We start from the raw sequence: 43,721 nt of genomic DNA, 5'->3' as shown, positions 1-43,721 counted from the left end.
TACCAAAACGGCGGTCGTCAGGTCAAGAGATACAAAAATGAATGCGTTCCTAGGTTGCGAGCACCGGGAACACGCGCTGCCCGGCGGGATTCGGCGGCATGTTCACCCGGGGTTCCTGCCGAACCTGCCTCCAGCAGGTTCGACAGTGACCCCGGGCTAAGCTATTGAACGCCGTTGGCGTAGAGATGGGATTGAGGGCATGCGACTCTCCCAATGGGTGGCACGCGAAGCTGGACGACCTCCGGGGCGGGAGAGTGAAATAGAAAAACGCATCTTCAAAACGAACGCGTCGGGTTGCGATAACCGCGTCACGAAGTGGATCACTGGCATCCCTTGCTCGCGCTGCGCAGCGGGTCAATCGACAGACGGCGATCGAATGAACTTTTGAACCCGCTCGGTCTTGAAAATTTCGAATCCACGCTTGCGGTAATTCTCAAGTGCGTTTTGGTGATCTTCGCTGCAGGTGTGCACCCACACGCGCCAAGTCCCCGGGACATCCCAGGCGCACGCAATGGCTGCCGACAGCAACGGTCCTCCAAGGCCTCGACCGATGAAATCCGGTAGCAGTCCAAAGTAGACAATTTCGAGATTGCCGTCGCACTGCGATTCCAATTCAAAATAGCCGGCCGGTTGGCCATCCAAACGGCCGATCCAAGTCTTCAATTCGTCGCGATGAACGTACTGGTGCCAATCGGCGTCAGACCAACCCAGTCGATCGGTCCATTGCCACTGCGCCCCGACCGCGCGATAGAAACTGCGATTCAGTTTTTCATCCGGCGGTGCAACCGGTTCCACTTCAAATCCCGGCGGTCCGCCGTTCCGACAGAAGGCCCGCGGATCAAGCATCTCAAGATGATAGATCGTGGAAGATGTCGATGGAGTCTGCATGGCTGCGGTGTGGTGAGAACGTCAGACTGCGCCGGTCAATCACGTTCCATTTCGGCGTTTGGAGTTTTTTAGATTCGCGGTTCACGTCAACGTGACGATCTGAACCGGTTGGCGGCGCGCGCCCCAGTTCCCCGGACTGGATTCAAAAACACCAGGGATTGTTTCGTGGCAACTTGCGCACTGATTCCCGGACATAGCATAGACCCCCAACTGATGCCAATCACGTTGTATCAACAACTCGCCACAGTGATGGCAATAGGTGCTCTGCCGCGCGACATCATGCACGTTGCCCAGATACACATAGTTCAACCCACACTGGCGCGCGATGTTGTACGCCATCTGTAGCGACCCGGGGTCAGTACGATTGCGATCGGTCATTCGAAAATCGGGATGAAAGGCGGTGAAGTGCAGCGGTACATTGGGGCCAACATGCGTCAGAATCCACTCACACATTTGCGTGATTTCAGCCGCCGAGTCATTGGCATCAGGAATCATCAAATTCGTTAGCTCGACCCAACAATCGGTCTGATTGCAGACATACTCGATCGTGTCCAAAACGGGCTGCAAATGAGAACTGGTCAGTTTGAAATAGAAGTCTTCGGTGAACGCTTTTAAATCGATGTTGGCCGCATCCATGCCGGCAAAAAAATCACCCCGTGCCTGAGGCGTGATGTAGCCGGCGGTCACGGCGACCGAGCGAATTCCCAGCTGGCGACAGGCCGCTGCGGTGTCGAGCGCATACTCGGCCCAAATCACCGGGTCGTTGTAGGTGAACGCCACACTGCGACAACCCGATTGCTGGGCTGCGTTGGCGATCTGTTCGGGGCTGGCTCGGTCGCTTAACCGCGCCACCTCGCGACTTTTAGAGATGTCCCAATTCTGACAAAACTTGCAGCCCAGATTGCACCCGGCGGTGCCAAAACTAAGCACCGGTGTGCCGGGTAAGAAATGGTTCAGCGGTTTCTTTTCAATCGGATCGATGCAGAACCCGGTGCTCTTGCCGTAGGTGTCCAGCACCATCTGACCGCCGATGTTCTGGCGGACAAAACAAAAGCCGCGATCGCCATCATTCAAATGGCACGCGCGGGGGCAAAGCTGACAGAGAATTCGCCCCTGATCGGTTGGCTGGTACCACTGTGTTTGCATCCTCACACGCTCCACTGACCGCCGTTGAAGTCCACCGCCTAAATTCACACTCGATTCTACAGCCCGATGCCACTGTCCCCCGGTGCGGACCGGTTAAACTGCGGATCGGTTAAACTTTTTGAAGTCGTGCGTTTCATCACAACCCGACGCGTCAGCGAGGGATTTAGGGTGTTGACGTGATCCCTCGCGGACGCGTCGGGTTACCAAAGACCTATGCCTCACGCAAACGCGCAACTTCAAAAGTTAAACTACAGCCTAGACGCAATCCCCCACCCACCGCAAATCTTACCCCATGCAACGACGCCAATTCCTCGCCACCTCGGCCGCCACTCTCGCCGCCGCATCTTTGCAGCCGGCCGTGGCCTGTGCCGCAGAAACGTCCACCAAGAACCCGATCTGCGTGTTCACGAAACCGTTCAATTCGCTGTCCTATGATGAATTGGCCGAGCAGATTGCAGCGCTCGGTTTTGATGGCATCGAAGCGCCGGTGCGTCCGGGCGGGCATGTCGACCCGGATCAAGTTGAACAGCAGTTGCCAAAGCTGGTGGAAGCGTTAGCCAAGCGCGACTTGCAGGTCACCGTGATGGCCTCCGACGTTAACGATGCCACCGATCCGTTGACCAAACGCGTGATACGAACGGCCGCGACACTGGGGATCAAACGCTACCGAATGAAATACGTCCATTACGATCCGAAAAAACCGATCGATGACCAGATCGACGCTTGGCGGGGGCAGTTCAGCGAACTCGCCGCCCTCAACCACGACTACGGGATCACCGGGCTGTACCAGAACCATGCCGGTAACAAATACATGGGCGCCCCGATCTGGGACTTGGCTCGCGTACTAAAAGGCATCGCGCCGACGGACATTGGCATGGCCTATGACATCCGTCATGCCACGGCCGAAGGCGGGACGAGTTGGCCGACGACGTTCCGCATGATCCGCGACCATATCGACACCGTCTATGTCAAAGACTTTGACTGGGAGGGTAGCAAGCTAACCAACACGCCGCTTGGTGAAGGGCTGGTCGACAAAGCGTTTTTCAAAATGCTGGCCGAATCCGACTTCGACGGCCCGATCTCGTTGCACGAAGAATACATCGATCATCGCGACCCCAAGCTTGTCCCTGAACACCTTGCCGCGATCAAAACCGATCTACAAGTCCTGCGCAAGATGATGAATCAAGACTGACCTCTCGGCTGCCATCACTGCGTCTGTTCCGCCGCCGGTTGTCGGATCACGAAAAAACCAACCGCTGACAAACCCACTAGGCACCAGAGTACTGAAAACAGCAGGTTGTTCGAAAAGAACGCGATCGAAAAAAAGATCGTCACCCCGACTGCGGCGGCGATCTTGGCTGGCAACAACCACATCCCCAGACCGACAACCGTTTCAACAACAATCACTTTGCGGCTGTACCAAGTGGCCATCGTTCGCAAGGTTTCCGGCTGGGTGTGCTCTCGCAAATAGTTGAACACCCAATAGTCGCGATCGCGAAAGTAGATGTCGTAAAACACATCCCCCGACCAGTACTCCGGCGTCCATTTGCCGACCGCACCGCCTAGCAGAATCATCGAACCGATCACCCGCGCCAGAAAAGCCCCGCGGCGCAATAAAAACGCAGGCTCATCTCGCTCCATGCGCGTGCTGAACCAGAACGTCCAGATCGCCACCCACAAACTGGTCGCAAACGTCATGTCGTTGTAACTGGCCTGGTGCACCAACAATACACCCAGCGTGGCAATCACCACCGCGGCACAGACCTGGCGAATCCACGGCAACATCCCCAGCACACCAAGAATGATACCGGCCAAGGAACCCAAATATGCCCAGCGGACCACCCGCGGCGATTCTAACCAATCGGGAAAAAACGAATCTGAAATCGAGATCTGTTGATAGATCTGATCCGCTTGCTGGAAATACCACCACTTCCAAACCAAACCCAGAAACAGACAGACCTGGACGACCAGATAGGCCGACAGCACTCGGCCGCTGCCCGGTACAGGCAATGAATTGTCATCGTCTGCCACGATGGGGCTGACTTCACAAACTTGGTCGCTCACTCGCGTCCCTCCACCAGCCACTCGAATCGGCCTTCCCCGACCGGTTTCAAATGGACCTTTGTCTCCAAAGTTTGGCCGCGATACGAAGACCAAAATGTGATCCAGCGGTCGCTGCCATCATGCAAATGAACGTAGCGGCCGAATGCAAAGGTCATCGCCCGGGTGGGAAAGTGATTGATGTAACGCGGGGGTGGCGGCGGCAAGATCGGTTCCAATAGACCCTCGGGAATCTTGCGAACTTCGTAACGGTTGCCGAAGTTGTACATCGACGGGACGGGAGCCTGAATCGCCCACAGCGGAAACGAATCGGTGCGTAACTGAAACCGTCGCAGTGTCACAGCAGCCAGCCCTGGAAAACAGGGCATCAACATCAACCAAATGACGACAACGACGATGCCGATCAAAATCAATCCGAACAGCGGATCGCGGCCACGTTGCGGTGATTGCTGGTCCATGCGACTCGCGTTGATTCGGTTTCACTTGGAAATGGAACGGGTCGGAATCGAGCACGCAATGCACTGCGACCCTCCCCAGATTGACAGTTTGGAAGCTCTGCTTCGATCGGAAACGCGACGGGTGAGCGAGGGATTGAGGGTGTTAACGGGATCCCTCGCTGACGCTTCGGGTTACCAAAAAACAATGCCCCACGCAAAAGCGCAACTTCAAAAGCCACCAGCATGACTACATGTTAGCAATCAACTGCAACGCGGTTTCGCGTACCAGTTGTGGGCTGGCGTTGGGATTTTGTTTGCGTGCTTGACCAATCAACGCCCCCACCGCTTTTTCGTTTCCGTTCTTCACATCGTCCACGATTTTGGGGTTCGCTGCCAAGAGATCTTTGACCAAGGCTTCGATTTCGCTGTTGTCGACGGCTTCGATCCCCAGCGCGGCAATCGCATCAGCGACCGATCCGCCCTGTTCACACAGATGACGGAACACGTCGCGGGCACGATCATTGGTCAAATCACCGGCAATGACTTGGGAAAGAATTTCTCCCAACTGGTCGGCGGTGACGCCAAATGATTCGATGTCACCGCCCTGCTCTTTCAAGGTCCGCATGACGTCCTGTTGGATCCAACTGCTGGTCCGTTTTCCATCGCCACACTTCAGCGCGGCCGCATCAAAGTAGTCGACCATCGCGCGGCCTTGGGACACGATCACATCCGCGTCATAGGGTTTGATGCCATATTGAACGGGCAATCGCTCTCGAGCGGCCTGGGGTGATTCGCCCAGTGTTTGCCGAATCGCGTCGACTTGTTCGCGGGAAATTCGCACCGGCAATAAATCCGGGCAGGGGAAATACCGATAGTCCGCCGATTCCTCTTTCTCCCGCTGGGGTTCAGTGACTTCTTTGGCATCATTCCAGCCGAACGTTCGCTTGCCTCGCGTTTCAATCGTGTCGCCGGTCTGTTCCCATTCGGCGTACTGGCGTTGGGCTTCAAAATGAATTGCGCCGACAACGCTGCGAAAGCTGTTCATGTTTTTCACTTCGACGATCGGCGTGATAAATTTCTCACCGTGTTTATCGATGTGTAAGTTGACGTTAGCATCGACTCGCAAACTGCCTTCCTGCATTTCACAATCCGAAACGCCCAAGTGCGTCATCGTCTCTTTCAGCTTGGTTAAATATGCCAGCGCCTCTTCGGCGGTCCGCATGTCGGGTTCGCTAACGATTTCCAGCAGCGGTGTCCCGCAGCGGTTCAGATCGATCCGTGTGTCACCACGCCCGGCGACTTCGTCATGCATGCTCTTGCCGGCGTCTTCCTCCAGGTGGGCGCGGGTGATGCCGATCTTTCGAGTCGCATCGGGATTGGCGGGATCGGCGATTTGCAAACAGCCATCCGCACAGATCGGTAGATCAAACTGGCTGATCTGGTAGCCCTTGGGTAAATCGGGATAGAAGTATTGCTTGCGATCCCATTTTGTCAGTGGTGGAATGCTGCAGTTGATCGACAATCCGGCGCGAATCGCCAGCTCGATCGCGTGTTCATTCAGCACCGGCAGGGCACCCGGCAGGCCCAGACAAACCGGACAAACCTGGGTGTTGGGCGGACTTCCGAATTGAGTGCTGCAACCACAAAACAACTTGGTTGCTGTTTTCAGTTGAACGTGGACTTCCAATCCGATGATCGTCGTCGTAGGTAGCTGTGTCATCGAGTTATTGATTCGGTCGTTTGGTGTGATAGTCGGTTAGCGATTGGAATGCCGAACCGGCAAAAAACAAGCGGCTCTCCTCCAATGTCGGCGCTTGCAATTGGATCCCGATCGGCAAACCCGAGGGATCAAACCCACCCGGCAATGAAAGCGCCGGCACGCCTGCCAGGTTCGCACCAACGGTGAACAGATCACACAGATACATTTGGATCGGGTCGTCGATTTTGTCCCCCAACCGAAAAGCCGGCGTCGGTGTGACCGGTCCGAGCAATAGATCGACCTGGGAGAATGCCGCGTCGTAGTCGCCGCGAATCAAGCGGCGAACCTTCAATGCTTTGTTGTAGTATTCATCGGCATAGCCTTCGCTAAGTGCATAGGTACCGACCATGATTCGTCGTTTCACCTCGGCACCGAACCCTTCGGCACGACTGCGGCAATACATCGACAACAAGTCACTGGCACCGTCGGCGCGATGGCCATAATGTGCGCCGTCGAAACGCGACAGGTTGCTACTGGCCTCGCTCGGTGCGATCACGTAATAGGTCGGCACCCAGTATTCGCGATGCGGTAGATCGACATCGATGATCTCGGCACCAAGCTCTGCAAACACACCGATCGCATGAGCCACGGCTTGTTGAACCGCCGGGTCGATCCCTTCGGCCTGCATCGATTCACGTAGGACACCGATTCGAATGCCGCGCAGATCCGTCGACTGTGTTGCGACCGTGTAATCCGGGACGTCCTTGTTCAACGATGTCGAATCGCGGGGCTCGTATCCGGCGATCACATTCATCAACAACGCACAATCGGCCGCCGACCAGGCGATCGGCCCGACCTGGTCCAGGCTGCTGGCAAACGCCACCAACCCGTAGCGACTGACGCGGCCATAGGTCGGTTTCAAACCCGTCACGCCGCAAAACGCACTCGGTTGCCGGATCGAACCGCCGGTGTCTGTCCCCAAACTTAGCGGAACCGTGCCGGCGGCAACGGCCGCGACGGCCCCACCACTGCTGCCGCCCGGCGTTCGCTCCAGATCCCAGGGGTTGCGGGTGATCCCGAACGCACTGGTTTCAGTGCTAGCGCCCATGGCAAATTCGTCCATGTTCGTCTTGCCGACGATCACCGCGTCGGCAGCACGCAATTTTTCGACCACGGTGGCGTCGTAGGGAGGACGAAAGCCACGCAGCATTTCCGAGGAACAGGTCGTCGGCATGTCGTTGGTGCACAGCACGTCTTTGACCGCCACCGGAACGCCGGCCAAGGGGCCTAGTGTTTCGCCGGCCGCGCGGCGCGCGTCAACCGACTTGGCCGTCGCCATGGCTGCCTGGCGATCGACATGGGTGTAGGCGTTGTGTGTCGGCTGCGACGCTTCGATCGCGGCCATCGCCTGCTCGGCTATTTCGACCGCGGATGCTTCGCCGCTGGTCTGCAACCGCAACACTTCCAAAGCAGAATCAAGCATGAAGATGAGAATCTCAAAACGACCAATCGGATAATTCAATCGAATTATCGACCATCGCTGCCAAGAGCGCCTACCGGGGGCGATTGATTGCGATCGTGGCCACGCAGCCGGCCAGCCCGGCGGACAGCCGAATCGTTGCGTCATGCAGTTTTGCCACCCGATAAGCCCGGCACAGCCCTAAACCCAGCCCGCGGCCAGCCTCTCGACCGCTGTAAAACGGATCAAACGCGTGGCGAGTCGCTTCGCTACTGAGCCCCGGACCGCTGTCGGCCACATGAATCAACCACTGCGGATTTTCGGCCTGGTCCACTGAGGATTCAATCGAAATCACCACGGTCCCCCCGCCGCCGACCGCTTCCATTGCGTTGCGGACCAACACCCGGACGGCTTCTAACATCATGTTGCGATCCACCACCGCCAGCGCGGGCTGGACCAGCGTTTCGTCGAACAATCGAATGTCGACCTGATCGGCCAGCCGACGAAATTCATCCGCCGCTTCGTCGATCAAACCATTTAAATCAACCGTTTCCAGTTCGGCTGTGGGTGGATTGGCGAAAAACATCAATCCGGCGATCATTTCGTGTGCCCGATAGACCTGCTGGACGATTTGATCCAGCGAACGCGACCGAGCCGGATCGCTCTCGTCGCGGGCCAATTGCTGCGCACGAGCTGAAATGTTGGCCAGCGGGTTGTTGATTTCGTGGCTTAGCCCATAGGCCAGCTGTTTGGCTGCGGCGTTCTTTCGTTTTTCCGCGAGCGCCGACAGACTGTGTTCGGTGATTCGGTCGCGCATCCGCAGTCGAGCGATTTGTTGCAATAAAACGCTGCCGTCGATCGGGCCGCTGTTTTCGCAGTCGTTTTTGGAGGCCGTCGCGCCCAACTGGTCATCCCAAATCACCGCTGGCAGACTGGCGATCCAATCGGCATCGACGTCCGGACCGGCCACTTGCAACCAGTCCGCGGCGTGCTGCAGCCATTGGTTTGGCGCAAGCGAGCCACTACGCGCCATCAACCGCGACCATTGACGCTGTTGCTGGTCGGTTATGGAGGGAGCCGACAAGATCCATTGCCCGCCGGAAAATAATTCTGCCGCAGCACCCAGCAACCATTCAGCCAACTCGGTCGCCGAGACGAAATCGTCGCCCGGCCAATGGAGCAGTGCAAATAGCAATAGCGGCGGATCTTGACCGAGCGCAGTGAGCACCCGTTTGACCGCCGGTGGCGAGGGTTTCTGCCAATCTCCATGACCCGTCGCAAGCGCATGCGAGAGCGCCACCAGGGCGGTGTCCGAAAGCGGCAACCACCACCGTTGAGATTGGCGGCAAATGGGCGGCAACACACCCCACCATCCCAAGTCGCGCGAGCGAGCTGGGACGGACCGATCATTGCTGTCGTTGCGGAGACTGGTCACCGCATCCATCTAATTCGGGACGTTGCGTTCCATTTCCAGCAGATCGCACGATCGCAGCACCAAGTCATCGATCGCGAACGGTTTCTGCATGAAATCGTTGGCACCGGCGGCCTTGAGCGCATCGACCTTGTTGTGTTCAACCATCCCCGAGATACAGAGGATTTTGACCATGTCCAAGGCCGGATCACTGCGGACCCGATGACACACTTCTTTCCCGTTAATGTCGGGTAACATCACATCCAACACGACAAGGTCGGGTCGGAATTCTTTGACGCCCATACCGGCATCAAAACCATTGTTCGCCGTGCGAATATCGAATCGCCCGTCGCGTTCAAAACCGTCTTTCATCAACTCGACCAAATCTTGGTCATCGTCAACGATCAACAATTTCTTCTTGCCGCTCTCGAGTGCGTCCGTCGGAATCCCATTGTCTTTCATGAACAGATAAAGCTGTTCACGAGGGATTCGTCGAAACTTGCTACCCGGAACTCGAAAACCCTTCAGTGAGCCATTGTCGAAGCAGCGAATTATCGTCTGCTGGCTGACTTTGCAGATTTTCGCCGCTTCGCCTGTCGTAAAGACCGTTTTTTTGGTCATCGCAGAAACCATCCTCCCTGCAGGACGAGCCGTTTCCCAACCTGTGCATTTGTCTTGGACAAACCCTTCACATGAAAGGTCGCCCAGTTACGTGTCTTTCCATGCCAGCGGTCAAGCTCGCATTTTCGTGTCGGTCACCAAACCAACACAACACGTCTCTTTTAGCAAAACCCCCACGCTACCGCACAAGAGCATTACGTTGCTATTCTGCGCGAAAAACGTAAGCAGCAGCAAACTCCAAAACCCTCGAGATTGCCGATCTTGCCTGACCCACGAATCTTACCGAATCCGCACAACAGGTCAAGATAGGTTGACCGGCATCGCAGTGACGACACTTCACTTGCGGGGCGATTCCAGATAGGCCAGCAGCAGCGTGATGTCAGCCGGGGTGATGCCGCTGATCCGCTGCGCCTGGTCCAGTGTGAGCGGGCGGATTTCCGAAAGCTTCTCTTTGGCCTCATTCCGCATCGCGGTGATGGACTTGTAATCAAAGGTGCTGGGGATCTTTTTCTTTGACATCCGTTGTTGTCGTGCGACCTCGTCACGTTGGCGACTGACGTAGCCTTCGTATTTGATGTCATAGACCACTTGCTGGGCAGCTTGCGATCCGATCGAAGCAAGTTCGGGAATGATTTGTCGCATCTCTTTCCATTCCACTTCCGGTCGTCGCAGATAGACGTCGCCCTTGGCTTCCCCTTTCGCCGTCGAGACACGCACGCCACCGAGCAACTCCAGCGCCCGATCGATTTCCGCCAGTTTTTCCGCGAACCGTGCGCGCCGGTGGGCGCTGATCAATCCCAACGAATCAGCAACTTCGGTCAGCCGGCGATCGGCGTTGTCCTGGCGCAACAACAATCGATACTCGGCGCGACTGGTAAACATTCGGTACGGTTCGTCGGTTCCGCTGGTGACCAGGTCATCGACCAACACGCCGATGTAGGCCTGATCTCGCGACGGAACCCAAGGCGCTTGCTTGGCGACCAATCGCGCGGCATTCAATCCGGCGATCAAACCTTGGCCGGCGGCTTCTTCGTAGCCGGTGGTCCCGTTGATCTGGCCGGCCAAGAACAATCCGGCGACTCGCTTGGATTCCAAATGCGGCCACAACTGCGTGGGCGGACAATAGTCGTATTCAACCGCATAGCCATAGCGCATGATCGTGGCCTTTTCCAAGCCTGGAATCAGCCGAAACATGCCGTCTTGAACGTCCCGCGGCAGACTGGTGGAAATCCCGTTGACGTAGACTTCTTCGGTGTGATGGCCTTCCGGTTCAAGGAACAACTGGTGGCTTTGCTTGTCGGCAAAACGCACCACCTTGTCTTCGATCGAGGGACAATACCGTGGACCGCGCGAATTGATTTCCCCGCTGTACATCGGAGCGCGATGCAAATTGGCGCGAATCAAATCGTGCACCGCGGCATTGGTCATCGCGATGTGACAGGGGACCTGATCGATCGACAGCGAATCATTCATGAACGAAAACGGCTGTGGCTGATCATCACCGGGTTGTTCATCCAAACCGGCATAGTCGATGGTGCGACGATTCAATCGCGCCGGCGTTCCGGTTTTGAAACGCTCGATTTGGAATCCCAATCGATCCAGCGCGCCACTGATCCCGGTCGTGGTGCCTTCGCCGGCGCGTCCCCCCGCGGTCTTGGCGCCGCCGGTGTGCATGATCGCCGACAGAAACGTCCCCGTCGTCAGAATCACCGTCGGTGCGCGATATTCTGCGTCACCACGCACCCGCACACCCACCACCCGCTCTCCCTCGGGCGTGGTTTCGGTCAATAGGTCTTCGACGGTTTCCTGGCGCAGATCCAGATCGCTTTGCAATTCGATCGCATGCTTGATGTACTGCTGATAGGCCTTCTTGTCGGCCTGGGCGCGGGGGCTGTGCATGGCGGGGCCCTTGCGACAGTTCAACATCCGAAATTGAATCCCGGTGGCGTCGATCGCCAGTCCCATCAGTCCCCCCAGCGCATCGACTTCGCGGACGATTTGCCCTTTGGCGACACCGCCGATGGCCGGATTGCAGGACATCTGCCCGACCGTATCCAGATTGGTCGTCAACAACACCGTGCGGGCGCCCAGCCGTGCCGCCGCCGCAGCAGCCTCGGTGCCGGCGTGTCCCGCCCCGATCACGATCACGTCATATCGATACTCAATCATTCGTCCCCTCGCACTGATTTAATCATCATCTATTGAACCCGGTCGGCCCCCCGAATCGTCACAACCATGCATTTTCACGCTTCCAGATCAAGATCCGCGCCAGAATCGCCGAATCCGGAAAGTGAGGTCTATCCGTCCATCTGAATCAAGCGCATTTGATGCCAGCAATCGGCCAATTCGCGCGGGCTCTCTCCGCACCGCCCCAAAACCTGCTGGCGGCATCCCTCGGGATGCTTGTCCTGGTGGCGATTGCAACCGCGCCGGCCTCTGCCGGCGGCGATCAGCCCCCGACAGCGGGCGGGCAAACCCAGCCCAGCGGGATTGATCCAGATGCCATTGTCCTCCGTTCTCGGGTTTTTGATATCCCATTTCAAATGGATGCGGGATCAAAGGCGACAAAGATCCGTCTGTACGTTTCAACCGACCGCGGCCAAAACTGGCAAGTGGCTCAAGAAGAACCGATCTCGATCTCGCAATTCCACTACGAAGCGACCAGCGACGGCGACCATTGGTTCACAACCGCCACGGATCTACGCCCGCTCTCCGCACCCACTTCCGAGCTGGTCCCGCAACGCAAAGTCTACATCGACACCACCGGCCCCGAGATCAAACTCGACGGTAGCGCCGACCTGAATGGAAAGCTGACCGCTCATTTAGAACTGGTCGACCCCCAGCAAGTCACGAACTTGCGAGTCCTGTATGCCACCGACGTGGTTCGCCAGTGGCAGACAGTCACCAAGGATTTGATCAGCGAACGTGGCGAATTCCAGCTCGCTCCCAAAGAGGACTGGCGGCAGATTTCAGTGCATGTGACGGCGACCGACGCGCTCGGCAACAGGTCCGTGCAGGCCAAAACGTTTCGTCGGCCGCGGATCGCTGCCACCACTCCACAGGACGATTCGCCGCGGCCCCATCGCGATCCCGCCACTGCCAACAGCGTCGACTCCACCGCTGGCCAGCCCGTGATGGCCCAAGCCGACAATCGGTTGCGTGTCCAAACCGTTTCCGGTCCCGGCGATCCGCCCCGGTTCCTATTGGGCCCGCAATCAACCGCTGACTCCTACACCGCCCCCGCACCCCAGGGGTTCAACTTGCGCGGCGTCGCACCGCCACCGGCCACACCGGTCAATCGATTCCCACTGCCGCCACCACCCAGAACCGCAGCACCGACAGCGACTGCACCGAACTCGAGCGTGCCGGCGGCCAGCACGCCCGCCCGCAGCGCGATGCCATCATCGACCACTCCCACACCGAACAACTCGTTCAGTCTGCCGGCCAGCGGACTGACGGTGAAAACCACGGTCCGTGGCGTGGAAGTCTTGCCGCCTGGACCGGGACAGTCTGAAACGCTGCCGACAACAGTCGCGACGCCGACAGCCAACGCCGCCAACGCAGCGACCGGCAATGCTGCGCCGGCCACCAGTGGCCTGCCGATCACCGAAAGTGTGGCCGTGCCGACGCCTGACCCGGCCTTTAATGCGCCTGACTTTAACGCACCTGCCGTCAACACGCCGGCACCCACACGCATGCGGACGCTGCGTGATGCGATGCGACCGCTGTCGACAGACAACCGATCCCCCAATCTGAACACTGCCTCGGGTCCGGAATCCATTCCCACACCGACCGCCAGTCAAACGCCGCAAGACACTCGCCGCTACCGCGCCGAGCGGGCCGAACAAACCGGTCGCGAGCAACAATTGCGATTCGATCGCGCCCAATTGGCTCGCAACGTACCGTTTCGCTATAGCGACTCGAACCGTTTTAGCTTGGAATACGAACTCGAAGCGGTCGCATCGACGGGCGTCGAATCGGTCGAACTCTACGGCAGCATCGACGCCGGACGCACTTGGAAACGCTGGGGCGCCGACCCTGATCGCAGCAGCCCGTTTGACATTGAAACCAACGGCGAAGGCGTGTTCGCGTTTCGCATCGTCGTGCTCGGCAACAATGGGCTGGCCAGTCCACGCCCGCTGCCCGGTGATGATCCTGACATTGCCGTGATCGTCGACCAATCGCTGCCCAAGGTCAAAGTCACTTCGGCGCGGTACGGTGAAGGGGATCGAATCGGTTCGCTGGTGATCAACTACGAATGCGAAGACGAGAATCTGATGAGTCGACCGGTGGCGATTGCGTTTAGCGATTCGCTGGAAGGCCCCTGGACAACCATCGCGGCGGGTCTGCGCAATGACGGTCTGTACGTCTGGCCGGCCGACCCCAAACTACCGCCGCAGATCTATCTGCGACTCGACGCCACCGATCAAGCCGGCAATGTCGGCAGCTATTTGCTGGACCAACCAATCGCCACCGGCGGCCTGGCACCGCGAGCTCGAATCCTCGGCTTCCGCTCCCGCTAACGGCCACGCGAAACCAGGCGTGCGTCGCCGGGGCGGCCACGGTCTCGGTCTGAACCCTGGCGGGATCAGCTACGGAACAAAAAACAACGCGCTGGTGTAGAGGATTTATCCGACCGGTTTCATCTCTCCACCAACCGCATCCCTCACTCCGTCTCGGTCGACGCCGAATCCAGCTTGTAACAAGCCGCGATCGCTTGCCGGCTGTAGTCGACCGACTCGGCCAAAATCCGGGCGGATTCTTGAGAGGCATGGAACCCCTTGCTGTTCTCGCTGGCGATGAAATCCAGCCGCCACATCGCCTTGCGTTGCAAATCCCGAATCGGTTTCAGTTGCTGTTCGCTGGCGCCAGATGCTTGTGCCGCGACGATCGCGTCCAACATGTCGGTCATTGCCGTCGCAGCCCGTTCGATCAAGTCGCTGGTCCGCTGCTGAATCAAATCAACCCGTTGCTTCAGATCTTGCTCGGGGAAATGGTGACAGGTTTGGCACGCCTTGTTGATGTTCTCCATCGGGCTGCGCACCCAGTGGCTGCTGACCTTGGTGGCGCCGCGTTTCTCGTAGGGCATGTGACAATCGCTGCAACTGACTCCCGAGCGGGCATGAATTCCCTGGCTCCACAATTCAAATTCCGGGTGCTGGGCTTTGAACACCTTGGTCCCGGTTTCCTTGTGCACGTAATCGTAGAACGCCTCGCCGTCGGAAAACGTGGTCTCGTCCCATTCCTGTTCCAGGTCCTCCATCTTCAAACCGTTGCTCCAGGGATAGGTCAGCGTCATCTTGCTGGCACAGTAATACTCTACATGGCATTGACCACAAACAAACGATCGCATCTCCTGGCGCGTTGCGTGCGTGTTCGGGTCGTAGTCGCCCTGTGCACCGCTGTCGCGCCATTTCTGTACGCTCGGTAGATGCGGCACCGGGTCATCACTCTTGGCCAATTTGTCCATCCCCAGAATGAAACCGGGCCGAGTGACGCGAATCGCCATCGTTTCCGGATCGTGACAATCAATACAGGAAACCGGATGCGCGTCGCCCAGGTGCGGATCACCCGACTCGGCCTGCACCACCCCATCGGGCGTCTTGGTCAGTTCCGCATGCACGTCCTCGTAATTCTTTTGACTGACCGCTTCGAATCCAGCCATCACCGCCGGCTGATCGAAACTTTCCGCCAGTCTTTCCGCGGTGACTTCACCACCCTGCTGCTGCAATCCAATCCGTCGATAGGTGGGAATGATCGATGCATGGCAATGCAAACAGGCACCCGCCTGCTGGACTTCGGTGACCCGCCGAGTGACTTCTTGGTCGGACAACATGTGAGCGTGCCCGCGGGCTTCGCGATAATCGATACTGAACGCATAGCCGGCGAACAATCGTTTTAGCCAAGGGTGTTCTTCCAGCTTGCTCGGCGGAAGTGCATGGTTGCCACCAAAGTCGGTGTAGGAATCGTTGACCGTCTGTAAGTAGTCCTCGTACTGCTGTGGAAAATTCAGTCCCCATGGCTCGGGGTCGGTACTGATTTCGCTGACCTCGACGACTTTGACAAACGGCGTCCGAGCTTCCTGTTTGCGTTCAAAGATACTCATCAACAAAGCGACCGCGCCGACGGTCACCAGCGCAGTCAATCCGGTCAGCAAAGCCAGGAAACCGAAACTGCTGTTGTTCTCAGAAGCCATGGTCAGGTGTCACAGTTGAAAGTGAGACGGCCAAAAAATTCAAACGGAACTAGCGGGCGGCGTGCCCGACACTGGTGTGGCAATGCACACACATCAACATGTCGCCACCGGCGGTTTCCGGCAGCAACGGGTGAACAAGGTCCTGATGACAATCGATACAGGCACCTTGCGTGACCCGTCGATTGCGGGGCTTGATCTGAATCGGGTCTTTGAAACCACCCAGCGTAAACGCCAGTGAATGAAAGAAACCGTTGTCGGCCTTGGTCACCCATTTGCCGATGAAATCATGCGGCAGATGACAGTCATTGCAAACCGCCACTTGGTGATGGCTGCTCTGCAGCCACGAATCCATGTGACTTTGCATCACATGGCAATTCACACAGGTCTCGGGATTGTTGCTCATGTAGCTGGCGCCCTTGCCATAGCCAAACGTAAACACGCCCAACCCGGCCAACAGCCCCAAACACAACGCAAACACGATCGCCCCGCGTCCGAATCGACGGCCGCCCCAAAACTTGCCTCGGCCCGGCGACGAGTCGTCAGGGACTTCTTTGTCGCTGCCCTCGGCGTCGCCAAGTTCGCGATCGTTGCGCTGCGATTCTTCGTCTGACATCATTCGCCCCGATTGACTGTGCCCATGGTGACGCAGCAGTTAAAAATACCATTCCCCCAGCCGGTTGCCAACAACCACCCCTGCGCTTCGTCTGTTCTGCCACCATTTACAATTTGCCCCGGGGTTCCTGCCGAACCTGCCTGCAGTCTGCCAAACGCAAACGACGATTCTTTGGTGGTAGAATCAAATCCGTCCAAGTCTAACTCCCCTGTCCCAACCGCCAGCCTGATTCATGTCTCACCCTGCGCTGACCTCCTGCCTGATGATCGCAGCGATGCTGCATGGATCGGTCGTTGCCAATGACGATCCAGTCCCAATGTCCGAGCGGCCCAACATCATCCTGGTGATGGCCGATGATCAGGGTTGGGGCGAAACGGGGTATAACGGACATCCGATTCTGAAAACGCCAAACTTGGATGCGATGTCCAAAGCCGGACTGCGATTCAATCGGTTCTACGCCGGCGCGCCGGTTTGCTCGCCGACGCGGGCGGCGGTGTTGACCGGTCGGTGTTGTTACCGCACCGGAGTCCCCGAGCACGGTTACGCGCTGCGGCATCAAGAAATCAGCTTGCCGGCACTGCTATCTCAAGCCGGTTACCAGACGGCTCATTTTGGTAAATGGCACTTGAACGGACTTCGCGGTCCCGGCGTTCCCATTTTCGACCATGACAAATTTAACCCCGGTACCTTCGGGTTCGATCATTGGTTGTCGGTGACCAATTTCTACGACCGCGATCCATTGCTCAGCCGCGGCGGAACGATCGAAGATTTCCGCGGCGACTCCTCCGACGTGATTGTTGACCAAGCTCTGGCGCACATCAAACAGCAATCCCAATCGGATCGACCCTTCTTTGATGTGATCTGGTACGGCACGCCCCACTCGCCTTTCAAAGCGTCCGAGGCCGACAACGCGGCGTTTCGCAATCTCGATCAAACATCGATGCATCACTACGGTGAACTGGTCGCACTGGACCGCAGCGTCGGGGCGCTGCGCGCCGGACTGCGAGATCTAAAACTCGATTCCAAAACGCTGGTCTGGTACTGCAGTGACAACGGCGGCCTGCCCAAAATCACGCCTGGAACCACCGGCCCACTGCGTGGCAACAAAGGTCTGATCTACGAAGGTGGACTGCGCGTGCCAGGCATCCTCGAATGGCCAGGACATATCGCACCGCGGCAAACCGAGTTCCCCGCCAGTGTGATGGACATCCTGCCAACAGTGCTGGAACTAGCAGAAGTCGAGTATCCCGATGCCGAGCGACCCCGTGACGGCATCAGTCTGACTCACTTGTTCCCGTCCGATTCAGCGGCCAATCCGCCCCGCGACCAACCGATCTGCTTTCGCTACAAAACCAAAGCCGCAATCGTCGACGGCGATTGGAAACTGCTGTCCAACCAGTACCAGCAAGGCGGATTTGAGCTCTACCATTTGGTCGATGATGTCGGCGAAGCCAACGATGTTGCCCAGGCTCATCCGGCGATCGCCCAATCGATGAAAACAGCACTTCAATCCTGGTACCAATCGACCGACGCCAGCCAATCCGGAGCGGACTATCCGTCAGGCCGTGTCAACGCCGACCACCCCGAACCGATGTTCTGGGTCGACCGCGCCGACTACCAACCCTATCTGGATCAATGGAAAAATCGCTGGGAGTACCAGTCCTGGATCAAGCGGCGCGAGAAATAAACCCTGCGACTGCCGTTGGTGTGGAGGATTGATCCGACTCGGGCAAGGGTCTTTTGCGACGAATAAAGCCGGTCGGATCAATCCGACACACCAGCGGAGAGCCGGCTACCCCCATCATTCCGATCCCATCAGCTGATACACTGCCGGAATGTCTAGAACACATGCCTTCGAATTCCTGACCAAAACAGCCGCTGACACGCCGGTCGATTTTGCCGTTGCCGGGCTGTTTGGCGGTGACAGCACGTTGACCGGCTGGGTGACGACGCGTTTGACCGGCCAGGCCGACGTGACCGATGTTGAAGGAACGACCGCCCGCTGGGCGGACATCAACGATGAATTGTCGACCGCATCGCTCTTCGATATGGGAGAACAGCGGACGGTCGTGGTCCGCGATGCCGACAAGTTCGTTTCCAATCATCGACCCGAGATCGAATCGTATCTGGCCAAACCCGGTAAAGTCGCGCGGCTGGTGTTGCAGTTCGAATCATTGGCCTCCAACACCAAAGTCTACAAGGCGCTGGACAAATCACACCTGCTGGTGTGCTGCAGTGGCGAAACGGGACAAAAGTCGGGGGCCACTGCCGCCGCACGGCGCAAGTTCTTGACCGGATACATCGCGCCAAAACACAAGTCCGAGATGTCGGCGACCGCCGCCGATGCACTGGTCGAAATGCTGGGCGACGACGTCGGTTTTCTGGATACCGAAATCGCCAAACTGTCACTGTACCTGGAACCCGGCCAGACGATCGATGAACCGCTGGTGCGTGAAGTGGTCGCCGGATGGCAGGGCAAAACCATCTGGCAAATCAGCGAAGCGATCTCGTCGGGCAATTCTGCCGAAGCATTGAAACAGTTGGACAAACTGATTTCCGGCGGCCAACCGGCGATCGCACTCTTGCCACAGATCGCTTGGTCACTGCGGCGACTGGGGCTAGCCACCGCGGCACACATCCAAAGCGAACGGGCCGGTCGCCACCAACGCCTGGAAGATTCCTTGGCCAAAGCCGGTATCAGTCGGCCCAACGAAGTCTCGCGTGCGATCGCAGACATGAAACGCATGAAACGCGAGCGGGCGAGCATGTTGCTGCCATGGCTGTTGGATGCCGATTTAAGACTCAAAGGCACCCACAGCGCCGAAGGCCGCGACCGGTTTTTGCTGGAGCAGTTTGTGATGCGACTGGCTAGCTGTTGATCCGCTAGCGTCGAAACCAACCCTTGCGTTTCAGATAACAATCGCGGTTCAAATCGAAATAGACCGAGTGGCCGTGGGTTTCTAAGAGTGCCAAAAATTTGTGAATCCCACTCGATTCGATCAACCGTCGTTCAGCGTCGCTGATGGTGACCAACCAGAACAATTGGATCGAACTGCCATCCAACTCGGTCGATTGAATGGGTTTTGAATCGGATTCCACGACCGGCAACAAATACACGCAATCCTGTTGGTCGCCCGCTGAAACCACGCCCGGAAGATCATCGAGTACGGCGGTCGTCCCGATCGCGAGCGACTGCTGTTTGCGCAACGGCAGTTTGGCGGCACCACGCAAAATCTGGATAGCCAATTCGTCGGCATGCGTGACGTACAGCAACAGTTCGGCGCGGACACTGCGTTGGCCGTCACCCATCGAGATCGGGTAGTCACTCATCCCACTGGTCACCAGCGTCGTAAAATCACGCGAGTCAGCGGGCGAATGCACCGAGACATCAACACACCACTGCGGATCATCGTCCTGGTCATAACGCTCACATGGACCAAAACGCTGCTGATAGATCCGCTGACGTTCGGCTGCCAACGGGGAACCAGCGTCGGTCGACTCCGGTCGTGCAGCCTCGATCGACAACTCGGATCCAGGCTCACCGACCGCACTCTCACCGCCGGGCTCTGGCACCTCGTCACGTCCATGCTCCTCACGTCCAGGATCGGGACGCGGGATCTTGATCGGCGCGGCGGCGCGGGCGGATGGCTTTTTTGAATGCTCGTCGGCACTCGTTTCGTTGCGACCAAGCACCTGCTTCCAAGAGCTTGGCGAATCCATCGGGCGTGAATCGTTTGCCGAGGCCGCCGACGTGGCAGTGACGATGTGCAGTTCGCGCCGAGTCAATTCGTCTTCGCGGCGCATCAAATCCGCCTCTCGCTTGGACAACGATTCCTGCCGTGCGGCGAACTCCTGTAGCAGATCTCGTTTTTGCTGTTCCAGGTCAGCGTGCTCTTCCCTGCTTGCCGGGATGTCGCTCGCCGGGTTCTGATTGTCGGCGGCGCTCTCGGTGTTGTCGGCGGCGGCGTTGTCGGCCGTCCGAGGCCAGTTGGCAGGCTTGGCGATGGCGGCAGCTGATGTAGCAGTCTGCAATTCGTCTTGCAACTTGGCCACCGCAGACTCTTGCTCGGCCAGTTGCTGCTGGCGGTTCTGCAGTTGCGTTTCTTGCTGTTGCAGTTGCTGCTGAAGTTCCTGGAGCTGCTGCTCACGCTGCTGGAGTTGCTGCTGGGCAGCTTCGATTTGACGCTGGCGATCGTCGAGGTTGGAGGAGTTTGATTCGAGGACCGCTGCGCGGGCCTGCAATTGATGCGACTGTTGATCCAGCTGCCTGGCGCGAATTTCCAGCTGCTCGGCGCGCTCCTGCAATTGGACTGCCAAGGCTTGCTGTGCCGGGTCAGGGGCGACAACCGGGGGTGGTTTTGGCAGCTGATCCTCCGCAGCGGCGGGAAAACTCAGCTCGTCCAATTTCAGCGCCGGAAACCAGCGGCCGTCACCCTCACCGACGCCGGCGTTGGGACGCAGCGCCCCGGCATCGACGTATTTCTGTAACTGCTGCACCGAATACGGTCCGCGTTTTCCGTTTGCCGTCTTGATGTACCACTGCTCTAACATCAATCAATTCGGGGGCGCGGGGTTCGACATAACAAACTTCAAATTCCAGAGGCTTACATTCGCGTACTCGTTCCCTTGGTCAACGCCATGAAGGCGGACTCCAAATCCAATTCCTCTTCGGAAAATCGTTTTAAATCGACATTGTTTTCGATCAACAGTTTCGGCAGGTCGCTGTAATCCTCGACCTCCGGTTTCAAGATCACGCGAATGGTAGCGTCCCCCAGTTCACAACCTTGAACTTTGGGATGGTCTCGCAACAGGTCGGTGATCGCTCCCAATTGATCGGGACGATTGGGTTGAATCACCAGCACCGTGTGCTCACGCACCATTCGAATCACTTCGGTGACTTCGGCATTTTGCTTCAGTTCACCACGGTCAATGATACCGACTTTGTTACAGACGTCGGCAAGTTCGGGCAAAATATGGCTGCTGACGATCACCGTCTTTCCCATTTCACCCAATTTGCGCAACAGGTTTCTCATCTCAATTCGAGCGCGTGGATCGAGCCCCGACAGCGGCTCGTCGAGCAACAGCACTTGTGGGTCGTGCAACATCGTACGGGCCAATCCCAATCGCTGGGTTTGGCCACGTGAGAGGGTGTTTGCGAACGCATCACGTTTGAATTCCAGATCCACGATCTCCAGCATCTCGTTGACTCGTTCACGGCGTTGGAGACCGTTGATGCGGTAGGCCGATGCAAAGAATTCCAGGTATTCGACGACGGTCATGTCATCGTACACGCCAAAAAAGTCGGGCATGTAACCGACCAATCGACGAATCTCTTTAGGCGCCGTGTGCACCGAATAATCGCACACATAGGCTTCGCCCCAGCTGGGTTCCAGCAGGGTGGCGATGATTCGCATGGTGGTCGTTTTTCCGGCCCCGTTGGGTCCGATGAAACCGAACAGGTCTCCGGCTTTGAGATCCAGATCGATACTGCGGATCGCAAACGCGTCGCCGTACTTTTTCGTCAAATCGACTGTTTTGATCACCGTAGTCTCTTAGTTCAGGCGAGTTGAGCGGACGGGCAAGATCACACGAACCATCGACAGCACACGGCCCTCGGGTTGGATCGTCGCATCAGCATCGCCGGCAATGTTTTTGATTTGTAAATCGACCAGCGGTCGTTCGGTCCGCCCGGCCAGCATGCAGCGGTCGTCGACCAACAAATGGGTCAGGTCCAATTTTCCCAATGCATCATGACTGAGACCGGTATACAGCGATCCGCCGGCGGAATCATGGAACATCAACATCTCAGCAACGCGTGAGGCATCACTAAAATCAGCGGCCGACCAGGGGGTGGTTTCCGTCACGTTTTCCTGAAGTGACTGTTGCCGAGACAACCGCCAACGAAAATTCTTTTGACGCAGATCGCCGAGCGACGCGATGCGTGCACCGGCCGGAACACGTGTGGGCAACAGGTACACCCAATTGCGATAGATCAGCACGCCATCGAGCACATCGACGGGCAGTGGATTGACGAATTCGCCACGCAACAACTCACTGCCGGGGCGACGAATGACGCCCAAATCCGCGTCGACCTTGGGGTCAAAGGAGACCTGCATCGCAATCGACTTGCTGCTACGCGGCGCGATCGTCAGCCCTTCGATGGTGGTGTTGATGCCTTCGCTGGGCGATCCATCCACCGCTGATGGGATCACACGATAGGGCGGCAATACGGAATCTTCCCCGGCCAACTGCACCCCGCCGAACCCTTCGCCCGGATAGCCCATCGGATACGCCAGCGAGTGCGACTTGCGTGGCTGGTGCTTTTCGATCGCGTCCAACGACGCCGCCGGTGAATACGTGACGTCGACTTCGGCCGGGCTGTGCGAATACAGATAGGCCCAGGCAAAACCGCGCCCCACTCCATCAACCAAATCCACATCGACGATTTGGAACTGGTTGGCACGAATCAGTCCCAAGCCCGAATCAGCCGCCACGTCCGATTCAGTCCCGCCCTGCAATCGCGGCGCCGCCTGCGTGATCAGGAACACTGACAATGCGATCGCAATCAATGGGAACGTCAGCCAACCCAACAACGGTTTCCCCAGAACTCGATTGACCAATAGATAATCCAGCGGTCCGACCGCTGCAATCAGCAGCATCACGATCACCGAAATCAGCGAAAAACTGAACTGAGGCTTGATGGCGAATTGATCCAACACGCCGCGCATCTGTCCGGCCAGATCATTGAACGATGTCGAACGATCCCCCTCGGTGGTCCGTTGGCTGCGTTCGGAAAATAAATCGCCCACCAACTGAGTGACCAACTTCAATCGTTCCGGCCAGGCTGCAAATAGCGGCGCATCCAAATCCGCAGCGACCACCGTGAACTTGCCAAAACCAATCACGTACTCGGCCGCCAACACCGCCGACACACGCCGCGTCGTCCGACCGGCTATCAAGGGATTGCCGACACGACGTGGCAGTTTGATTCCGCTAAATACATCCAGCGGCGATTGACTGGCGGTAAACGTTTCCAGCGCCGCGGGATCGATCCGTGACAAACTGATTTCCTCCACCGGCAACAGCTTCGTCAACCAGCCCGCTTGCTGGCTGAATGATTCGACGGATTCGCCCAAGCAGGCAAAAATTCGCCCGCCCTCGCGCATCCACTGCACCAACGCGCGCTGCTGTTGAGGGACCATCGCCCGCAGCACCGGCAACCCCGCGGCGTTGATCATCACCAGGTCCACCCCGTCATAGCCCAGCGATTGATGGGGCAGCAGCGTCGCAGAATCGATCTTGGTGACGGCGATGCGGGCGTTTTTATCTGTCAGTACCGTCGAAATCCCGATCTCTGAAACGCCCAAATCGTCACCGATGGCAACCACCCAAGGCATCGCCGGTGGGATCATCGCGGGTTCACGGGCGGGGACACCCAGCGTGGGAAAGCGGGTTTTCACCAACGCCGCCGCGGTTGGCGTTTCCGCGTCGCGAATCACCAGCGGCGCCGCTTCGCTGCCCGGGACCACATAACCCAGTTCCGCACCGGCTTCGATCGACGCCGGCGACATGGGAAAGCTGTTGAAGCGGACTTGCACGCCGTCACCGTCAAGTGTTTCCAGCTGCAGGCCGCTGCGATCCCGCCGCTGGGCATCGCTTTGGTGTCGCAAATGCACGGCCGTGGTCCTGCCGACGCGGTAATGCCCCCTGATGCCAACCACCACCTCCGGCGTGTCAGCGGCGACTACATCACCGACCAAACCGCCCAGGCAAACCAACGCGACCGACCACTGCATCAACATCCAATGGCAGCGTGCTGCCGAAAACACCCACCGGGTCAGCCGGGTAGGAGCGAACTGCTGCGAGAATTCTGTCATGGTTTTTCTGAATTGGGACACTCGCAGACCAGTTTTCCGCAGCCCGGACACCCGCTGCCGTATTTGGCGACCAAGGCGGCATTTAAATCGATCCCGGCAACGTTGGCGATCGTCGACAACCACGCAATCACATCGGCGAATTCTTCGGCCAAATTCTCGCGATCATCTCCACGCAGCGCCGAAGAAAGCTCACCAACCTCCTCCATCAACCACATGAACGTGCCCTCGACCCCCCGAGCGACGTCCTTCTCGTAGTACATCTGGTGAATGTGTCGCTGAAGATCTGCAATCGATAGTTCGGTGGATTCGCTCATACCGGCAGATTGTAACGCGGTGAAACGCTTTCGCGATTGGGGTGGACTCGGTTAGATTGTGGGCGTTGCTAACGATCGCTCCCAAAATCTGACGTTTGACAACACATTAGGCATTCGTACTGATCACCCGGCGGTTTGGTTCCGATTTTCCGGGCCTGATTCGCAGGGAAAATTAGCCCGCTGAAACTTCTTCACAACCCCGCAGCGACTTTCGTTGACAGAATCCGAGCCCCCCCGGCCGACCGCCAGCGTCGCTAAACCCGCCACCGACTTTCATCGGTACCCGTTCTACGCGCCGCGATTCTGGCATGGAATGCGACCGTTGACTTGGTTCGGACTGCTGCGCCAGGGCGGATTCCGAATCCACCCCAGCCGGATCGGTAATCTGATCGGTGTGACGCTGGCGACCCCCTTCAATACGGTGCTGGCGGGGATCCAGCGGGTGATTTTTGGCCGCCGACTCGCCGCCGCTGAACTGCACGGTCCCCCGGTATTCATCATCGGCCATTGGCGCAGCGGCACCACGTTGCTGCACGAATTGATGGTGCGCGACGAACGGTACAGCAGCCCGTCGACGTTTCAATGTTTCGCGCCCCACCATTTTCTGGTCAGCGAGTGGGTGTTTCAAAAGTTCTTTCGTTGGTTGTTGCCGCAGAAGCGGCCGATGGACAACATGGCCGCCGGCTGGGACCGACCCCAAGAAGATGAATTTGCGATCATGAACTTGGGGCTGCCATCGCCCTATCGCCACATCGCGTTTCCCTGTGAAAAACCGGTCGATCTGGATTACTTGGATTTCAAAGACGTCGACCAAACGGCACTCGATCATTGGCTCAAAACATTACGGTCATTCCTGTTGGCCGTCAGCACGGTCACCGGGCGGCCGCTGGTGATCAAAAGCCCGACACATACCGGTCGCATTGCGGCGCTAGCGAAAGAATTTCCCGATGCGCGTTTCATCCATGTCACCCGAGACCCGCGGGCGTTGTTCCCATCGACCTGTCGATTGTGGACCAGTTTGGCGGCCGACCAAGGCATGCAAGTCCCACCGGCGTTGTCCGCTCGGAAACACTCCCCACGCAACGATTCGGCGCGCGTGAGCGATGAATCATCGCCCCCAAAGTTGTCCGCGGAAAAACAATACGTGATCGACTGCATGCAGCGGATGTATGATTCGTTTCATCAAGATCGCGATCAAATCGACGCGAATCGCCTGGTTGACATCCATTACGAAGACTTGATCGCCGACCCCGTTGCGACCCTCGAAACCGTCTATCGATCGCTGCGGCTGAGCGATTTCGAGTCGGTCCGACCGGTCATCGAAAACTGGGCCAACACCGAACATCGCAGTTACCAAACCAACCGCCACCGATTGTCCGAGCAAGACGAAGCGACCATCCGCTCCGCTTGGAAGGACTACTTTGAAACCTATGGCTATGCCAACGATGAACGCTCTCAAGCAGATGACTGAGCTCCACCAGCACGCCACCCCTGTTTCTGGCCTCTGCCAGGCCGGAAATCATGTCGGTCAAAATCCAAATGAACGGGCTGATCGAGCCCGGCTACAAAAGCGACCGATGTTTGCCGCGGCAATCGTTTGTGTTGCGATGCTGATCACAGTGATTGGATGCAATTCTGCTGGCCGCGACGACGCAACCGCTGACTCGACCGACCAGTCAAAATCCGAACAGACGGCTGTCGCCCCCGCGGAACCGTTCACACCGGAAACCTACGAAGCCAGTGCGGAAGATTTGTTGGCCGCCAGATTGCCAGCCAGTGAGGCCGCCGCGGGCTGGGTGCGTCTGTTTGATGGACACACTTTGTTCGGCTGGGAAATCACCGGCAAAGCCAACTTTCGCATCGAAGACGGCGCGATCGTCGTCGACCAAGGCGCCCAGTGCCTGATGTGCACCTCGACGACCTGGGGCGATTTTGAATTGACATTGGAATTCAAAGCGGACGAAAAAACCAACAGCGGCATCTTCATTCGCACGCCGCTGGAACCGGACAATGTGGATTCGGATTGTTACGAGATCAACATCGCGCCGGACGACAATCCATTCCCGACCGGCAGCATCGTCCAGCGACAACATGTCGATTCCGACGCCGCCGGACCGCAAACACCGGGACAGTGGCGCAGCATGACGATCACCGCCCAAGGCCAAGAGATCTCCATCTCACTAGGCGACACCGTGGTCTGCCGCTACACCGATCCTGTCGACCTGGCTGCACGACGGATCGGGCTGCAACACAATTCTGGCAGGGTCGAATTTCGCAATCTGAAAATTCGCCCCTTGGGTTTGAAACCGATGCTCGATGCAGAACTGTCGCAGTGGAAGCAATATCCCGACATGGCGGCCGAGTTCACGATCAACGAGCAAGACGAATTGCATGTCGTCGGTGGCAGCGGCCAATTGGAAACCAAACAGTCCTACGGCGATTTTTTCATGTTGGCCGACTACAAAATCGATCAACCCGACATGAATTCCGGCATCTTCTTTCGCTGTATCCCCGGCGACGTGATGATGGGATACGAATGCCAAATCAACAACGACTTCGAACCGGGTTCACGCATGTCGCCGCTGGATTGCGGCACCGGCGGAATCTTTCGTCGCCAGGACGCTCGCGTGGTCGCCGGCGAAAATGGCCAATGGTCGACCCTGATGCTACATGCCAACGAAAACAAGATCGCGGCCTGGGTCGGCGGCATTCAAGTCAGTGACTGGGAGGACACCCGCGAAGTCCACGAAAACCCTCGCAAAGGCCGGCGGACACTGCCCGGCACGATCATGATCCAAGGCCACGATCCCGGCACGGATGTGCTGTATCGCAATCTACAGATCAGCTCGCTTAGCGAGTAGCCATCGCCTGCGAGACCGCTACTTGGCGGCCGCGATTTGTCGCAGTGGTTTTGGCAGCGGAAACTCCACGGATTCCTCCCGAACCGTGGCGGTCTCGACAGTGGCTCCAAACTCGTTTTTCATCCAGTCCACTGTGGCCTGGACGACCGACTCCGGCGCGCTGGCTCCGGCCGTGATCAACACGGTGTCGCTGTCACAAAAGGCATTGCGATCCAAATCATCGGGACCGTCGACCAGGAACGCCCGCTTGCCTTGATCAGCCGCCAACTCACGCAATCGCGCGCTGTTGCTGCTGTTTTGGCTGCCCAAGACAACCACCACGTTGGCTTCGGCTGACAACGTTCGCACGGCGTCCTGACGGTTTTGGGTGGCGTAACAGATGTCGCCTTTGGGTGGGCTTTGAATACTCGGAAACCGCTCTCGCAGTTTTTCGATGATCCGATTGGCGTCGTCAACACTCAGCGTGGTTTGCGTCAGCAGCGCCAGCTTGGACTCGTCAGCCACCTGCAACTTGGCAACGTCGGCTTCGTCTTCGACCAATACAATCGCTTCGGGCGCTTCGCCCATCGTCCCGATCACCTCGTCGTGCCCTTGGTGGCCGATTAAAACAATCGTGTATCCCTGTTTGGCGTACTTGATCGCTTCCAGGTGGACTTTCGTCACCAACGGACAGGTCGCATCTAACGCGGTCAGGTTGCGAGCCGCGGCGGCGCGGCGAATTTCGGGAGAGACACCGTGGGCTGAAAACATCAACACACTGCCTTCGGGCACCTGGTCAACCGATTCGACGAACACGGCACCTTTCTCTTTAAACCTGTCGACGACGTACTGATTGTGTACGATCTCGTGGTAGACATAGACCGGAGCCCCGAAATGCTCGAGCGTCAAATCCAACGAGTCGACAGCCATATTGACCCCTGCACAAAATCCACGTGGGGCCGCCAGCACAATTTTCATTTGAATTTCCTGAATGTCGTCCGGAAGAACGCTCTCGAATCAATCTCTCTCGCCGCCAGCGGCCGCTGCCGCGCCACAGGCACCCGGTGACGCGCCGCAGGCACCCGACCCTAGCCAACGCGCCCAATTGCGACAAAGCCGGCGCGTCTGTCGCCGGATCGCACGCTCTCACTACGAAAACTTCTTGGTCGCTTCGATTCTACTACCACGGCGACTACGTCAACCGTTTTACAACATTTATGCCTTTTGTCGCACCGCCGATGATTTGGCCGACGAATCCGCCGACCCGCAAATCGCTCTGCGGGGGCTGCAACAGCTGCAAACCGATCTCGATGCGACCTTTGCGGGTGCTCCGCCAGTCGCCGCACCCCCAGGCCTGTTTCCGGCGTTGGCCGAGACGATCGCCGGTTTTGGGTTAAGCAAACAGCCCTTTGACGATTTATTGTCGGCCTTTCGCCAGGACCAGCACTTGGTTGAATACGCAACCACGGCGGAATTGATCGATTACTGCCGTTGCTCGGCCAATCCGGTCGGCCGCCTGGTGCTGGAACTGGCCGGCGTCCGGAACGAAACCACCGAACATTATTCGGACAAAATCTGCACCGGGCTGCAATTGGCCAATTTCTGGCAGGATGTCGCCCGAGACCACCAGATCGGACGGATCTATTTGCCCGGTGACGCCCGCCAGCAGTTCGCGGTCGATACCGAAATGCTGGCCGAACCGCACTCGCCACCGCAACTGCGCCGTTTGCTCGAAAAACTTTGTGACGACGCCGAAGGCTATTTGCGAGACGGATTGCCACTGGCCCATCATATCCCAAGGTGGCTGGCCGGCGACATCAAATTATTTGCTCATGGCGGGTTGGCCACGCTTGCCGCCATCCGCGAAATCGACTTCGACGTGCTGCATCATCGACCGCGGGTTGGCAAGTGGAAACAAATTCAATTGGTCTCCCGCGCCCTGTTGGGCCGACTGTAACGACATGTCCGTCAGCCCGATCACGACCGCCAGCTACCGCCATGTGCAGCGCATTTCGCGTCGCAGTGGTAGCAATTTCTATCGCTCGTTCTGGTTGCTGCCGCGAGAAAAACGCAACGCGATGTGCGCGTTGTATGCCTTTGCACGGATCACCGATGACATCGGCGACTGCAGCGAACCGGCAGCGCTGCGGGCGCGCTGGCTGGATTGGTGGCGACAAACCACCGCCTTGAATCTGATCAGTGATGCACCCTCCGACCAGGTGCTGATGGTCACCGGTCTACCTGCTGACACCTCGGACTGGCCGATCGATCTGGTGTGCCGCGCCCGTCAAATCTTGCCCGCCCTGCGTCACACGACGCGACGATTTCATATCCCCACACGCTACCTGTTGGAAATCATTGACGGCGTTCTGGCGGACCAACAGAAGACTCGGTTCGACACCTACGAACAACTCGAACACTACTGCTATCTGGTTGCATCGGCAGTCGGGTTGGCCTGTCTGCATATCTGGGGTTTTCGCGGTCCGTTACCGATGCGTGCGGCGATCGATTGTGGACTCGCGTTTCAATTGACCAATATTCTGCGCGACATTTCAGAAGACGCGCGCCGCGGACGAATCTATTTGCCGCGTCAACACTATGCGCAACACGGGCTGTGCGAAGACGATTTACTGGAACCCCGCGCCGACGACCGATTGGGTTGTTTGATCGCTGATGAAATCCGCCGCGCCAAAACCTTGTACGCCAGCGGTTGGAATGTCTGGGATTCATTGGATGATGATGGCCGCCCAATGTTTTCGATGATGTGGCGGACCTACCGCCGCTTGCTTGATCGAATCGCCGAAGACCCCCGCGCCGTCGCCTCACGTCGCATTCGATTGAGCACCGGCGAACACCTGGGCCTCGTCTCGCAACACTTCTTCACGCCAATCTTCCGTCGCTTGCCGGTGCCGCCAACGGAAGTCGCCGAGGCCAAATCGTGACGATGCAGCGCGTCGTGATCGTCGGCGCCGGGATCGCCGGACTCTCAGCGGCGGAAGCACTGTCACGCGTCGCACCCTGGTTGTCGATCACCTTGCTGGAATCAAAACGAGTGCCCGGCGGACGCGCCGGATCGTTTCACGATCGCGACCAAACGGATCCGGTCGACTATTGCCAACACGTCGCGATGGGATGCTGCACCAACTTCATTGACATGATTCGGCAAACGGGCTTGCAGGACCAATTCCGTTGCGATTCGGAGCTGACGTTCCTGTATCCCGATCAGCCGCCCAGCCGGTTTGTGGCAAGTCGCTGGCTGCCGCCGCCATTGCACTTACTCGCCAGCCTCGATGCCCAGCGGTACCTGACCGCAGCGGAGAAACGGCAAATCAAACGCGGGCTTTGGAATTTGATGCGGACATCAACCTCCAGCCTGAACGACTGCGTCGCGGCCGATTGGCTGGATCGATACGGACAAAGTTCGGGCTGCAGAAAAAAGTTTTGGGACGTGATCCTGGTCAGTGCCTTGGGAGAAAAAACGGAACACGTCTCGATGGCCGCAGCCCGCAAGGTCTTGATCGACGGCTTCGCTGCAGCTCGCGGCGCCAGCGATGTTTGGATTCCGATCAGCCCACTGGCGACGGTGTTCGGCCGGCGGATGCAGCAGTGCCTCGTCGACCGGGGCGTCGACGTACGCTGTGGCCGCCCGGTTCGCCAGATCACAGCCGATGCGACCGTGATTTTGGCCGACGACGGACCTGAGACTGATGACGTGATCAGCGCGGATCATGTCATCTGTGCAGTGCCCTGGCATCAACTGCATAAACTGTTTGACCGCTGGCCCGCCGCCGAGCGGAAAAGGTTGCCCGATTTGGAATCGATTGCCAACATTCCATCGTCACCGATCAGCGGACTGCATCTGTGGTTCGATCGACCGATCACCGATTTGCCACATGCCGTGATGGTCGGCACCACCGTCCAGTGGGTGTTCCGCCGGCCCCATGACGCAGGCCGTGAATACGACTCGCATTACATTCAGTGTGTGATCAGCGCCGCAGCAGATCTGACACGCTTCAGTAAACAACAATTGGTGGATCACGTCATCGCTGAATTGCGTCACGCCTTTCCCAGGGCGCGTGAGGCGCTGTTAAAACAACATCGCGTGGTTACCGATCCCAACAGCGTGTTCTCGATTGGTCCCGACGTCGATGCCATTCGCCCCCCCACGCAAACGGCATTCGACTGGCTGACGTTGGCCGGTGACTGGACCCAGACGCAATGGCCGGCGACGATGGAGGGCGCCGTGATCAGCGGTCGTCGTGCAGCCGAGCACATTTTAGAATCTTGCCAAGACCAGCACCCGGCGAATGCTGCGACCAACGCCCCTGTGGTTTGCCCAGGACTGCCGCGAGGTAGACTTGCCCGGTTGTTGATCCGCACCTGACTGTGTGGTTGCCGTGCGGGTAAGATTGAATCAGGGAAACCCTTTTCTTGCAGCGAGTCGCTAGGCGTGGACATCTCACTACCGGACCATCTAGACGAACGACTGAGGTGGTTGCAGGCCCCAGGCGAATCGGCGCATGATCCCGGTGAGTTCGTGTTGTACTGGATGCACAACGCGCTCCGCGCTCACGAGAATCCGGCACTGGATGTGGCAATTTGTTTGGCACGGCAAAACGGATTGCCAATGCTGGTGTATCACGGGCTCAACGAACAATATCCCTATGCGTCCGACCGCCATCACTCGTTCATGTTGCAAGGCCATCGCGACGTGCAACGAGAATTGGCCGATCGCGGCATCACCGCCGCGTTCCATTTGCAACGGCACGGGAAACGTGGTCCCTATCTGCGCAGCCTGACGCGTGCCGCAGCGGTTTTGATCAGCGAAGAAATGCCGGTTCAGCCTCTGTGCGGTTGGATGGAACGCCTGGTCAGCACCTGCACCACTCCGATCGCCACGGTCGATTGTTCCTGCATCGCACCGGTGATGCAGGTCGATGACGCCCCCACCAACGACACCGAATTTCGGCTGCATCTGCAACCGCTGTACGAGCAACGCCTGCACCGGGTTTACCAGGAACAGACCATCGATGCAGATGTTGGGATGTGTGACCTGGAATCGCTCAACCACTCGCTGGGATTGGAACCCCTGTCGCTGCAAGACGCTGACTTGGCAGCACTGATCGGCCAATGCCGGATCGACCATTCGATCGCACCGGTCGCGGACACACCCGGCGGCACCCGAGCCGGGTATCGCCGCTGGGATGCGTTCAAACGAAATGGTCTGATGCAATATTCGCATTGCTGTGACAATCCGACGTTGGCGTTGGATGGATGCAGCCGGATGAGCGCTTACCTGCACTATGGAATGGTCAGCCCATTTCGTATTGCGCGTGAAGCGGCGACTGCCGGCGCCCGACAGTACTTGGACGAACTGTTGACGTGGCGCGAGATGGCATTTCACTTCTGCTATCACCACCGCGATGTCGTCGACACGCTGGAGGCGGTTCCCGATTGGGCCCAACAAACGCTCGCTGAACACCGCGGCGACCCACGTGAGGAAAACTGTAGCTGGGAAACGTTGGCCCGTGCGGCAACCGGCCGACCGCTGTGGGACACCGCACAACGCTGTCTGCTCCGACACGGCGAACTACAAAACACTGTCCGCAAAACTTGGGGCAAAGCACTGTTGCCTTGGTTGCATTCGCCGGATCGAGCGCTGCAATTGTTGTTGGACTTGAATCATCGCTTCTCGCTTGATGGCCGAAACCCATCGTCCTACGGCGGTGTGCTGTGGTGCTTTGGACAGTTCGACCAACCTTGCCAACCCGAACAACCGGTGATCGGACGCATTCGCCACCAGGACATCGATCAACTGGCAAGTCAAATGGATATGGACCGGTTTCGCCAAATCGCCGATCGGCCGATTGCCGCAAAACTGCCTCGGGTGGCCGTCATCGGCGCAGGCATTGCCGGGCTTGCCGCTGCCCGAACGCTGGTCGACTATGGCATCGATGTCAGCGTGTTTGACCAAGCCGACGCCGTCGGAGGTCGCGCCGCGACGCTCTCGATCCCGATCGGGGCGGGCGACAGCGCGACAGCCCGTTTTGATCACGGCGCGCAATATTTCACCGCCCGTGACTCGCGGTTCTGTCGACTGGTGCAAAGCTGGATTCATGACGGACTGGCCGAGCCCTGGATGGGACGTATTGTTCAACTGGCTAACAACGGTCAAATCATTGCCGAAAAGAACGACACGCCCCGGTATGTCGGCGCGGCAGGAATGAGTGCCGTCGCAGAACATTTGGCAGCCGACCTGTGCATCGAGCATCAGACCGCGGTCATCGGTTTGTCTCGCGTTGAAGATCGCTGGGAACTCGAAATCGATCGCACCAGCAACGACGCTGTCGACAGCGGCTTGTTTGATGTGGTGATTTCCAGTTGCCCACCCGCTACGACCGCTGCCCTGTTTCAACAACACAGCGATCTGGCCGCGATCGCAGACCAAGTCACGATGCGACCTTGCTGGGCCGTCCTGTTGGCGGATCCGTCACTCAATCGGATCCCCTTTGACGGTGCATTTGTGGACGACAGTCCGATCGGATGGATCGCCAAGAACGGGCATAAACCAGGCCATGGCGAAACGCCCACCTGGGTGGCACATGCGTCGGCGGCTTGGTCGCAATCGCATCGTGACGCATCCCCCCAAGACATCATCGACCAGCTGACCGCGCCACTGGAAATGCTGTTGGGCAAACCCTTGAATCAACTCGCCCACATCAGTGCCCACCTGTGGTCCCAGGCCATGCCGGCCAATCCACTTGACCAGGACTGTTTGTTTGATGCGGCGACCGGACTCGGTGCCTGTGGTGATTGGTGCGGCGGCACGCGGATCGAAGCGGCCTATCTAAGTGGCATCGCACTGGCGGGAACACTGTTGCGTCGCTACACCATCGATCGCCCCGCCGTTTGCGTTCGCACGGCCAAACAGCCATCTTCGATCATGCAGTGAGCTCGCAAGCCAAGCCAGCCGACAACCTCGGTCGGGTGGCATCAAGCTGATGCGAATGCCGTTTCCCGATGTCGCCTGCCCGCCACAGGCGATCGCAGTAAGGGCCGATAGGGGTGGCAAATTTTTCGGTGCGGGTTCCGGGGCAAATTCTCGCGTGTAAGGGGGATCCCAGAATCAGAGTCGTGCGTACGATTTCTGACAACAAAACACCCGTCTCTCTTTCAGCTCACAGCAACAACGCTTGTCTGCAGGAAATTTAGCTTTAATGTTCCGATCTTTGGCATTTGTGCTCGCCACCAGTCTGACCGCTCTGCACGCCTCCGCCGGCGTAATCAACGACTTTAACCTGATTGCATTGGGCAACGTCACCGGCACCAGTGAAGTGGAAGGCCGCACGCTGGTGTTCGGGAATATCAATGGCAGCGCAAAAAACTTTGCGGTCAACAGTGCAGCGCTGACAAAACCTGTCACAACACCGGGTGTGAACCAACAAGACGGATTGATCGTCGGCGGCAAGGTTCATGGCACCATTCAAGTCAATCAAGGTGGAGTCCGTGTGGGTGGTTCGAGCACAGGAGCTCACATCAACAACGCCGACTACACGACGTTCAATGACGCCGAAATCCCAAGCTTGCTGTCGCAAACGCTGACCGAGATCGGGCAGACCACCAGTTACCTCAATTCGCTGACAGCCAACAGCACGGCGAATCTGAAAGACATGAACAAAGCGATCTTCACCAGCACGCCGGGCGTCGATCGCACCGCAGTGTTTGATTTGGATGCATCCCTTTTCAAACGAAACGGGTCGATGGATCTGCAAGGCGATTTGGATGCTGATCTGTTCTTGTTCCGCTTCGACGATATCAAAATCGCCGGCGGCACTGCGTTCAATGTGTTCAACGAAGAATTCGGATTGGACAAGTTCCAAGAACGAATCGTGTGGTACTTTCCCAATGCCACGACAGTGACTCTGCCAAATGGGCTAGGCGGATCCGTGATCGCTCCGTTGGCCGACCTGACACTTCGTTCACCGATCGAAGGCACGGTTGTCGCTAACAATGTGCATTTGACCGGCGAGATCCACTTGCCATCCACGACGCTAGACATCCCGACTGTTCCCGGCCGCGACCCCGATTCCGACGGCAGCGTGCCGGAACCCTCGTCGATGGCGACGTTTGCACTGCTCGCGATCGGCGGACTGTTGCGTCGCCGATCACGAGCCTAAGCGGTAGGCCCCGGCCCGGCGAGGGATTCCGTCAACACGCTTCATCCCTCGCTGACGCGTTTTGAAGATACGTTCTCGCGTCAGGCATTGGTTTTTGGTAACCCGACGCGTGAGCGAGGGATCCCATCAACCGGCTAAATCCCTCGCTGACGCGTCGGGTTGCGATTGAAACGCAACTTCAAAACTCAGGCGTCGGGTGATGAAAAACCGATGCCCACTTTGGACAAAACGCAAAACCATCAGCCGGCACGCGCTAGCGTCCGGTCCGCCCGGAAACCGTGCACTAGCGCACCTCGGCTGATGGCGCAAACCTGGTGTTATCTTTCACCACCTACGAAAGTGACTTCAACAGTTTTTCGATTTTCTCGGGATCCTGTTTGGCATTCACTTGAGCATCCTTGTAGATGATCTTGCCGTCGCGGTCGATCACGAACGTCCAACGTTTGGTCGTCGCCGTTCGCAGCAGCAACATCTCGGTGCCTTTGATCGTCTGCTTGACGGTCTTTTCGCCCAAAGCGACGGGGACGCCAAATTTCTTGGCGACCTCGCCGTCGGTATCAGCCAGCAACGTGAAATTCAAGTCGTGGGCTTTCTTAAACACTTGGTGGTTCTTGGCTGAATCGCCACTGACACCCACCACTTCCACCCCCGCGTCGGTGAACGTTTCCATTTTGTCACGGTAGGCACAGGCCTGTGCGGTGCAACCGCCGGTCATGTCGGCCGGGTAGAAGTACAAGACGATGATCTTTTTGCCGACGTGATCCGCCGACTTCCATGTCATGCCGGTGTCATCGGTGGCTTCAAATTTGGGAGCATCGTCGCCAACTTCCAGTGTTGTTTCGGCGTTGGCATAGCCGGCAAAAACCAGTAGGGACAGGAAAGCAATCGCACGCATCGCATTAGCTCATCGGTTGAAAGGGGTGAAACAGTCGGCCGGGTCGTACCCGGCCTATTTTTGCAGATTCAAAAAGTACTCGTTGGTCGGGTACTTGTTGTACTTCGACGGCTCGGCATTGACGCTGGGCAATCCAGCCGCATGCGTCTTGATCACCGTCGACATCTCCGACTGCGATGCCAAATTATTCCATTCGTTGGGATCCGTTTGTTGGTCGTACAACTCCATCGATCCATCCTCATAGCGATAGAACCGATAACGTTGTGATTGCACCGCATGGTTGTTCTGACCATAGGTTGTCACCGTGAAGTGATCCCAAGTGGAATCCGGATCATCGACCAACGGCTTGATCGAACGGCCTTGGTTCATTGGGTTGGCCGGCAATCCACACAGATCCAACAACGTCGGATACAAATCGATCAATCCGACCGGTCGGTCACACACCGCTGCCCTGCCCTGGTTCGATTCTTGTCCCGGCCGGGCAATGATCAGCGGGACGCGATTCGCCCGATCCCACAAAGCTTGTTTGGCAAATCGATTCTTCTCGCCGACGTGATAGCCGTGATCCGACCACAATACGACGATGGTGTTGTCCGCATAGTCGCTGTTTTCCAATGCGTCGAGCACCTTGCCAACTTGCGCATCGACAAACGTCGTGCAGGCCAAATAGCTTTGAACAATGTTCTTCCACTGCTTGGTTTTGATCGCCCACTCGGTGGTCGGCATCGCCGGCAATTCATTCACGCGGCGTGACAATCCCGGCACATCCTGCAAATCTTCTGGCAAATACGGTGGCAGTGTGATGCCATCGATCGGATGCATGTCGAACCACTTTTGCGGGCAGTACCACGGCACATGTGGCCGCATGAATCCGACGGCCAAAAAGAACGGCTTGTCGTGTGATTTGCCCAGTTGCTCGACACCATAGGCGGCAATCTTGTAGTCCGGCATCTCTTGATCGGTCTCTGGAAACGCTCCCCAGTCGGTCTGAGTGCTGCCGATCTTTTCCGGAAACCATGCCGGGTCGTATTGAAAACGTTTTTTCGGCTTGGGACCGAAACTGGCGTGGCCACCATAATCATCAAACACGCCGGCGCGGTCGCCATTGTGAAAGAGTTTGCCGCAGGCCAGTGTGCGGTAGCCTTGCTGCTCGAAATAGTCCGGCAACAACGTCACTTTGCCAGTGATCGCGCTGGCCTGGGGAATCTGATTGTCGTTGATCTGTGCGTAGATCCCCGAGGTCGACGGCAATAGTCCGCTGAACAGGCTGGCGCGACTAGGGCCACAGATCGGGGCTTGGCAATGCGCATTGGAGAACAAAACCCCGCGCGCCGCCAAGCGATCGATGTTGGGCGTGATGGCACCGGGATGCCCGCCCAGACAACCCACCCAATCATTCAAATCATCGATCGCAATGAACAACACATTGGGCGCAACATCAGACGTATCGGTCGCGGCGGACGGATCCGCAACCACGGGTGTGGTCACCGAACATAGAATTCCGGCGACCAGACCCAATAGTATCGATTTCATCAACGAGCATCCGTTTCGCAGCAATCAGCGACTGTGTGGTGAAGAATGAACAGGCGTCAGCGGTCGGTCAAGCGTTTGTTTTCACCTTTGCATTGTCGGCCACATTGACCCAGACGTGGACGTGCGGAGCACCGCGGTAGTGCCAAACAAACGAGGGGCCTTCCAGACGCCAGTTGTCCCAGACCTCATCTTTGCCGATGTCATTGTCAGAGAAAAACGACAGCGAACACGCGTCCAACCCGCCCTGTGTCTTCAAACACTGCATGGCTTCTTGCTGGTCACTCTCGCGATACATCTCGACCAATAAGCCGAGCGTCTTTTGCAGGTGCTCTCGTTGGTCCGAGGACATGTCGGAAACCGGCAGCCCACTGGCAGGCGTTTTGCCACGGAAATCAACCGCCTGCTCACGCGGCGTCTTGGCGACCAGTGCTTGCTTTTGCTGACGCCCGTCAAGCATCTTGTAGACATTATTAGCAGCAACGGCTTGGTCCCAAAACACATTGCCGGTGTGGTTTGGCCCCTCGTTGTTCTCGGGCGCATGGCCGTAAAAAATGGGTCCACCAAAGGCAACGTGATCCGCCGAATTGCCGTCACAGCGCAGCGTCATGTGCCGCCCGGTTAACACCAATTCAAATTTGCCCTCGTTCGGTTTTCCAAAAATGGCAATGGACTGTTCATTACCGAACCCGCCGGCATCGTCTTCCAGCTGCTGATAGTAGCGCTCGTGCCAGGCCGGGTGGATGATCGATTCGAAGACACCGGTGATCAACTCTCGTTGCTGATCGCTGTAAAAATCATCGTTGATCTCCGGTTCGGTGATGTTCCAATTGTTGGCAACAAAGGTTCGCAGCAACCCGCGTTTGTCTTCCTTGTGATCCCAATCGAAACAAATTTGTTTGCGTTGCTGGTCCGACAAAGTTTCATACAGCCGTCCGACCAAGCTTTCCGCCGAGGTTGAAGCGGGTTCGACCGTTTCGGCGTGGCCAAACGAGCCGACACTGCCGACGGCAGCCGTGGCGGCGGCTGCGGTGGATGCGTTCTTGATGAAGGTACGACGATCGAGCCTAAGATTTTCAGACATCACGTTACCTGAGGGGGAGAGGTGGGAGAGTTGCGGTTACCATAGCGGCAACCTTAGATTCTAACCGAATCTCACCACCCGCTGCCTACCCGCGATGGAAACGATCACATGAAACTGGCCAACCGCCATTGTTTATTTGCCTGTCTATTGGTCTTGATCGCCGTCTGGGGTCCCACCAATGTCACCGCTGCAGAATCCCCCACACTCCAAATCGTTCGTTTTGACCTGGACGTGACACCACCGGTCGGTTCGATGATGGCCTATGATCCGGTCGTCCGCGTGGGCGAACTGGGATTGCGATGCAAAGGCATCGTGTTGCTGGGTGCGGAAAAACCGATTGTGTTGTGCGCCTTCGACTGGATCGGAATCGCCAATGAATCACATGACGCCTTTCGCGAGACCCTGGCCGAGGCCGCTGGAACCACACCCGACCGCGTCGCCGTGCACGCTCTGCACCAACACGACGCACCACGCTGTGACTTCACCGCTGAACAATTGTTGCACCATGCCGGATCCACGCAGCTGGGTTCATTTGCTAGTTCTCATCAACGCCAAGTCCTAAACGAACTGCGACGGGTTGTGTCCGAGGCCATGCAGCACCCGCAACCGATCACCCACGCCGGATTCGCGGAGGCAGAGGTTGAAAAAGTGGCTTCCAATCGCCGCCTGTTGGGGGCCGACGGATTGGTCAAAGCCACCCGCTACACGACCTGCCTGGATCCGGAACTGCGTGCCGAGCCCGATGGCACGATCGATCCGCAACTGTGTTGCCTGGTGTTCTACAACGATCACCAACCGGTCGCTTCGTTGACCTACTACGCATGCCACCCACAAAGCTACTATCGCACCGGCGTTCCGAGTCCCGATTTCCCCGGCATCGCACGCATCGCGCGCGGCCAAGACGTGCCCGACACGATGCACATTCACTTTAATGGTGCCGGCGGCAACATCGGCGCCGGCAAATACAACGACGGCAAGAAAGAAAATCGTTTGATCTTGGCCGGGCGTGTCGCTGCGGGGATGAAGCAGGCGTTTGACAGCGCCGAGCGGTTTCCGATCACGCCCGATTCCATCCGCTGGAAAGTCAAACCGGTCTCGCTGCCACCGGCGCCACACTTGAATCGTGAATCATTGGAAACGGCATTGCAATCGCCGACCAAAGAAATCATCGAATCGGTACCTGCGGATCTGGCTTGGCTGATCCGCTGTGAATCGGGACATAAAATCAACCTGACCTGTTTGAGCGTCGGTGACGTCCGCGTGTTATCGATGCCAGGCGAACTGTTTGTCGAATACCAACTCGCCGCCAAACAGATGCGGCCTGATTTGAAGGTCGCCATGGCAGCCTACGGTGACTATGGACCAGGCTACATCGGAACTGAAGTTGCCTATGGACAAGGCGGCTATGAAACCAGCCAACGGGCCTCGCGAGTCGACAAGAGTTGCGAGAAAATCTTGATCGATGGTATCAGCGAATTGCTTGAGGTGACGCCATGAGATCAATCCCTTGCACCCTGCTGGCCCTCTCGCTGGTTGTCGGCGGTCAACGGCCCGTCCCCGCAACCGACTTTGCCGATCAATTGCCACGCATCCCTCCGGTCGCCGCCAGCCAAACATTAGACGACTTTGAAGTTGCCGATGGTTTTCAGATCGAACTGGTCGCGTCCGAACCCATGGTGACCAGTCCCGTGGCGATCGAATGGGACGCCAGCGGCGCTTTGTACGTTTGTGAAATGCGCGGCTATAGCGAGGACCGGGACGATGGGATCTCTCGCATCACCCGCTTGGTCGATCTCGACAACGATGGGCACTACGATCAACGCACCGTGTTCGCCGAGGGATTGCTGTGGCCGACCGCATTGTTCCCCTACGATGGTGGCCTGTTGGTCGCCGATGCGCCACACATCTATTCCTTACGCGACACCGATGATGACGGGGTTGCCGATGTCAAAACCATGCTGTTCAGCGGTTTTGCGACCAGTAATGTGCAAGGTCTATTGAACTGTTTTCGCTGGGGTTTGGACAACCGAATTCACATCGCTTGCGGAACCGTCGGCGGGCGTGTTCACGCGGTCAATCAAGATGAATCATCCGCCGTGGAAGTCCGTGGTTACGATTTGGCGTTTGATCCCAAGACCAATCAGTTTTCGCGGACCAGCGGCGGCGGTCAACACGGTATGTGCTTTGATGATTGGGGCCGCAAATTCGTTTCTTCCAACAGCGATCATCTGCAACAAGTTCTATACGAAGATCGCTACATCGCGCGCAACCCATTGCTTACCGCGCCGGCCGCCCGGCAATCGATCGCCGCCGATGGCCCTCAAGCAGAAGTGTTTCGGATCAGCCCCGTCGAACCATGGCGACTGGTGCGAACGCGATTGCGAGTGGCGGGACTGGCCCGTGGCCCGATCGAAGGCGGTGGGCGACCGGCTGGCTACTTCACCGGCGCCACCGGAGTGACGATCTACCGGGGTGATGCCTGGCCGGATCAGTCGACGCCGATCGCATTCATCGGCGACGTCGGCAGCAATTTGATCCATCGCAAACAACTCCAGCCCAATGGCGTCCCGCTGATCGGACGACGAATCGATTCAGCGAGTGAGTTCGTTGCGTCCACAGACATTTGGTTCCGACCGGCGCAATTTGCTTGCGGGCCAGACGGCACGCTTTGGGTCGTCGACGTTTATCGCGAAGTCATCGAGCATCCGGCGAGTCTGCCGCCAGAGATCAAACAACACTTGGACCTGACCTCCGGTCGCGAGCGTGGGCGGATTTATCGTGTCTCGCCAGATGGTTACCAACATCGACCTGCACCGGATCTGGCCGCGGCATCCACGTCAGACTTAGCGAACTCTCTACAACACCCCAACGCTTGGCACCGCGAAACCGCCGCGCGTCTGATCTATGAGCGTCAGGACAAATCCGTCGCCGATCAGCTCCGTCGGCTTGCAGGCGACCAGGAATCAGCGCTCGGACGACTACATGCAATGTATGCGCTAGATGGACTGCACGAATTGCATGCCGACGATGTCATCGCACGACTCTCGGATCCACATCCACAAATCACTCGTCACGCGATCCGTCTGGCCGAACAATTCGCCAGTGACGCCCGGGTGATTGCTGCGATGCGGACTTTGTTAAAGCACCCTTCCCTTGAAGTCCGCTACCAACTCGCGTTTTCACTCGGTCAGATGCAATCGGACTCGGATGCAGAGCATTCATTGGCGAGGGATCTGGCAACGATCTTGCAACAGTCTCCCTCCGATCGATGGATCCAAACAGCGGTCGGTAGCTCGGTGGCGAACGATGCGACGGCATTGTTTGTCGACTTGGTTCAGTCAAATGTGGATGAAGCGACGAATGAGTTCCTGGCGCGTTTGGCGGGACAAATCCAGCGTCAAAACCAACCGTCTTCGCTGCACGCCGCACTGGTCGCAGTCACCAAAGCGGAACCGCACGCCAGCTTGCTGCCGTCATTGGCGATTCTGCGCAAAGCGGACTCGGTCAGGCGAGACAAGGAATTGAATCAGCGCGCCGATCAGACCTTTGCAGAACTGGTTTCACTTTCGGCAAACGAGTTAACTGACCCGTCGCAACCGGAATCCAGACGCATCCGTGCGATCCGGCGAATCGCTTACGCCGACCAGCAGCAAGCCTTGCCGGTGCTGGTCAACGTCCTCCGCAGTTCACCGTCGGCCGACATGCAACTGGCCGCCCTCGATGCAATCGGCCAGTACGATTCGGCGCGGGTAGTCGAAGCGATTTTGGAACAGTGGCCTCAGTGGAGTCCACGCTTGCGGAGTGCGGCCGCTGACGTGCTGTTTGCCACGACGGCACGAACCCAGGCGGTGATCGATCAGATCCATGCCGACGCGGTTTCGGCAGGCGATTTCTCGCGTTCCCGTTGGGCTCGTCTGGCGACCAGTTCGGATCCGACCGTCAACCGGTTTGCCAAGGACTACTTGGCTGCCAACCCATTGGAGACCCGCGAGTCTGTCGTCGAGAAATATCAAACAGCACTGCAACTCGAAGGCGATTCGGGGCGCGGCCGCGAGGTCTTCAAACAGCACTGTGCTGGTTGTCATCAAGCCGGCAAAATGGGGCATGCCGTTGGTCCCAGCCTGCAAGCCGCACAGACGCGCGGCCCAGAATCAATCCTGGTCAATGTGCTGGACCCCAATCGCGAAGTCAATCCGCAGTACATCAACTACGTGGTGCTCACCCAGGACGGACGAACGCTCAGCGGCATGTTGGCATCGGAAAACACCGCCAGCATCACCCTGCGACGCGCCGAATCGGCCACCGACACGCTGCTACGCAGTGACATCGAACGATTTCACAACAGCGAAAAATCGATCATGCCCGAAGGCTTCGAAAAATCGATCTCCCCCCAATCCATGGCCGACCTGATCGCATTTCTAATGCAACCCTCAACCCTCAACACAAACTGACAAAAAAGCACTGTCATGGTCG

General features: G+C 57.8%; 32 protein-coding genes. 13 read left to right on the top strand and 19 right to left on the bottom strand.

Annotation, left to right across the window (positions count from 1 at the left end):
* Positions 1-354: 354 nt before the first annotated feature.
* Together NHH03_RS24525 and amrS are read right to left on the bottom strand one after the other, a co-directional pair.
* Positions 355-846 (bottom strand): GNAT family N-acetyltransferase, encoded by a 492-nt coding sequence (locus NHH03_RS24525; protein ID WP_253160741.1) that lies wholly within the window; start codon positions 844-846, stop codon positions 355-357.
* Between the two features lie 123 nt (positions 847-969).
* Positions 970-2,034: an AmmeMemoRadiSam system radical SAM enzyme gene (amrS, locus tag NHH03_RS24520; protein WP_253160739.1), complete on the bottom strand. Its 1,065-nt coding sequence runs from the start codon at positions 2,032-2,034 to the stop codon at positions 970-972.
* A 292-nt stretch (positions 2,035-2,326) separates the two neighbouring features.
* On the opposite strand from amrS, the gene NHH03_RS24515 reads away from it, so the two are divergent.
* Positions 2,327-3,226 (top strand): sugar phosphate isomerase/epimerase family protein, encoded by a 900-nt coding sequence (locus NHH03_RS24515; RefSeq protein ID WP_253160737.1) that lies wholly within the window; start codon positions 2,327-2,329, stop codon positions 3,224-3,226.
* A gap of 14 nt (positions 3,227-3,240) precedes the next feature.
* Here NHH03_RS24515 and NHH03_RS24510 read toward each other — a convergent pair whose 3' ends face one another.
* The 7 genes from NHH03_RS24510 to mnmG form a co-directional block, all read right to left on the bottom strand.
* Positions 3,241-4,098, bottom strand: coding sequence for a hypothetical protein (locus NHH03_RS24510; RefSeq protein ID WP_253160736.1), 858 nt, complete (start codon positions 4,096-4,098; stop codon positions 3,241-3,243).
* Complete coding sequence (locus tag NHH03_RS24505) at positions 4,095-4,553, bottom strand: hypothetical protein (RefSeq protein ID WP_253160734.1); 459 nt, start codon at positions 4,551-4,553, stop codon at positions 4,095-4,097. Before NHH03_RS24505 ends, NHH03_RS24510 begins: the two co-directional genes overlap by 4 nt.
* Before the next feature lie 226 nt (positions 4,554-4,779).
* Positions 4,780-6,252, bottom strand: a complete 1,473-nt coding sequence (gatB, locus tag NHH03_RS24500; RefSeq protein ID WP_253160732.1) for an Asp-tRNA(Asn)/Glu-tRNA(Gln) amidotransferase subunit GatB — start codon at positions 6,250-6,252, stop codon at positions 4,780-4,782.
* Between the two features lie 4 nt (positions 6,253-6,256).
* The gene (gatA, locus tag NHH03_RS24495; RefSeq protein WP_253160730.1) at positions 6,257-7,714 is read right to left on the bottom strand and encodes an Asp-tRNA(Asn)/Glu-tRNA(Gln) amidotransferase subunit GatA; all 1,458 of its coding nucleotides are present in this window, start codon (positions 7,712-7,714) and stop codon (positions 6,257-6,259) included.
* A gap of 70 nt (positions 7,715-7,784) precedes the next feature.
* Positions 7,785-9,134, bottom strand: a complete 1,350-nt coding sequence (locus tag NHH03_RS24490) for a sensor histidine kinase (RefSeq protein WP_253160728.1) — start codon at positions 9,132-9,134, stop codon at positions 7,785-7,787.
* Positions 9,135-9,722 (bottom strand): response regulator, encoded by a 588-nt coding sequence (locus NHH03_RS24485; RefSeq protein ID WP_253160726.1) that lies wholly within the window; start codon positions 9,720-9,722, stop codon positions 9,135-9,137.
* 336 nt (positions 9,723-10,058) lie between these two features.
* Positions 10,059-11,891, bottom strand: coding sequence for a tRNA uridine-5-carboxymethylaminomethyl(34) synthesis enzyme MnmG (mnmG, locus tag NHH03_RS24480; RefSeq protein WP_253160724.1), 1,833 nt, complete (start codon positions 11,889-11,891; stop codon positions 10,059-10,061).
* A gap of 158 nt (positions 11,892-12,049) precedes the next feature.
* Between mnmG and NHH03_RS24475 the strand changes: the two genes are divergently transcribed.
* Complete coding sequence (locus tag NHH03_RS24475; protein ID WP_253160721.1) at positions 12,050-14,245, top strand: hypothetical protein; 2,196 nt, start codon at positions 12,050-12,052, stop codon at positions 14,243-14,245.
* Positions 14,246-14,388: 143 nt separating this feature from the next.
* Here the strand turns inward: NHH03_RS24475 and NHH03_RS24470 are convergent, their stop codons facing one another.
* The gene (locus NHH03_RS24470; RefSeq protein WP_253160719.1) at positions 14,389-15,918 is read right to left on the bottom strand and encodes an ammonia-forming cytochrome c nitrite reductase subunit c552; all 1,530 of its coding nucleotides are present in this window, start codon (positions 15,916-15,918) and stop codon (positions 14,389-14,391) included.
* A 49-nt stretch (positions 15,919-15,967) separates the two neighbouring features.
* Positions 15,968-16,534: a cytochrome c nitrite reductase small subunit gene (nrfH, locus tag NHH03_RS24465; protein WP_253160717.1), complete on the bottom strand. Its 567-nt coding sequence runs from the start codon at positions 16,532-16,534 to the stop codon at positions 15,968-15,970.
* Positions 16,535-16,763: 229 nt separating this feature from the next.
* Here nrfH and NHH03_RS24460 point away from each other — a divergent pair, with 229 nt between their 5' ends.
* Positions 16,764-18,218 (top strand): sulfatase-like hydrolase/transferase, encoded by a 1,455-nt coding sequence (locus tag NHH03_RS24460; protein WP_253160715.1) that lies wholly within the window; start codon positions 16,764-16,766, stop codon positions 18,216-18,218.
* Positions 18,219-18,366: 148 nt separating this feature from the next.
* The gene (gene holA, locus NHH03_RS24455; protein WP_253160714.1) at positions 18,367-19,410 is read left to right on the top strand and encodes a DNA polymerase III subunit delta; all 1,044 of its coding nucleotides are present in this window, start codon (positions 18,367-18,369) and stop codon (positions 19,408-19,410) included.
* A 4-nt stretch (positions 19,411-19,414) separates the two neighbouring features.
* Here holA and NHH03_RS24450 read toward each other — a convergent pair whose 3' ends face one another.
* From NHH03_RS24450 to NHH03_RS24435, 4 genes are read right to left on the bottom strand one after another with little or no spacing between them, the layout of a single operon-like run.
* The gene (locus NHH03_RS24450) at positions 19,415-21,082 is read right to left on the bottom strand and encodes a suppressor of fused domain protein (RefSeq protein WP_253160712.1); all 1,668 of its coding nucleotides are present in this window, start codon (positions 21,080-21,082) and stop codon (positions 19,415-19,417) included.
* A gap of 53 nt (positions 21,083-21,135) precedes the next feature.
* Positions 21,136-22,074 (bottom strand): ABC transporter ATP-binding protein, encoded by a 939-nt coding sequence (locus tag NHH03_RS24445; protein ID WP_253160710.1) that lies wholly within the window; start codon positions 22,072-22,074, stop codon positions 21,136-21,138.
* Between the two features lie 9 nt (positions 22,075-22,083).
* Positions 22,084-24,408 carry a hypothetical protein gene (locus tag NHH03_RS24440; RefSeq protein ID WP_253160708.1) on the bottom strand — a complete coding sequence of 775 codons (2,325 nt, stop codon included), beginning with the start codon at positions 24,406-24,408 and terminating at the stop codon, positions 22,084-22,086.
* On the bottom strand, positions 24,405-24,722 hold the full coding sequence (locus NHH03_RS24435; RefSeq protein ID WP_253160706.1) for a MazG nucleotide pyrophosphohydrolase domain-containing protein: 318 nt from the start codon (positions 24,720-24,722) through the stop codon (positions 24,405-24,407). The genes NHH03_RS24440 and NHH03_RS24435 overlap by 4 nt, the downstream gene beginning before the upstream one ends.
* Before the next feature lie 214 nt (positions 24,723-24,936).
* On the opposite strand from NHH03_RS24435, the gene NHH03_RS24430 reads away from it, so the two are divergent.
* Complete coding sequence (locus tag NHH03_RS24430; RefSeq protein WP_253160704.1) at positions 24,937-26,193, top strand: sulfotransferase family protein; 1,257 nt, start codon at positions 24,937-24,939, stop codon at positions 26,191-26,193.
* A gap of 106 nt (positions 26,194-26,299) precedes the next feature.
* Positions 26,300-27,583, top strand: coding sequence for a 3-keto-disaccharide hydrolase (locus NHH03_RS24425; protein WP_253160702.1), 1,284 nt, complete (start codon positions 26,300-26,302; stop codon positions 27,581-27,583).
* 18 nt (positions 27,584-27,601) lie between these two features.
* Here NHH03_RS24425 and ispH read toward each other — a convergent pair whose 3' ends face one another.
* Positions 27,602-28,540 (bottom strand): 4-hydroxy-3-methylbut-2-enyl diphosphate reductase, encoded by a 939-nt coding sequence (ispH, locus tag NHH03_RS24420; RefSeq protein WP_253160701.1) that lies wholly within the window; start codon positions 28,538-28,540, stop codon positions 27,602-27,604.
* Positions 28,541-28,553: 13 nt separating this feature from the next.
* On the opposite strand from ispH, the gene hpnC reads away from it, so the two are divergent.
* The 5 genes from hpnC (at position 28,554) to NHH03_RS24395 (ending at position 35,739) form a co-directional block, all read left to right on the top strand.
* Positions 28,554-29,519 carry a squalene synthase HpnC gene (gene hpnC / locus NHH03_RS24415; RefSeq protein WP_253160699.1) on the top strand — a complete coding sequence of 322 codons (966 nt, stop codon included), beginning with the start codon at positions 28,554-28,556 and terminating at the stop codon, positions 29,517-29,519.
* Positions 29,520-29,523: 4 nt separating this feature from the next.
* Positions 29,524-30,504, top strand: a complete 981-nt coding sequence (locus NHH03_RS24410) for a phytoene/squalene synthase family protein (protein WP_253160697.1) — start codon at positions 29,524-29,526, stop codon at positions 30,502-30,504.
* Positions 30,505-30,506: 2 nt separating this feature from the next.
* Positions 30,507-31,946: a hydroxysqualene dehydroxylase HpnE gene (gene hpnE / locus NHH03_RS24405; protein ID WP_253160743.1), complete on the top strand. Its 1,440-nt coding sequence runs from the start codon at positions 30,507-30,509 to the stop codon at positions 31,944-31,946.
* A 66-nt stretch (positions 31,947-32,012) separates the two neighbouring features.
* Positions 32,013-34,514 carry an NAD(P)-binding protein gene (locus NHH03_RS24400; protein WP_253160695.1) on the top strand — a complete coding sequence of 834 codons (2,502 nt, stop codon included), beginning with the start codon at positions 32,013-32,015 and terminating at the stop codon, positions 34,512-34,514.
* 265 nt (positions 34,515-34,779) lie between these two features.
* Complete coding sequence (locus tag NHH03_RS24395; protein ID WP_253160693.1) at positions 34,780-35,739, top strand: collagen-binding domain-containing protein; 960 nt, start codon at positions 34,780-34,782, stop codon at positions 35,737-35,739.
* A gap of 331 nt (positions 35,740-36,070) precedes the next feature.
* Here the strand turns inward: NHH03_RS24395 and NHH03_RS24390 are convergent, their stop codons facing one another.
* The 3 genes from NHH03_RS24390 to NHH03_RS24380 form a co-directional block, all read right to left on the bottom strand.
* On the bottom strand, positions 36,071-36,634 hold the full coding sequence (locus NHH03_RS24390) for a peroxiredoxin (RefSeq protein ID WP_253160691.1): 564 nt from the start codon (positions 36,632-36,634) through the stop codon (positions 36,071-36,073).
* 54 nt (positions 36,635-36,688) lie between these two features.
* The gene (locus NHH03_RS24385; protein ID WP_253160689.1) at positions 36,689-38,167 is read right to left on the bottom strand and encodes a sulfatase; all 1,479 of its coding nucleotides are present in this window, start codon (positions 38,165-38,167) and stop codon (positions 36,689-36,691) included.
* 67 nt (positions 38,168-38,234) lie between these two features.
* The gene (locus NHH03_RS24380) at positions 38,235-39,248 is read right to left on the bottom strand and encodes a DUF3500 domain-containing protein (protein ID WP_253160687.1); all 1,014 of its coding nucleotides are present in this window, start codon (positions 39,246-39,248) and stop codon (positions 38,235-38,237) included.
* 108 nt (positions 39,249-39,356) lie between these two features.
* Here NHH03_RS24380 and NHH03_RS24375 point away from each other — a divergent pair, with 108 nt between their 5' ends.
* Both NHH03_RS24375 and NHH03_RS24370 read left to right on the top strand, forming a co-directional pair.
* Positions 39,357-40,745 carry a hypothetical protein gene (locus NHH03_RS24375; protein WP_253160685.1) on the top strand — a complete coding sequence of 463 codons (1,389 nt, stop codon included), beginning with the start codon at positions 39,357-39,359 and terminating at the stop codon, positions 40,743-40,745.
* Positions 40,742-43,699, top strand: coding sequence for a PVC-type heme-binding CxxCH protein (locus NHH03_RS24370; protein WP_253160683.1), 2,958 nt, complete (start codon positions 40,742-40,744; stop codon positions 43,697-43,699). Before NHH03_RS24375 ends, NHH03_RS24370 begins: the two co-directional genes overlap by 4 nt.
* The last annotated feature ends 22 nt before the right edge of the window (positions 43,700-43,721 follow it).

It is taken from the genome of Stieleria tagensis (genome assembly GCF_024129865.1).
Taxonomy (GTDB): Bacteria; Planctomycetota; Planctomycetia; order Pirellulales; family Pirellulaceae; genus Stieleria; species Stieleria tagensis.
The sequence above is the reverse complement of the archived record's forward strand: the minus strand, read 5'-3'. Positions and strand labels throughout refer to the sequence as shown.

Bases quoted from the DNA above. Each gene is read 5' to 3' on its own strand.
- holA (WP_253160714.1), top strand. From the start codon at position 18,367: ATGTCTAGAACACATGCCTTCGAATTCCTGACCAAAACAGCCGCTGAC.
- hpnC (WP_253160699.1), top strand. From the start codon at position 28,554: ATGTCGTCCGGAAGAACGCTCTCGAATCAATCTCTCTCGCCGCCAGCG.
- NHH03_RS24440 (WP_253160708.1), bottom strand. From the start codon at position 24,408: ATGACAGAATTCTCGCAGCAGTTCGCTCCTACCCGGCTGACCCGGTGG.
- NHH03_RS24435 (WP_253160706.1), bottom strand. From the start codon at position 24,722: ATGAGCGAATCCACCGAACTATCGATTGCAGATCTTCAGCGACACATT.
- NHH03_RS24410 (WP_253160697.1), top strand. From the start codon at position 29,524: ATGTCCGTCAGCCCGATCACGACCGCCAGCTACCGCCATGTGCAGCGC.
- NHH03_RS24485 (WP_253160726.1), bottom strand. From the start codon at position 9,722: ATGACCAAAAAAACGGTCTTTACGACAGGCGAAGCGGCGAAAATCTGC.
- NHH03_RS24470 (WP_253160719.1), bottom strand. From the start codon at position 15,918: ATGGCTTCTGAGAACAACAGCAGTTTCGGTTTCCTGGCTTTGCTGACC.
- gatA (WP_253160730.1), bottom strand. From the start codon at position 7,714: ATGCTTGATTCTGCTTTGGAAGTGTTGCGGTTGCAGACCAGCGGCGAA.
- NHH03_RS24450 (WP_253160712.1), bottom strand. From the start codon at position 21,082: ATGTTAGAGCAGTGGTACATCAAGACGGCAAACGGAAAACGCGGACCG.
- NHH03_RS24460 (WP_253160715.1), top strand. From the start codon at position 16,764: ATGTCTCACCCTGCGCTGACCTCCTGCCTGATGATCGCAGCGATGCTG.
- hpnE (WP_253160743.1), top strand. From the start codon at position 30,507: ATGCAGCGCGTCGTGATCGTCGGCGCCGGGATCGCCGGACTCTCAGCG.
- NHH03_RS24425 (WP_253160702.1), top strand. From the start codon at position 26,300: ATGTTTGCCGCGGCAATCGTTTGTGTTGCGATGCTGATCACAGTGATT.
- NHH03_RS24395 (WP_253160693.1), top strand. From the start codon at position 34,780: ATGTTCCGATCTTTGGCATTTGTGCTCGCCACCAGTCTGACCGCTCTG.
- mnmG (WP_253160724.1), bottom strand. From the start codon at position 11,891: ATGATTGAGTATCGATATGACGTGATCGTGATCGGGGCGGGACACGCC.
- NHH03_RS24370 (WP_253160683.1), top strand. From the start codon at position 40,742: ATGAGATCAATCCCTTGCACCCTGCTGGCCCTCTCGCTGGTTGTCGGC.
- NHH03_RS24385 (WP_253160689.1), bottom strand. From the start codon at position 38,167: ATGAAATCGATACTATTGGGTCTGGTCGCCGGAATTCTATGTTCGGTG.
- NHH03_RS24525 (WP_253160741.1), bottom strand. From the start codon at position 846: ATGCTTGATCCGCGGGCCTTCTGTCGGAACGGCGGACCGCCGGGATTT.
- nrfH (WP_253160717.1), bottom strand. From the start codon at position 16,534: ATGATGTCAGACGAAGAATCGCAGCGCAACGATCGCGAACTTGGCGAC.
- amrS (WP_253160739.1), bottom strand. From the start codon at position 2,034: ATGCAAACACAGTGGTACCAGCCAACCGATCAGGGGCGAATTCTCTGT.
- NHH03_RS24380 (WP_253160687.1), bottom strand. From the start codon at position 39,248: ATGTCTGAAAATCTTAGGCTCGATCGTCGTACCTTCATCAAGAACGCA.
- NHH03_RS24375 (WP_253160685.1), top strand. From the start codon at position 39,357: ATGAAACTGGCCAACCGCCATTGTTTATTTGCCTGTCTATTGGTCTTG.
- NHH03_RS24505 (WP_253160734.1), bottom strand. From the start codon at position 4,553: ATGGACCAGCAATCACCGCAACGTGGCCGCGATCCGCTGTTCGGATTG.
- ispH (WP_253160701.1), bottom strand. From the start codon at position 28,540: ATGAAAATTGTGCTGGCGGCCCCACGTGGATTTTGTGCAGGGGTCAAT.
- NHH03_RS24515 (WP_253160737.1), top strand. From the start codon at position 2,327: ATGCAACGACGCCAATTCCTCGCCACCTCGGCCGCCACTCTCGCCGCC.
- NHH03_RS24390 (WP_253160691.1), bottom strand. From the start codon at position 36,634: ATGCGTGCGATTGCTTTCCTGTCCCTACTGGTTTTTGCCGGCTATGCC.
- NHH03_RS24490 (WP_253160728.1), bottom strand. From the start codon at position 9,134: ATGGATGCGGTGACCAGTCTCCGCAACGACAGCAATGATCGGTCCGTC.
- NHH03_RS24475 (WP_253160721.1), top strand. From the start codon at position 12,050: ATGCCAGCAATCGGCCAATTCGCGCGGGCTCTCTCCGCACCGCCCCAA.
- gatB (WP_253160732.1), bottom strand. From the start codon at position 6,252: ATGACACAGCTACCTACGACGACGATCATCGGATTGGAAGTCCACGTT.